At 39.9% G+C, this 57,671-nt stretch carries 50 protein-coding genes (2 of these 50 cut by a window edge); 26 read left to right on the forward strand and 24 right to left on the reverse strand.

Features of this window, described 5'->3' with window-relative positions:
- Positions 1–6 carry the start of a monofunctional biosynthetic peptidoglycan transglycosylase gene (gene mtgA, locus N6B01_RS11005; protein WP_262078768.1) on the reverse strand. The gene continues 780 nt to the left of window position 1, outside the view, so only the first 6 of its 786 coding nucleotides appear in the window; it begins with the start codon at positions 4–6; the stop codon falls past the left edge of the window.
- A gap of 250 nt (positions 7–256) precedes the next feature.
- Here mtgA and N6B01_RS11010 point away from each other — a divergent pair, with 250 nt between their 5' ends.
- The 4 genes from N6B01_RS11010 (at position 257) to N6B01_RS11025 (ending at position 3,518) form a co-directional block, all read left to right on the forward strand.
- Positions 257–1,168 (forward strand): polyprenyl synthetase family protein, encoded by a 912-nt coding sequence (locus tag N6B01_RS11010; protein WP_410007210.1) that lies wholly within the window; start codon positions 257–259, stop codon positions 1,166–1,168.
- Between the two features lie 56 nt (positions 1,169–1,224).
- Complete coding sequence (locus N6B01_RS11015) at positions 1,225–2,403, forward strand: FAD-dependent oxidoreductase (protein ID WP_262078770.1); 1,179 nt, start codon at positions 1,225–1,227, stop codon at positions 2,401–2,403.
- A 33-nt stretch (positions 2,404–2,436) separates the two neighbouring features.
- A complete protein-coding gene (locus N6B01_RS11020; protein WP_262078772.1) occupies positions 2,437–2,790 on the forward strand; it encodes a hypothetical protein in 354 nt (117 codons plus the stop codon).
- A gap of 242 nt (positions 2,791–3,032) precedes the next feature.
- Positions 3,033–3,518, forward strand: coding sequence for a hypothetical protein (locus tag N6B01_RS11025; RefSeq protein WP_262078774.1), 486 nt, complete (start codon positions 3,033–3,035; stop codon positions 3,516–3,518).
- A gap of 30 nt (positions 3,519–3,548) precedes the next feature.
- Here the strand turns inward: N6B01_RS11025 and N6B01_RS11030 are convergent, their stop codons facing one another.
- The 8 genes from N6B01_RS11030 to N6B01_RS11065 all read right to left on the reverse strand — a co-directional run bounded on the left by N6B01_RS11030 (position 3,549) and on the right by N6B01_RS11065 (position 14,107).
- On the reverse strand, positions 3,549–4,487 hold the full coding sequence (locus N6B01_RS11030; RefSeq protein WP_262078776.1) for a phosphotransferase: 939 nt from the start codon (positions 4,485–4,487) through the stop codon (positions 3,549–3,551).
- A 100-nt stretch (positions 4,488–4,587) separates the two neighbouring features.
- The gene (gene adhP, locus N6B01_RS11035; protein WP_262078778.1) at positions 4,588–5,622 is read right to left on the reverse strand and encodes an alcohol dehydrogenase AdhP; all 1,035 of its coding nucleotides are present in this window, start codon (positions 5,620–5,622) and stop codon (positions 4,588–4,590) included.
- A 166-nt stretch (positions 5,623–5,788) separates the two neighbouring features.
- Positions 5,789–6,901, reverse strand: coding sequence for an ABC transporter permease (locus N6B01_RS11040; RefSeq protein ID WP_262078779.1), 1,113 nt, complete (start codon positions 6,899–6,901; stop codon positions 5,789–5,791).
- Between the two features lie 5 nt (positions 6,902–6,906).
- Positions 6,907–9,672 carry a ribosome-associated ATPase/putative transporter RbbA gene (gene rbbA / locus N6B01_RS11045; RefSeq protein WP_262080654.1) on the reverse strand — a complete coding sequence of 922 codons (2,766 nt, stop codon included), beginning with the start codon at positions 9,670–9,672 and terminating at the stop codon, positions 6,907–6,909.
- Between the two features lie 226 nt (positions 9,673–9,898).
- Positions 9,899–11,008, reverse strand: a complete 1,110-nt coding sequence (locus N6B01_RS11050; RefSeq protein WP_262078780.1) for an HlyD family secretion protein — start codon at positions 11,006–11,008, stop codon at positions 9,899–9,901.
- Between the two features lie 294 nt (positions 11,009–11,302).
- A complete protein-coding gene (locus N6B01_RS11055; RefSeq protein ID WP_262078782.1) occupies positions 11,303–12,643 on the reverse strand; it encodes an ATP-binding protein in 1,341 nt (446 codons plus the stop codon).
- A 12-nt stretch (positions 12,644–12,655) separates the two neighbouring features.
- Positions 12,656–13,363, reverse strand: coding sequence for a response regulator (locus N6B01_RS11060; protein WP_182417824.1), 708 nt, complete (start codon positions 13,361–13,363; stop codon positions 12,656–12,658).
- Positions 13,364–13,606: 243 nt separating this feature from the next.
- Entirely contained in the window at positions 13,607–14,107 is a 501-nt protein-coding gene (locus tag N6B01_RS11065; RefSeq protein ID WP_262078783.1) for a MarR family winged helix-turn-helix transcriptional regulator, read from the reverse strand.
- A gap of 109 nt (positions 14,108–14,216) precedes the next feature.
- Here N6B01_RS11065 and N6B01_RS11070 point away from each other — a divergent pair, with 109 nt between their 5' ends.
- Positions 14,217–14,867: an MBL fold metallo-hydrolase gene (locus N6B01_RS11070; protein ID WP_182417826.1), complete on the forward strand. Its 651-nt coding sequence runs from the start codon at positions 14,217–14,219 to the stop codon at positions 14,865–14,867.
- A gap of 106 nt (positions 14,868–14,973) precedes the next feature.
- Here N6B01_RS11070 and dps read toward each other — a convergent pair whose 3' ends face one another.
- Positions 14,974–15,465 carry a DNA starvation/stationary phase protection protein Dps gene (gene dps, locus N6B01_RS11075; RefSeq protein ID WP_182417827.1) on the reverse strand — a complete coding sequence of 164 codons (492 nt, stop codon included), beginning with the start codon at positions 15,463–15,465 and terminating at the stop codon, positions 14,974–14,976.
- An 824-nt stretch (positions 15,466–16,289) separates the two neighbouring features.
- Between dps and N6B01_RS11080 the strand changes: the two genes are divergently transcribed.
- A complete protein-coding gene (locus N6B01_RS11080; RefSeq protein ID WP_262078784.1) occupies positions 16,290–17,036 on the forward strand; it encodes a YebC/PmpR family DNA-binding transcriptional regulator in 747 nt (248 codons plus the stop codon).
- 141 nt (positions 17,037–17,177) lie between these two features.
- On the opposite strand, the gene N6B01_RS11085 is transcribed toward N6B01_RS11080, so the two are convergent.
- Positions 17,178–17,738 carry a biotin transporter BioY gene (locus N6B01_RS11085; RefSeq protein WP_182417829.1) on the reverse strand — a complete coding sequence of 187 codons (561 nt, stop codon included), beginning with the start codon at positions 17,736–17,738 and terminating at the stop codon, positions 17,178–17,180.
- 174 nt (positions 17,739–17,912) lie between these two features.
- Positions 17,913–18,353 (reverse strand): homoprotocatechuate degradation operon regulator HpaR, encoded by a 441-nt coding sequence (gene hpaR, locus N6B01_RS11090; protein WP_262078785.1) that lies wholly within the window; start codon positions 18,351–18,353, stop codon positions 17,913–17,915.
- A 533-nt stretch (positions 18,354–18,886) separates the two neighbouring features.
- Between hpaR and N6B01_RS11095 the strand changes: the two genes are divergently transcribed.
- Both N6B01_RS11095 and N6B01_RS11100 read left to right on the forward strand, forming a co-directional pair.
- Positions 18,887–19,513: a hypothetical protein gene (locus N6B01_RS11095; RefSeq protein WP_262078787.1), complete on the forward strand. Its 627-nt coding sequence runs from the start codon at positions 18,887–18,889 to the stop codon at positions 19,511–19,513.
- 188 nt (positions 19,514–19,701) lie between these two features.
- Complete coding sequence (locus N6B01_RS11100; protein ID WP_182417831.1) at positions 19,702–20,034, forward strand: protein tyrosine phosphatase family protein; 333 nt, start codon at positions 19,702–19,704, stop codon at positions 20,032–20,034.
- A 105-nt stretch (positions 20,035–20,139) separates the two neighbouring features.
- Here N6B01_RS11100 and N6B01_RS11105 read toward each other — a convergent pair whose 3' ends face one another.
- The 5 genes from N6B01_RS11105 to N6B01_RS11125 form a co-directional block, all read right to left on the reverse strand.
- Positions 20,140–20,595 carry an SH3 domain-containing protein gene (locus tag N6B01_RS11105; protein WP_262078789.1) on the reverse strand — a complete coding sequence of 152 codons (456 nt, stop codon included), beginning with the start codon at positions 20,593–20,595 and terminating at the stop codon, positions 20,140–20,142.
- 771 nt (positions 20,596–21,366) lie between these two features.
- On the reverse strand, positions 21,367–22,776 hold the full coding sequence (leuC, locus tag N6B01_RS11110; protein WP_182417833.1) for a 3-isopropylmalate dehydratase large subunit: 1,410 nt from the start codon (positions 22,774–22,776) through the stop codon (positions 21,367–21,369).
- A gap of 399 nt (positions 22,777–23,175) precedes the next feature.
- Complete coding sequence (locus N6B01_RS11115; RefSeq protein ID WP_262078791.1) at positions 23,176–24,465, reverse strand: ATP-binding protein; 1,290 nt, start codon at positions 24,463–24,465, stop codon at positions 23,176–23,178.
- Between the two features lie 2 nt (positions 24,466–24,467).
- Positions 24,468–25,127, reverse strand: a complete 660-nt coding sequence (locus N6B01_RS11120) for a response regulator transcription factor (protein WP_182417834.1) — start codon at positions 25,125–25,127, stop codon at positions 24,468–24,470.
- Positions 25,124–25,429: a PepSY domain-containing protein gene (locus N6B01_RS11125; RefSeq protein WP_262078792.1), complete on the reverse strand. Its 306-nt coding sequence runs from the start codon at positions 25,427–25,429 to the stop codon at positions 25,124–25,126. Before N6B01_RS11125 ends, N6B01_RS11120 begins: the two co-directional genes overlap by 4 nt.
- A 108-nt stretch (positions 25,430–25,537) precedes the next feature.
- Here N6B01_RS11125 and N6B01_RS11130 point away from each other — a divergent pair, with 108 nt between their 5' ends.
- Entirely contained in the window at positions 25,538–25,870 is a 333-nt protein-coding gene (locus N6B01_RS11130) for a PepSY domain-containing protein (RefSeq protein ID WP_182417836.1), read from the forward strand.
- A gap of 123 nt (positions 25,871–25,993) precedes the next feature.
- On the opposite strand, the gene N6B01_RS11135 is transcribed toward N6B01_RS11130, so the two are convergent.
- Positions 25,994–27,952 carry an acyltransferase family protein gene (locus N6B01_RS11135; RefSeq protein ID WP_262078793.1) on the reverse strand — a complete coding sequence of 653 codons (1,959 nt, stop codon included), beginning with the start codon at positions 27,950–27,952 and terminating at the stop codon, positions 25,994–25,996.
- Between the two features lie 443 nt (positions 27,953–28,395).
- On the opposite strand from N6B01_RS11135, the gene N6B01_RS11140 reads away from it, so the two are divergent.
- From N6B01_RS11140 to N6B01_RS11160, 5 genes are all read left to right on the forward strand, one after another.
- Entirely contained in the window at positions 28,396–29,403 is a 1,008-nt protein-coding gene (locus N6B01_RS11140; RefSeq protein ID WP_182417838.1) for an ABC transporter permease subunit, read from the forward strand.
- A 9-nt stretch (positions 29,404–29,412) separates the two neighbouring features.
- Positions 29,413–30,303: an ABC transporter permease subunit gene (locus tag N6B01_RS11145; protein WP_262078795.1), complete on the forward strand. Its 891-nt coding sequence runs from the start codon at positions 29,413–29,415 to the stop codon at positions 30,301–30,303.
- 3 nt (positions 30,304–30,306) lie between these two features.
- Positions 30,307–31,149 (forward strand): ABC transporter ATP-binding protein, encoded by an 843-nt coding sequence (locus N6B01_RS11150; protein ID WP_262078796.1) that lies wholly within the window; start codon positions 30,307–30,309, stop codon positions 31,147–31,149.
- Positions 31,146–31,994 carry a dipeptide ABC transporter ATP-binding protein gene (locus N6B01_RS11155; protein ID WP_262078797.1) on the forward strand — a complete coding sequence of 283 codons (849 nt, stop codon included), beginning with the start codon at positions 31,146–31,148 and terminating at the stop codon, positions 31,992–31,994. Before N6B01_RS11150 ends, N6B01_RS11155 begins: the two co-directional genes overlap by 4 nt.
- Before the next feature lie 96 nt (positions 31,995–32,090).
- Positions 32,091–32,693 (forward strand): IMPACT family protein, encoded by a 603-nt coding sequence (locus tag N6B01_RS11160; protein ID WP_262078798.1) that lies wholly within the window; start codon positions 32,091–32,093, stop codon positions 32,691–32,693.
- A gap of 21 nt (positions 32,694–32,714) precedes the next feature.
- On the opposite strand, the gene N6B01_RS11165 is transcribed toward N6B01_RS11160, so the two are convergent.
- Positions 32,715–33,143: a hypothetical protein gene (locus N6B01_RS11165; RefSeq protein ID WP_262078799.1), complete on the reverse strand. Its 429-nt coding sequence runs from the start codon at positions 33,141–33,143 to the stop codon at positions 32,715–32,717.
- Positions 33,144–33,236: 93 nt separating this feature from the next.
- Positions 33,237–33,794 carry a hypothetical protein gene (locus N6B01_RS11170; RefSeq protein WP_262078800.1) on the reverse strand — a complete coding sequence of 186 codons (558 nt, stop codon included), beginning with the start codon at positions 33,792–33,794 and terminating at the stop codon, positions 33,237–33,239.
- 225 nt (positions 33,795–34,019) lie between these two features.
- Here N6B01_RS11170 and N6B01_RS11175 point away from each other — a divergent pair, with 225 nt between their 5' ends.
- Positions 34,020–34,304 carry a hypothetical protein gene (locus N6B01_RS11175; RefSeq protein ID WP_262078801.1) on the forward strand — a complete coding sequence of 95 codons (285 nt, stop codon included), beginning with the start codon at positions 34,020–34,022 and terminating at the stop codon, positions 34,302–34,304.
- A gap of 530 nt (positions 34,305–34,834) precedes the next feature.
- On the opposite strand, the gene N6B01_RS11180 is transcribed toward N6B01_RS11175, so the two are convergent.
- Positions 34,835–36,475 carry an autotransporter outer membrane beta-barrel domain-containing protein gene (locus tag N6B01_RS11180; protein ID WP_262078802.1) on the reverse strand — a complete coding sequence of 547 codons (1,641 nt, stop codon included), beginning with the start codon at positions 36,473–36,475 and terminating at the stop codon, positions 34,835–34,837.
- Between the two features lie 845 nt (positions 36,476–37,320).
- Here N6B01_RS11180 and N6B01_RS11185 point away from each other — a divergent pair.
- From N6B01_RS11185 to N6B01_RS11195, 3 genes are all read left to right on the forward strand, one after another.
- Positions 37,321–37,662 (forward strand): hypothetical protein, encoded by a 342-nt coding sequence (locus N6B01_RS11185; RefSeq protein WP_262078803.1) that lies wholly within the window; start codon positions 37,321–37,323, stop codon positions 37,660–37,662.
- 348 nt (positions 37,663–38,010) lie between these two features.
- Positions 38,011–39,126: a histidinol-phosphate transaminase gene (gene hisC / locus N6B01_RS11190; RefSeq protein ID WP_262078805.1), complete on the forward strand. Its 1,116-nt coding sequence runs from the start codon at positions 38,011–38,013 to the stop codon at positions 39,124–39,126.
- A 4-nt stretch (positions 39,127–39,130) separates the two neighbouring features.
- Positions 39,131–40,075 carry a prephenate/arogenate dehydrogenase family protein gene (locus tag N6B01_RS11195; RefSeq protein ID WP_262078806.1) on the forward strand — a complete coding sequence of 315 codons (945 nt, stop codon included), beginning with the start codon at positions 39,131–39,133 and terminating at the stop codon, positions 40,073–40,075.
- 289 nt (positions 40,076–40,364) lie between these two features.
- On the opposite strand, the gene N6B01_RS11200 is transcribed toward N6B01_RS11195, so the two are convergent.
- Entirely contained in the window at positions 40,365–41,915 is a 1,551-nt protein-coding gene (locus N6B01_RS11200) for a YifB family Mg chelatase-like AAA ATPase (protein ID WP_262078807.1), read from the reverse strand.
- A gap of 466 nt (positions 41,916–42,381) precedes the next feature.
- On the opposite strand from N6B01_RS11200, the gene N6B01_RS11205 reads away from it, so the two are divergent.
- The 6 genes from N6B01_RS11205 (at position 42,382) to N6B01_RS11230 (ending at position 54,326) form a co-directional block, all read left to right on the forward strand.
- Entirely contained in the window at positions 42,382–44,349 is a 1,968-nt protein-coding gene (locus N6B01_RS11205; protein ID WP_410007211.1) for an autotransporter assembly complex protein TamA, read from the forward strand.
- A 202-nt stretch (positions 44,350–44,551) separates the two neighbouring features.
- On the forward strand, positions 44,552–49,264 hold the full coding sequence (locus N6B01_RS11210; protein ID WP_262080657.1) for a translocation/assembly module TamB domain-containing protein: 4,713 nt from the start codon (positions 44,552–44,554) through the stop codon (positions 49,262–49,264).
- A 493-nt stretch (positions 49,265–49,757) separates the two neighbouring features.
- A complete protein-coding gene (locus tag N6B01_RS11215; protein ID WP_262078808.1) occupies positions 49,758–50,657 on the forward strand; it encodes a DnaJ C-terminal domain-containing protein in 900 nt (299 codons plus the stop codon).
- 430 nt (positions 50,658–51,087) lie between these two features.
- Positions 51,088–52,626, forward strand: a complete 1,539-nt coding sequence (locus N6B01_RS11220) for a hypothetical protein (RefSeq protein ID WP_262078809.1) — start codon at positions 51,088–51,090, stop codon at positions 52,624–52,626.
- Positions 52,627–53,186: 560 nt separating this feature from the next.
- Complete coding sequence (locus tag N6B01_RS11225; protein WP_262078810.1) at positions 53,187–53,549, forward strand: barstar family protein; 363 nt, start codon at positions 53,187–53,189, stop codon at positions 53,547–53,549.
- A 36-nt stretch (positions 53,550–53,585) separates the two neighbouring features.
- Positions 53,586–54,326 carry a barstar family protein gene (locus N6B01_RS11230; protein WP_262078811.1) on the forward strand — a complete coding sequence of 247 codons (741 nt, stop codon included), beginning with the start codon at positions 53,586–53,588 and terminating at the stop codon, positions 54,324–54,326.
- 288 nt (positions 54,327–54,614) lie between these two features.
- Here N6B01_RS11230 and N6B01_RS11235 read toward each other — a convergent pair whose 3' ends face one another.
- Positions 54,615–55,115, reverse strand: coding sequence for a type III secretion system chaperone family protein (locus tag N6B01_RS11235; protein ID WP_182417855.1), 501 nt, complete (start codon positions 55,113–55,115; stop codon positions 54,615–54,617).
- A gap of 463 nt (positions 55,116–55,578) precedes the next feature.
- Positions 55,579–55,842, reverse strand: a complete 264-nt coding sequence (locus N6B01_RS11240; RefSeq protein ID WP_182417856.1) for an accessory factor UbiK family protein — start codon at positions 55,840–55,842, stop codon at positions 55,579–55,581.
- 277 nt (positions 55,843–56,119) lie between these two features.
- On the opposite strand from N6B01_RS11240, the gene lgt reads away from it, so the two are divergent.
- Both lgt and N6B01_RS11250 read left to right on the forward strand, forming a co-directional pair.
- On the forward strand, positions 56,120–57,025 hold the full coding sequence (gene lgt, locus N6B01_RS11245; protein WP_262078812.1) for a prolipoprotein diacylglyceryl transferase: 906 nt from the start codon (positions 56,120–56,122) through the stop codon (positions 57,023–57,025).
- A gap of 5 nt (positions 57,026–57,030) precedes the next feature.
- A protein-coding gene (locus N6B01_RS11250) for a class I SAM-dependent methyltransferase (RefSeq protein ID WP_262078813.1) crosses the window boundary here: on the forward strand, positions 57,031–57,671 show its 5' portion. 499 nt of this gene lie beyond the right edge of the window; only the first 641 of its 1,140 coding nucleotides appear in the window; its start codon is at positions 57,031–57,033; its stop codon lies beyond the right edge, outside the window.

The raw sequence follows: 57,671 nt of genomic DNA on the forward strand, positions 1-57,671 counted from the left end.
TACCATGGATCGCCTTGGCTTATCACGCAGGATGATTATTCAAATACATTATACTCATTTTTTTGACAATCACTCATTCGCTTATGTTCTTTTACCTAAATGACGACCCACTGCAAAGATATTTTTTAATCTTAACAGCTATCAGACGGAAATCGGTATTTGCAATTTTGGCTTCAAACTTATGTATAGTATTTTTTAAAAATTCCAGTATTAATAAATTGCCTTTATACCACCTGTTCAAATGTAATGTGAGACAATGGATAGTAAAAACAATTTTGAAGCTCTCTTGCTCGGTCATGCAAAGCGTGTTGAAACTCTCATAGGCCAGCTTTTAGCACCCTATCCACAAATGGGCGAGATTAACCGTCCACAAAAATTGCTGGATGCAATGCGTCATGGTGTTTTGAATGGCGGCAAACGTTTGCGCCCGTTCTTGGTTCTTGAAACGGCTTCATTATTCAATGTTAAAACCGATGCGCCATTACATGTTGCAGCAAGTCTTGAGGCAATTCATAGCTACTCGCTTATCCATGATGATTTACCCTCTATGGATAATGACGATCTAAGACGTGGCAAACCAACCGTTCATAAAGCTTTTGATGAAGCAACGGCAATTTTAGCTGGTGATGCTTTATTAACCCTTGCATTTGATATTATTGCGGCTGAAGAAACCGAATTAAAGGCAGAAGCACGCTTGTCGCTCATTCGACATTTATCAAGAGCTGCGGGCCTTGGCGGTATGGTTGGCGGCCAAATTCTTGATATTGAAGCGGAAACCAAAAAGCCCAATGAAGCTGGTATTATCATGCTGCAAGCCATGAAAACGGGAGCGCTTATCCGCTATGCCTGTGAAGCTGGAGCAATTATTGGTAATGCAACCAGCGATGATCGTGCCAGACTTGCCGAATTTGGCTCGGCTATCGGCCTTGCTTTCCAGCTTGCTGATGACTTGCTTGACGTAACAGCCGACACCAAGACGCTGGGCAAAACTGCTGGCAAAGATAGCCATGTTGGTAAAGGCACATTGGTGGCACTGCATGGCATTGACTGGGCAAAGCAACAGCTTGACGGCCTAATTAGCCAAGCTGAAGAACTGCTCGCACCTTTTGGTAACAAAGCTGATAATTTACGTAATTGCGCTTATTTTATTGCTCATCGGGATCATTAAGCAAGGTCAAAAAGCGATAAAACATGGTGTAATATTTTTCTCGCGGGGAGAGATTGATGGATATAGCAATTGCTGGCATGGGTATGGGGGGGCTTTGTCTTGCATCTTTTTTACGCCAAGAAGGACATAACGTTACCCTATTTGATCAGATGCAAAAGGCAGGGCCAGTTGGCTCTGGTTTTGTGCTACAACCAACGGGTCTTATTGTTCTTGATAAATTAGGGCTGCGCCAACGGGCGGAAGCACGCGGCCAACGCATTGACCGCATGCTTGGTAAGCTAAGCAAGGATGATAAGGTTGTTTTAGACGTTGGCTATATCAAGGATGATTATGGTGTTGCGATTATTCGCTGGTCGCTTTTTGATCTTCTTTATGAGCATGCGGTTGAACTTGGTGCGCAAGTTGAAGTCCGACATCGGATTATTGGTGTTGATAACGGCCCCAAGCCACAATTTATTTTTGAAAATGGTATGAAAAGTGCGAATTTTGACCTGCTCATTGATGCTATGGGGGCACGCTCACCGCTGCGCGCCACAAAGGGCAAAGAGCTTGATTATGGTGCCGTTTGGGTGAACTTGCCCTGGCACGATGATATTGGTTTTGATCCAACTACCTTAGAGCAGCGCTATCACAAGGCTTCAACAATGATAGGTGTTTTACCGCTTGGCAAGGGGCATTTAAAAGCGCAAGCGATGACGACTTTTTTCTGGTCGCTACGTCATCAAGACCATGCAAAGTGGCAAGCAGACGGTATTGATGCATGGGTTGAAAAAATAGCTCACTTTTGGCCACAAACCATGCCCTTAATTGAAAATATGGCTGATTACCGCGACCAGATTGTTTATGCCAATTATCGTCATCATACCCATATATCACCAGCAGAAGGTAACCTTGTTCGCCTTGGTGATGCGTGGCACGCCACCAGCCCACAACTTGGCCAAGGGGCGAATATGGCATTTTTAGATGCACTTGCTTTTATTGAGGCAGCAAAGCGCCATAGGGAACGCGCGGACATCATTGCCGATTATGCTAAAAGACGGCGTATCCATATTTTATTTTATCAATTTTTAAGTTGTTGTTTAACGCCATTTTATCAATCGGATAATGCTATTTTACCGTTTTTGCGAGATTATTTCATTGCGCCAACCCTGCGCCGCCGCGGCCTTGTTCATGCTATGGTCGCTTCAATGGTCACGGGACAATTCTTTAATCCAATCAAAATGGCAATGAAATAAAAATTTAGTGAAGTTTAATTATTGTGAGACAAAATGATGGTTAATCGCTCAAATGCCCTTAAAAAAATTTGGCAAAGCTGGGAAAAATCTCCAATAGGTGGTTTTTTAATATTTGTCGCAATTTATATTATATATCTGGTTGTCATTAAATTTTTATTTTTTATTAATATTTTTACTCTCATAGAAAATGATTTTAATTGGCAAAATCTTTTAAAAAAATTACATCCATACTCAAATTTATTTGAAATAATATTGATGATATTTTTGATAAATGGAATGATAAAAGCAAAGCGATATTTTCCATATCTTTTTTGTATATTTGCACAATTATCAGCTGGATCATTTTTTATCTCTACACTATTTACAATTCAAATACGCAATATATGATTGGTTCTATTATCTTTTACTCTAGAATTATTGTCCCATCCATTCTTATAATCTATATGCTTAAATCCAAACGCGTAAAAAATATTTTTATTCATTAAAGTGAACCTAATTTTTTTGACGACGTCACCTACTCTATTCTTATTTGGGAGATTGCCGTCATTGCCAAAGTCGGTTCAGTTTTTTTGGAAATGCAATAATATCAAAATTATTGTATAATTTGCCTATTAGGGGAGCAAATTAATTTGGAAAACACAACTTCGCCCATAATGGAAACGAAAACAGAGAACTGCGACAATCAACAACCTAACCGAGCAGTTTATCTGATTAGACTTTATTTTATTTATAGAATTATAAGCTTTTTATTATTTGCTGGAATAGCATTATTATTGTTATCACTCAGTGATTTTTCAAATGCGATATTTTCGTTTTTTTTATCCATATTATTTTCTATAATATTAGGCATGGGCGGCATTTTTTTAACTGCTATGTTTTTAATAAGTTTTTACAGTTATTTAAGAAGGCTTTATTGTTTTCCTATAATTTTTAGTTGTATGCTACTTTATGAAGTTCTCTCTTGTTTTAAGGTTGTTGGTTTTATATCCAACCAATCTCAGGATGAGTTTACCTTAACTATAAAAGCCGCAATTTGCGCGCATGTCTTAATTGATATCGCTGTTGGCCTATATATTTTCTATTCAAAAAATGCCAAAGATAGCTTTATTAATTGATTTTATAGCTTTTTTAAATAGATTTAGCTTTCAGAAAAAATGCTTTATTTTACCTTTCACCGCCCCAGATATAAGATTTTCCATACGTTTAGTATAATCATTTTCATTATGCTGCCCAAGCGTCAACAATAAAAACTTCAAGCACATGAGGAGCATAGCATGATAAAAAACAGGCGCTGTAATATGTTCTTTCAACAAAAAATCTCGTAACGGCATTATAAATGCTTGCAAGCAATCAAAATCGATCTGCTGCTTATTATTACAAGAAAATTCCATCGCGCCAGTCACAATATCAAAAAATGGCGCGCCCAAATAACTATCACCAAAATCAATAATGCCGCAAAGATGATGATCTTTGATAATGACATTGCCATAATAAAAATCACCATGAACCAAGCCTTTGGTTAAGCACTGTAAATTTTGGTCAAAACGTCTTTCGCGCAAAATGTCATTAATTTTGTGAATTAAAGACCGATCAAGACATGACTGCACTTTTTCATATTGCGCTTCATAGCGTTGATGAACATACGTAACTTCATCACGCGCAGTGGTATCACGGTTATAGCTAGTCGCGCATTTTAGAAAATTACTAAGCAATTTTCCAGCTTGTGCAGCAATAACTGGGTTGAGTTCATTTTGTTTAACGCTGCGCCCTTCAATGCAGATATAGCAAATTGCCAGAACATTCTTAAACTTGTAAATAACACTGCCACTTTCCCATTGAAGAAGTCTGGGAACAGGCAGACCTTTTGCACTGCAAAACTCTAAAGCATCAACCTCCTGCAATAGGCAGGGAAAATCATCTAAATTATAAAGACGCAAGCATAGCAGCTTTTCTTTAGTCTTGATAAAAAAGCAAGTGCTTGAATAGCCTTCATGTACTGGTTCGATTATATAAGGCGAATTAATTGGCAGCTGCGCAACGATGTCAGCCAATTGATGAGTATTGAAATTTTCTAGCTTGGCCAAAACAAAATATCCTTTTTGTTTTAAACACAAATAAGCCCCAACCATTGATAGTCAGGGCTTAAATATCATTTATAAACTATCTATAATTATCGTGATAATATCAGCTTGCCATATCAAGCACAACGCGGCCTGATATTTTACCCCTAATCATATCGTCAAAAATATTATTAATATTGGCAAGCTTATCAATCTTATTATGCGAATGCACCTTGCCACGAGCAGCGTAATCGAGTGATTCTTGCAAATCCAAGCGTGTACCAACGATGGAACCACGCAGCGTAATACCATTAAGCACCATATTAAATACCGATACTGGAAACTCGCCGGCAGGCAAGCCGTTCATTGATAGCGTACCACCACGGCGCACCATGCCAAGCGCTGACGCGAAAGCACCTTCTGATGGTGCAGTAACAAGCATGCCGTTAACACCGCCACTGGTGAGCTTTTTCAGCTCTCCTTGTGGGTCATTGCTACTCTTGGTGTTAATGACAATATCCGCACCAAGTTCCTTAGCAAGGCGTAATTTATCATCATCAATATCAATAGCGGCAACATTCATACCCATGGCTTTAGCATATTGCACAGCCAGGTGACCAAGACCACCAATACCGGAAATACCCATCCATTCACCCGGCTTTGCGTCAGTTACTTTTAAGCCTTTATAAACCGTAACACCAGCACATAGAATTGGGGCAATATCAGTAAAGGCTACATTATCGGGCAAATGGCCAACATAATTAGGATCTGCCACCACAAAATCAGCAAAGCCACCATTAATCGAATAGCCAGTATTTAATTGCTCTTCACAAAGGGTTTCCCAACCACCAAGACAATGAACACAATGGCCACAAGCGGTATAAAGCCATGGAATACCGACGCGGTCGCCTTCCTTAACATGCTTAACACCGCGTCCAACTGCAGAAACAAAGCCAACACCTTCATGACCAGGAATAAACGGCGGATTGGGCTTAACTGGCCAATCACCATGGGCAGCATGAAGGTCGGTATGACAAACACCACAAGCTTCAATTTTAACTTGGATCATGCCCTCTTTAGGTTCTGGTATCGGCACTTCATCAATGGTTAGGGGTTTACCAAATTCACGCACAACTGCGGCTTGCATTGTATGAGCCATATTAGCCTCCCTGACTATATGCATTTCAACAAGCCCGATTAGCAATAAGAGGCCGTTTAGATGCCTTGCTTTAAATGAGAAATTCTCATCAATATTATGGCATATATTGAGATGTCCACCAAGCGGATAATAGCCAATATATGACATAATTGATTGAAATCAAACCCTATTTTAGATAGGCTCTAAAGCGGCGCAATGAAAACATAAACAGAACAATACCGATGATAAACAAGGCCAAGAAGTTACCCCAAACAACAGAAAAACCTGCACCGCGATAAAGAATGGATTGGCCAAGCATAATGAAATGGGTATTGGGTGCGGCAAGCATAATATCTTGAATGAATTGTGGCATGCTTTCACGCGGTGTCATACCGCCAGATAAAATTTGTAGCGGCAATAAAACCAGCATCAATAACAGACCGAATTGCGGCATAGAATTTGCCATTGTCGCAAGCGCAATGCCCATGCAAGTTGTGGCAAAAAGATGCAAAATCGCGCCACATAAAAACAGTGGTATCGAGCCTTGAATTGGCACTTGCAACAGACCTTGCACGATAAAAATAAGTGAAAAGGCCGAACAGACAAAAACAATCAATCCCATTGACCAGATTTTGGAAACCATGATTTCGGTTGCAGTTACTGGCATCACCAAAAGATGCTCGATCGTGCCATGTTCGCGTTCGCGGATAAGCGCCGTGCCGGTCAAAATAATAGAAAGCATAGTGATATTGTTGATAACATTGATGAGTGAGCCAAACCATGACTTATTAAGTTCAGGGTTAAAACGCGCGCGCAAAGCAAGATCAACTTGTGATGAAGTATTGGTGCGATAACCGCTTTGAAATTCGCTCACCTCTGAATTAATGATTTGCTGGATATAGCCAGCACCCGTCAGTGCTTGGCTCATGCGGGTAGCATCAACATTAAGCTGAATTTGTGGAGAACGCCCTGCTTTTAAATCACGTTGGAAATTAGGCGGTATATCAAGAGCAAAAGTATCAAGCCCTTGGTCAAGACGCGCATCCATTTCATGAATATCAATCAAGGATGGCCTTGTAAAATAAGGCGGCAAAAACGCCGTTGTTATACGCGATGAAAGCGGCGAATTATCTTCATCAACAATCGATATAGGGGTTAGATTCAAGGTTTCAGGCGCGGCTTTTGATGCAACATAAATTGAACCAGTGAAAGCGTAAACAATCAGGATCAACAGCATTGGATCGCGTAAAATTCCGCGTATTTCTTTAATGCCAAGAGTGAAGATGTGTTTTAAATCCATAATCGTCACCGTGCCTGTTTTTTAGTTAAAAGTGTTGCAATGCCAATTAATATTGGAAAAGCTAAGGCGAGTGGCAAAAACGTAGAAGCAAGTTCTGTAAAGTTTAACCCTTTGGAAAAAGTACCACGCGATATAATAATGAAATAGGTGGTTGGATAAATTTTACCAATAAATGCTCCCATGCCCTCAAGCGATGATACTGGATCCGTTAAACCTGAAAATTGCACGGCCGGCAAAATAGTCAAAATTGATGTACCAAAAATTGCTGCAATCTGGCTATTCATAAAGGTCGATATTAAAAGCCCAAAGGCAGTGGCAAAACTTACATAAAATAGCGATGCCAACATAAATGCCGGTAAGCTACCCGTAAAATCGACACGGAAGACCAACACTGCCAATAGCCATAGTAAAACAGCATTGAGCATACCAAGCATGATATAAGGCAATTGCTTGCCTAGCAAAAACTCAAATGAGGTAACCGGCGTTACATAAAGATTAATAATCGAGCCCATTTCCTTTTCACGCACCACACTTAAAGCCGCCAACATTGCTGGAATAATCAGCAATAATATTGGAATAACCGCCGGAACCATGGCTGGCAGGCTTTCAAGTGAAGCATTATAACGGAAACGTACTTGAATTTGGAAATCACCATTCGCGACTTCTTTGCCATATTGAACACGCGCTTGGTTTTGCAACCATAACATATGCATACCTTGCACATAACCGCGAACGGTTTCAGCCCTCGCTGGCATGGCACCATCAATCCACGCGCCCACCTCTACCGGCCGACCATGTTTAATATTTTCGGCAAAATTTGGTGGTATTTCAATTGCTAAGCTTATTTCACCTGATCGCATACGCTTATCAAGATCATCATAATCTTTAATGTCATCATGCTGGATAAAATAGCGCGATCCCGAAATTTGTTGGATATAATCGCGACTTGTCTCGGTTTGGTTGCGGTCAAGAACGGCAAAACTTAAATTTTCAACATCCATATTAATGCCATAACCAATAACTAGCATCAAAATGACACTACCAACCAAAGCAAGTGTTGCTCGGATCGGATCGCGTTTTAACTCCAGCATTTCACGATTAGCATAGCTTAACAACCGCATAATATCAAAAAAGGCATGGGCGTTTTTATCTTTGCTTTTTGCAGCAGCTAAATTTGGATTGTCGCTTGTCTTAGTCGCTTCGCCCTCTGGAGCAGGTGCGGAAACGTCCTGTTTTTCACCAATGGCTTCTTCTAAATAGCTGATAAAGGCTTCTTCAAGATTTTGCGCATGCTTATTCGTGATAATCTTTTCAGGGGTGTCAGAAATTAAGACGCGCCCCGCATGCATTAAAGATATGCGATCGCACCGCGCTGCTTCATTCATAAAATGGGTGGTAATAAAAATCGTTACATTTTCGTTGCGTGATAATTGTCCTAATGTTTCCCACAAGTCATCACGGGCAATTGGATCAAGACCGGATGTCGGTTCATCAAGAATAAGAATTTCTGGCTTATGCAGTAGCGCAACTGCCAAAGACATACGCTGGCGCACGCCAAGGGGCAAAGCATCAGGCATGGATGACAAAACGTCGGCCAAATCAAAACGTTTCACCATTTCATCTATACGGGCGGCTCTACTATCTTTTGGTAATTCAAAAATCTCGGCATGAAGTTCTAAATTTTCTTGCACAGTTAATTCTGAATAAAGCGAAAAAGCTTGACTCATATAGCCAACATGCTGGCGGGTAGTCATATCATCAGCATCGATTTGCTTGCCAAATAATTTCGCAGTACCTGACGTTACTGGTAAAAGACCAGTTAGCATTTTCATGGTTGTACTTTTACCGCAACCATTAGAGCCTAAAAATCCAAAAATTTCACCTTTGTGAATACTAAAACTAACATGATCTACCGCGGTAAAATCACCAAATTTTTTGGTAAGATCAATTGCTTCAATCGCAACTTCATTATTTTGCTCATTTGCAATACGCGGTGGAATAACCACTTTGGTATAATTGGTTTTTTCTTCCTCGGGCATCAAAGCTATAAAGGCATCATCAAGATTATCTTTACCGGTTTTTGACAATAATTCCTGCGGAGTGCCAGTTGCAAGAATTTTGCCACCATCCATAGCAATTAGCCAATCAAAGCGGGCAGCCTCTTCCATATAGGCGGTGGCAACCACCACGCTCATATCCTTGGCATCTTTACGAATATCGTCAATAAGGTTCCAGAATTCTCGGCGCGACAAAGGATCAACACCGGTTGTTGGTTCATCAAGTACCAGTAATTTAGGATCATGGATCAGCGAACAAACAAGCCCTAATTTTTGCTTCATACCGCCGGATAATTTACCAGCGGGACGATCTTCAAAACCATTTAGACCAGTGCGATAAAGAAGGTTCTTAATCCGCGCGGCACGTTCCTTTTTTTCCTGCCCAAAAAGCTTGGCAAAAAAATTAGCGTTTTCCTCAACCGATAATGTGGGATAAAGATTTTTACCAAGGCCCTGAGGCATATAAGCGATATCTGGGCAAACACGCTCGCGATGACGCTTTTCACGCATATCGCCCTCTAACACTTCCACATCACCATCTTGAATAGCGCGCGCGCCGGTAATCAAAGATAAAAGGCTCGATTTACCAACGCCATCAGGACCGATAAAGCCAATCATTTTACCAGCTGGCAACTCTAAGGTAATATTATCAAGGGCAAGGGTCTTGCCATAGCGCAAAGTTACATCTTTTAATGAGACAACATTCTTGCCCATGTTGGAAACAGAATTTGCCTCAACATTGGCCGCTATATTTTGCTTAGGATTACCATCATTGGCCATTACGATCAAAACTCCATCGCCATTTTCGGGGAAAGTAGCTCTTCATCAAAGTGCTACTTTATTGAGCCTTTACAGGGTATGAAATTCGCCTCAAACTCCCTGATTTTACTATTATTAAATGGCATACCCCTTTAAAGGAACCGCCATTAATAAAAGCAGCCTATTGTGGCTTTGCACTCTCTTTTGGCGGTAAATTTTCAATCTTGATTGATGATTGCAGATTATCTGGCCATGGTTTGCTATCATCAAGCTTTACATAAATAACCCCCGGCAAACCGGTTTTAACATCCTTAATATATTGCTCTAGCAAGGCACTTGGAATACGCGCACGCACGCGGAACATCAACTTAGCACGTTCTTCTGAAGTCTCTACCGTTTTTGGCGTAAATTGTGCAACGTCGGACACAAAAGAAATATTAGTTGGGATGACATATTGTGGCAACGCATCTAAAACCAGATGAGCTTCTTGACCAAGAGATAATTTACCAATCTGATCGGTTGGCAAGAAGAACGTCATATAGACATCGCTTAAATCAACAAGATTAAGCACGCGTCCGCCGGCAGCCACAACTTCTCCTGGTTGAGCAATGCGATATTGGATGCGGCCCGAGCGCGGTGCCTTCAATGCGCTATCATCAATATCTGATTGGATACGCTCGATGGTGGCTTTTGCAGCATCAACAGCTGCCTCGGCGCTCACCACATTAGCCTTAGCGGTTGAAACACCAGCCTTGGCTGAAGCCAATTGTGCATTTGCGGCGGCAAGGGCTGAAAGTGCACCCTCATAGGTTGCCTGATCATCATCCTTGGTTTGTTCAGAAACAGTGCCGCGTTCTTGCAAAGTATTAGAACGATTAAACCGCCTTTGGGCATTATCACGCTGAACTGTTGCTTGTGATACACGCGCCACATTGGCTTCTTCTTCAGCTGCAGCTTGTTCTACCTGCAATTTTGCAGTTTCGACATTAATTTCAGCTTGCTTCAATTGCGCTTGCGCTTGGCGCAATTGCGCATCAAGCGTTAAAGTATCCATTTGAGCGACAACTTCGCCCTCATGAACAAAATCACCTTCACGCTTTTTAATGTCACTAATACGGCCTGATGATTTTGCCGCAATATCAACTTCAGTTGCTTCAATCCGACCGTTAGCGACGGCTACATAATTGGGAAGACTATCGGATGATGGCAATAAATAACGCCAAGCAATAAAACCAACAACAATGACTAAGACAACCACCCAGCCCCATTTGCCTGCTTTTTGTAAAGCCATAATCCACCTACTCCAATAATAACAAACAATAATTTAAAAATTGCAACGACAAAAGGTCATCATTATTATTAATGCGAAATATTGATTATATTAGCTATAATGAATATTTAAACATTGCTTAAATATTCATTATCATTTTAAATAACCATACGCACATTTAAATAAAAGAATCACACCCATTAAGGTATTTGTTTACTATGCGCGTAAAAAAGACTTAATACAAATAGTTTGAATTCAATTTTTACAAAAGACAAGCCAATAGCTAGGTTGCAGCCATTTTAATCAGCCATCTAGCTAAATTGGCACTTCAATAATAACCCGCAAACCACCTTTTGGACTTTTATATAATGTAACATCACCACCATGGCTACGGGCAATATCACGGGCAATGGAAAGACCAAGCCCTGTGCCGCTTGCGTCTTGATTGCGTGCTTCATCAAGACGAAAAAATGGTTTAAATACTTCCTCACGCATATTTTCAGGAATTCCTGGACCATCATCATCAACACAAAGCGTTAATTTATGATCGTCATGATGGATCACCACATCGACATTACGTGCATAACGAAAGCCATTTGACACAAGATTGGCAACCAGTCTTGTGAAACCATTGGGGCGCACTTGAATTTCAGGATTGCCATGCATTTCATAAGTAAAACCACGTTCACGTAAAACGGCTTCTTCTTTCAGCTTCGCCATGACACTTTCAAGATTAAGAGTACCAACCTCTTCACTGCCTTCACCGCGTGCAAAAGCAAGATAGCCTTCAAGCATGTTTTGCATGTCATTCACATCATGCTCTAGCGGTTCAGTATCAATACCACCACCTGCTATGGCAAGTTGCAGTTTAAATCTGGTTAAAATGGTGCGTAAATCATGGCTGACACCAGATAGCATGGTCGTACGCTGCTCAATTTGCCGCTCAATACGCTCCCTCATGCGCAAAAAGGCAATACCCGCACGCATCACTTCTTCAGCGCCGCGCGGCGAAAATCCCTCTGGTAATGGGCGGCCTTTACCAAAACTATCTGCAGCTTCTGCCAATTGCTGGATCGGTTTAATTTGGCTGCGTAAAAAATAAATAGCAATAATCAACAAAACAAGCGCTGTCACCACCATCCAACTAAGGAAAATACCGGTATTGGATGCATAGGTTTGGCTGCGGGTTGCAAATACCCGTAAAACTTTATCATCAAGACGAATACGAATTTCCACAAGATCTGAATCGCCAACTGTATCAATCCAGAATTGCCGATTAATCTGCTTGGTGATTTCCTCACTCAAAAAATAATCCAAAATTGCAAAAAATGGCTTTGGCCCGGGCGACGGCAGTGGATCAGGTGGCAGAATAGAAATATTCAAGCCCATTCTTTGTTGGGCAATGCGGATAATATTATTGTAATTATCATCCTGCGGATAGGTCTCAATCACATCAATAATGGCAGCAATATCATGAACAACTGCCATGGACAAACGCTCAGTTACCATTTGCCAATGCCGTTCCATAAAGACATAGGCTATCACTGATTGCAGCAAAACCATTGGTGCAATGATAATGATAAGAGAACGCGCATAAAGCCGTTTTGGCATGCGTGTGGCAATGAAACGGCTTAATTTAGTCCATGGTGCTTCCATTATATGCGCCTATTATTCAACCGCCAATTTATAGCCAATACCACGCACTGTTTGCAGCCAAACAGGATTTGCAGGGTCATTTTCTACCTTACGGCGTAAACGATTAATCTGCACATCAATGGTGCGTTCACCCACTTCACCTTCGCCGGCGGCCAATTCTTGGCGCGGAATAGTCTCACCAACGCGAGAGGCAAAAATCACCATAATTTCTTGTTCGCGATCGGTAAGATGGATAATCTCCCCCGCTTTTTTCAATTCACGCCGCGGAATCGAAAATGTATAGGGGCCAAAAACAATTTGCTCTATAGTTGGTTGGCTTGTTTGATTGCCTCGGCGTAAAATAGCATTGATACGCAATAATAATTCACGCGGATCAAAGGGCTTAGGTAAATAATCATCAGCACCTGCCTCAAGACCATCAATACGTGCATCCGTTTCTGCTAATGCAGTCAACATCAAAATTGGAACATCCTTAGTTTCACGCAAAGAACGCGTAAGTGAAATTCCAGTTTCCCCAGGCATCATCACGTCAACAATTAACAGATCAAAATCCAACCCTGCCAATTTTCGCCGCGCTTCATCTGCCAATGCAGCCATAGAAACACGAAAACCATTTTTCTGTAAAAACTGCGATAACAGACTGCGTATGCGTGTATCATCATCAACAACCAAAATATGGGGAGCATTATCGGCAATGCTGTAATCTTGCTTATCTGTCATCAACACATCCTACTTATGTGAATTTTAAAACCTAATTATTATAAAGCCCTTTTGGCGCAATCTGCATAAATATCGGTTAAATCATCTAGCAGACTCATATCTATTATAGGGCAATAAGCTTAAGCAAAGTAAAACACTTCATTCACTTTTCATATCAATTGCAAAATCTTGTTGAAGAAAAAAGAACAAAGAATGCTACATCTTAAAATCACTATATGGCTAGGCAAAAGTTGCTTTTAACAATTATTGTTTTTCCCGCGCCAGATTTTCAATATAAGTTGGTTCACGCCGATCATTATCAAGCATGCCAGCTAAAAATTTGCGCACAATGCTTGAATCTTCAAGGCCGGCTTGCTTTAATGCGCGTTCAATACGCTGCGATTGCGGTTCTGACAGGCGTAATGATAAATCCCGCCCTTTTTGCGTTGGATACAATTCCCTTTGCCGGCGATCTTTAACGCCTGCTTCTTGCAAAATATATTCATCGTCAATTAATTGCTTTAATACACGCCCAAGCGATTGCTTGGTGATGCCTAATACATCCAATAATTCAGCAACGGTAAGCCCAGGGCGACGACTAACAAAATATAAAACGCGGTGATGGGCACGCCCAAAACCTAATTCTAACAATAAACGGTCAGGATCTGCCGTAAAATCCTGATAGGCATAAAAGAGCAATTCTATAACCGCAATATGATCCGTTTCAGAAGCTTCGATGGCTTTTTTTACCGGCGATAGGGGCATGCAAAATCCATTTTGAATAAAACACAAAAATTTGCCATATCATAATGTATAAGAATATGGAATGATAGAATTATAGCATATAAAATAGACTAAAATAGGAATAAACGTCATGGGCATGCTAAAGGCACATATTATACCGGTTACAATAGCACAGCAAAATTGTACCATATTATTTGATGAAGATAGTAAAAAGGGTATTTTACTCGATCCAGGCGGTGACCTTCCTTATATTATGCAAGCTATTGAGCAAGAGGGCATCAAAATTGAGGCAATCTGGCTAACTCATGGTCATTTTGATCATGTTGGTGCGGCAATGGATGCAAAAGAAGCGCTCGGCGTTGAAATTATTGGCCCACAAAAAGATGATGAATTTTTACTTGGCATGGTGGAAGAAACTGCCAAGGCCTACAACATCACCGATAAAATGCGCAATTGCACCACCGATCGTTGGCTTGAAGAGGGAGATGAGCTTGATTGTGCCGGTCATAAATTTAAAGTGTATCATACGCCCGGCCATGCCCCTGGCCATGTCATTTTCTTTAATGAAGAATTGCGCTTTGCTCTGATGGGCGATGTTTTGTTTCATGGCTCAATCGGTCGAACTGATTTACCACGCGCGAACCACCAACAATTACTGGACACAATCAAAAACAAAGTCTTGCCCTTGGGCGATGATGTTGGATTTTTATGTGGTCATGGTCCAGGCAGCACAATCGGCACTGAAAAACGCAGCAATCCATTTGTTGCACCAATTGCGTAAAATTGTTCTTACATCAAAAAATTTTTTGATGTTTTATAATAAAAAACAGGCTTTGAAAACAAAGCCTGTTTTTTATTATAAATCTAAAAATTTAAAAAATTAAACTTTACTTTGGTTCTTGAACATGGGCTTCAAGGAACCACAAGTTTTTATCTAACGTACGAGACGCAGCAGTGAAAATATCAGCTGTATCATCTTCACCTGCTTCATCAGCATCTTTAATGGCTTTACGCACAAAATTTGCAGCTTCACCATAGCGCTCAATTAAAGCATCAAGATGATCTTCAACTTTGTAAATATCGGTAGGATAAGGCTTTAATAATGAATCCTTGTTGACACTTTGGGTTGTACCAAATGCGGTACCACCAAGCTGAGCAACGCGCTCTGCAATAATATCAACATGTTCATCAAGATCATCACGGAATTGATCTAACATTTCATGAACCATAATAAACCGTGGTCCTTTAATATTCCAGTGGGCTTGTTTGGTTAACAACGCTAAATCAATAAGTGCTGCCAAAGATTTGTTTAAAAGCTCAATTGCTGTTTGTTTGGTGTTTGAAGGAACATCATTAACAGTTTTATGCATCTTAACCATTTTATTACCTCATTATAAACACGTCATTCACCCTTTGGCGGATGATTTAAATTTCAAAAAATTGATCAACCCACAATTTGCTTTGTTGGGCGCTTGCGATCTTGAATTAATATAGTAAAGCTTACTGACATTTTAAATAGCTAAACATTTACGTGATCAAAAAAAGAAAATTAATTCGTAAATAATAGAATAGCCGTAAGTTAAAAATTCACCCATAAATTTCAATATCTTTATATTTTCGTTATTTTTTGAAATTTTATTTTATATTTATAACTATTAGAATAATTTTCGACAATTTTATACCAACGCATCACTAATTAGTGAATTATTTTCACACATATAATACTAATTATCGTATTAGCTTGGCGGTTCATGCCAAAAGTCTTTTTTATAGAAACGGCTTTTTTCAAGATTAATTTGAAAAAATTATAGCAATTTCGCTTATAGGGCTTTTTTTATGACCTAAAAAATCATAAAAGCATTTCATAAAGCCAGAAAAAATACGACAGTATTTTTCTGGATGAGTTTAAGGCTTTTTATTTTTGTATAAGGAATGATTGCTTTAATCAGCGCAATAACAGTTCTTATACGAAGCAATTTCATATGGAATGCGACATGATGCAAAGGACAATGAGCATCATTATCATTAAATCTATGCAATTACCTTATTTTTAAAGGTTCCAGCATTTTACAAATGAAATTGTTTCGCATATTGTTAAAGTGTTTTAGTAGATAGAATGATAGAATTTTATCTGTTTTGTTAAACAAACTGCATTAATCGCATCAAGCGAGACTATTGGCAGTAAACCATAAGCAGGAGTGCCATGGCTGGCCATTCACAGTTTAAAAATATTATGCATCGCAAAGGTCGTCAGGACGCGATGCGCTCAAAAATGTTCTCAAAATTGGCGCGCGAAATTACCGTTGCTGCCAAGCAAGGCTTGCCTGATCCAGCAATGAATGCGCGTTTGCGTCTTGCAATCCAGAACGCTAAAGCGCAGTCAATGCCAAAAGACAATATCGACCGCGCAGTTAAAAAAGCATCAGGTGGCGATTCTGAAAATTATGATGAAGTACGCTATGAAGGTTATGGCCCTGGCGGCGTTGCCGTTATTGTTGAAGCATTGACCGATAATCGCAATCGTACCGCGTCTAATGTGCGTTCAGCCTTTACAAAAGCTGGTGGTGCAATGGGCGAAACCGGTTCAGTTGGGTTCATGTTTAATCGTGTTGGTGAAATAATCTATAAGGCAACAGCTGGTAGTGCTGATGCGATTATGGATGCCGCAATTGAAGCGGGCGCCGAAGATGTGACTTCTGATGAAGATGGACACACCATCATTTGCACCTTTGAAGATATTGGCGAAGTCTCAAAAAACCTTGAAGCTGCCCTTGGTGAAGCTGAATCTATCAAAACCATTTGGAAGCCACTTACCATGGCACCGGTTGATGAAGATAAGGCGCACTCGATTTTAAGACTTATTGATGTACTTGAAGATGATGATGACGTGCAAAACGTCTATGCCAATTTCGAAGTCAGCGATGAAGTGATGGCAAAGCTGTCCAATTAATAGATCGCTACTGATAAGTTTAAAAACCTGAAGTTTTAAAAAAACTTCAGGTTTTTTTGTTATTTAAATAGGTTTTAAATCATGCTTTAGCTGCGAGCTAAATTAAAACGAATTTAACGAAAACCAATTGCACCCCTCATCCTATTTGATGCCAGTATTAGCAAATTGGCCCGGCAATGCTTTATGCAGCACTTTTAAAATTCCAAAGACAATGGCAACTTTAACAAGATCTACAGGGATAAAGGCGAGATTGCCTAAAATAATGGTCCATAAAGATTTATCATCGGTAATAATATACAGCCAAAGAATACCAAAGAAATAAACAGTTACAATACCACCAAGGATCAAAGCAACAATCTGCTTAACAGGTGTTAGATTTTTTCTGAAAACGTGGAATAAAGCGCCAATAACTGCAACGCCGAAAGCCCAACCAACAAAATAACCGGCCGTAAAGCCCATAAATACACCGATACCACCACGGCCACCCGACAAGACAGGCAAGCCCACAGCGACCAATATCCAGATAATTAAAATAGCGCAAACACCTCGCCGTGCGCCTAATAACGCACCAGCAAGCATAACCCCAAGACTTTGTGTCGTAATCGGAACTGGGATAAAAGGAATGGTAAAAGCCGGGATAAAACCAAGCACGATGATAAAGGCTGCCATTAATGCGATAAGCACTACATCTTTTATAGTCACGCCAGATTCCTTTTTGTTTCAGCTTCTGGCTCTTATAGCAGCTTTGCAAGTTCGATTGAAGCACTTTGGATTAAAAAAGGTTAAAGAAAACCGAACTAGATCATGGAATAAAAGATATTTACACTGTTTAAAAGCGCAAATATCTTTATCACAAGTTACAAAAATTAGAGTTTTCTAATTTTCAAGTTCTTCAATTTCGTGCAGGAGGGTCAAAAGTTGTTGAAATTTTTCCTTCCCAAAACGCTCGACAAAAGCGTTATATATCGCCTCTCCCACCGGAGTAATTTTATCAATGATACTTATTCCCTCGCGCGAAAGGACTAGCAAAGATCGCCGGCTATCAGATGGGTCTTTCTCACGAATAATAAAATCACGCATTTCAAGAGCCCGCAATATCCGCGTAAGACTAGGCGATAAAATACAAGATCGATTGGCAAGTTCTGTCGCTTCAAGAGGCGACTCTTCCCGTAAAACACGCAAAACGCGCCATTGCTGCTCAGTCATATCAAATTCTGCAAGCATGCCACGCAAATCGCGTGTGATAATTTCACGCGCGCGTAAAAGACTTACAGCCAAGCAGTTCTTAATAAAACTTATCTGCTCCATATTTTTCATTCTATTATTATCCCTCAAATCGGACTAAACCAGAAAACCCAAAAAACGGAAGCACATATTAAAAATGCGAGCCCCTCAGACTTGCATTCACGACAGACAAGTTTTACCAATTCCTAAATTGCTAATATTACGCAACTATTGGTATTCATTCTTCAAATATATGAGAAGTTGTTTTTTTGATGCTACCTGTTGAAACAGGGCTTATTTTTTTGGTGTCAAAAGGCTAAATCCGTTATCTTAGTTTTAGTCCCCACACGCGGACATAAAGATAAATAGGTAACTCTGTCAAAACATATTTTATATTTTAGTACATAATCACATAATGTTGAACGAAATTGCGATCAAATTTGATTTATTTTGTTATAAATATTGTTGTTAATTTTCAAAAAACGGCATTTAGCGACCATATGCTTTAACCAAAATAAATGCCATAGGCACATATCCACTTGAATTAATCAATTGGCAATTCCACTCAAACCGAATTTGATTTAAGATAAATTGGTAGCCGATCAAACAATTAGGAATTATTCTCGATGAAATTATTATACCTAGTCATTTTATTGAGCGGTGTTTTTTTTAATATTACTGCCCCGGCAAAATCTTCTTCGCTTACTAGCAATAAAACTGTAAGCGGAGAAGACTTAAGTACTCTTTCTATACGTTGGTGGCAATGGGTAACCAATGCCCCTGATGATTTAGATCCGCTTGCCGATGATACAGGCGAGCATTGCAATTATGACCAAAGTGGCGATGTCTTTTTTCTGGCGCCTAGCTATAGCTTCGACAAGGTAGTGCGCAATTGTGCAGTCCCTAAAGACAAATATATCTTTTTCCCCGTCATCAGCATTATGCGTTGGGATACTGGCGATGGCTTATCCTGCGATGACTTAAAAAAAGAAGTCAACGCTGCAATTAACAGTGCCAGAGATATGGTCAGCGAATTTGATGGACAAAAACTTGACGGAACTCGTGCGGCAACGTCGAACTGTTTTACAATCCCTGGCGATGAAGACCATTATGCGTCCGATGGCTATTGGATCTTGCTCAACCCGCTAAGCGAAGGCGAACACCACTTGCATTTTAAAGGCCTTATTGGGGATGATGCCGCAATGCAAGATGAATATATGCAAGATATAGAATATAAAATTTATGTAAAATAAGTCTAAAAATATTAATGTATTGAACTATTTGACAAATATTCTTGTAACAGCGTTAAAATACGTTATCTTATTAAAAGTTAAAACCAAATATTATAAATATATCTCTTACATTATTCTTGGTTTTGTTCTTTTTTCCAAGAGTTTAAATGTGAAGAAAATATTAAAACGGAAATAAGTGAGGACATTTTATGAAGATAAAGCCGATTGATGATGGTGTATATGTATGCGGTCAGATTGAACCAACAGATATGGCTGCTTTAAAAGAGTTTGGCATTGCAACCATTATCTGCAATCGCCCTGATGACGAGGAAGTTAACCAACCATCCTTTGCCGACATTAAAAAAGCTGCCGATGCAGCAGGCATAAACACTTATTATGTTCCAGTTGTGCCTATGGGTATTGCTGAGGAAGATCTCGTCGCGATGCGTAATGCCATTGCTGAGGCTAAAAAGCCGCTGCTTGCTTTTTGTCGCTCTGGTGGTCGCTCAAGCACTATTTACAGCCTTGTTACCGACAACTAATCTTAAAGCGACTAACACTTAAAAAAAAGACCTATCTGATCGATCATGAAATCAGATAGGCCAATTGGTTAGCTTAATTTTAGCTAACGGGGATTTATGAAATCCTTAACGCAAATTTTGTGGTGCAATTTTAGCAACATTAATGCGGCTTTGGTTAGCAGCTTTTGCTTCTGACTTTTCAGGAACAATGGTAATTGAAATATTTAAGCCAGCAGATGCCGTACGGCCACCTGTTGCGCCAGCACTACCACCTGCACCACCACTAACTGCCATTGAACGAGCACGGCTATTTGCAGCAGCTAATTGCGTTGAAAGCTTATTGGTTTCAACCCAACCTTTCTGGCTGCCAGCAGTTACATAGCACCAAGCTGAATTGCAAACACCAACATTAACTTGAGTACCCTTAGCAATTGTGGTGGTGATTGCGGCACCATTTGCAGGTGCATTATGCAATGATAAGGCAGGGGCTGAAACTGTGGTTGCTTGTGCAGTAAGTGCGCTACCGATTACAGCAATTGCGAGAGTTGAAGCAGCGATGATTGATTTTGCAAAACGGTTCATGATCTTTATCCTTAAATTTTTATAGAAGAACCGTAAAACCCATAATTTTAAGCAAAGTTTCTCTAATCGCGAAAACTCGTTTCGCGCTTATTTGCTTCAAATTTTGACAAGGTTAGACTGTTAACGGGAAACGCTTTATGGCTTCCTGTTGTTAAATTCTTCCGGGTTGTTTGGTTAATTCTTTTAGCTGCCTTTTATTGAAGGTTGGCTTATTTGCCATTTATCAGCCTTGGTACCCACTTAACGATACAGCTTAAAAAAGGTTCCAAAAAAAGTTTACAAAAAGTAAATGTTTTTTTTATTTTTTCGAAAAAAGAAATTAAGCCTTTTATGAGCTATAATATTGCGCATCTGCATATTTTACGTAATGGTTTAATTGACGACCTTTTGAACCAACTTATAATTGATTTTATAGTTTTGAGTGAAAGGGTTGTACAGTGAATGATCTTCACTAGCACTATATCTTTGAAGTTTTCGAGCATGTCGAATTTTATCTAGAAGATGTATAATACTGGGCGTTCAAGGCGTAAATGCATCTTATTTAAAGTTTGCAACGAGGCTCTTTTTTGACCGATGCAAGCTATGCGACCTAGTTATAAATGGCTTTGCAAAATATAATTTTAATTTTATTCAACGAGATTGCATTCATTGCAGCCTCAAATTTTATTGGCATTTTAAAATATTGATAAGCTTTATTTTACTGATGAACAAAATTTTAAACAAAAAAGCGGCCCAATGAGCCGCTTTTTAGTAATCATAAAGATTTAAAGATTATTGCCACTCACGCACATCAACAAAATGACCAGCAATTGCTGCGGCCGCCGCCATAGCAGGTGACACAAGATGAGTGCGCCCCTTATATCCTTGGCGACCTTCAAAATTTCGGTTAGAGGTTGATGCACAACGCTCACCCGGTTTTAAACGGTCATCATTCATGGCAAGACACATAGAACATCCAGGCTCACGCCACTCAAAACCAGCTTCGATAAAGATTTTATCCAAGCCTTCTTGTTCTGCTTGCTCTTTCACCAAACCAGATCCAGGCACCACCATTGCTGATACAGTTGGCGCAACATGACGGCCCTTAGCGATAGAGGCGGCAGCGCGCAAATCTTCGATCCGACCATTGGTGCATGAACCAATAAACACGCGATCAATAGCGACATCAGTCATATGAATACCGGGCTTTAAATCCATATATTCAAGAGCACGTTTTTTGGAAGCGCGCTTATTTTCATCTACAATATCATCAGGATTTGGCACAACACCATTAATTGGCATGACATCTTCAGGTGATGACCCCCAAGTAACCGTTGGTGTTAAATTAGCTGCATCAATCGTGATAACTGTGTCGTAAACTGCGCCTTCATCACTTTTCAAAGTTTGCCAATAGGCAATGGCATCTTCAAGCATCTTACCTTCTGGTGAACGTGGGCGGCCTTTAATATATTCAAAAGTAATTTCATCTGGCGCGATAAGACCAGCGCGCGCACCACCCTCAATCGACATATTACAAATGGTCATACGTCCTTCCATCGAAAGCGCTTCGATGGCTTCGCCAGCATACTCAATCACATGGCCGGTACCACCTGCGGTACCAATCTCGCCAATAATGGCAAGGACAAGATCTTTTGCCGATACACCATCAGGCAATTTATTATTGACCTGCACAAGCATATTTTTGGCTTTTTTCTGGATAAGGGTTTGGGTCGCCAAAACATGTTCAACTTCCGATGTACCAATACCATGAGCCAAGGCACCAAAAGCACCATGGGTTGAAGTATGGCTATCGCCACAAACGATGGTCATGCCTGGCAAAGTAAAGCCCTGCTCTGGCCCTACTATATGCACAACCCCTTGGCGAACATCGCGTTCTGAATAATATTCAACGCCAAATTCAGCCGTATTGGCAGCAAGCGCCTCAACCTGAATGCGGCTTTCTTCGTTTTTAATGCCATTGACGCGATCTGGCGAGGTTGGAATATTATGATCAACCACCGCCAAGGTTTTTTCTGGATGACGCACTTTACGTTTCGCCATGCGCAAACCTTCAAATGCTTGCGGGCTAGTTACTTCATGCACGAGATGGCGGTCAATATAAAGAAGGCAGGTGCCATCTTCCTGACGATCGACAATATGGCTATCAAAAATTTTGTCATAGAGCGTACGCGGTGCACTCATTTTCATGTCCATTCTTTTGCCTCTAGGGCTTTATTTGGCCATTAAGGCTCATTTTTTAAATAGGAAAATTGAATTTATCAAAAAGCCAAAGGTCAAGATTATAGCCTTTTGTAAAACTTGGCTGAGCAAGTAAAAAGCTAGACCATAAGTCGGCTTAATGATGAGCCTGAAAAATACACAACAAAGCGACCTGGTAGCAGTTTATGATCCTGCACGTCCAAGCGCGTAATGGCTAATTGCCTAATAAGTGTATTCTTCAATAAAAACCTATTGTAACTCATAATTGTCTTTTAACATCTTTGATCTTGCTATGCAATCAGCTAGATTAGACCTTTTCCAAAAATATATGTTTTACATTAAATAGTGCTATATTATTGCCTTTTAAATGGTCAATCAGATTTATTTATGAAAAATAATAACCCGTAATCCCCCCAAAGGGCTGTCCTCTAAACGCATGGCAAAGCCGTAAGGCGCAAGGACATCACCGGCTATTGCAAGACCAAGACCAGTAGATTGCGCTCTTTCATCAAAGCGCACGCCGCGTTGCAATGCCAACATGCGCCTTTCTTCATCCATACCTTCGCCATCATCATCGATTATAATTTGCTCAGCATTTGGTTGAAAAATAACAATCTTTTGTTTGGCATGACGAGCTGCATTTTCAAGGACTGTTCCTAGCGCCTCGGCAAGATCTGCAACATCAATAGGCATAATTGCATTGTCATCAATATTATTTTGCCATTCTAAAGCTTCACCATAGGAGGTTGCCGACAAAACACGTACCAATTGCCGTGATAACTCGCCAAGATTACTGGATAGTTTACCTTTATGAGCAGAAACTTCGGCACGCGCGCGATGAAGCTCGCGGTCAATTTGGCGTTGCAAACCTCGCGATAAATCACGCAAGAGCACCGCAGCCTCCTTATTATTTTGTTCATCAAGCCGACTGCTCAAATTGCGCAAGGCAGCTAAAGGAGATTTTAAACCATGAGCCAAATCACCCGCCCGCTTTTGCGCCTCATCAATGCTTTGCGCTCGATTATCCAATAAGTGATTTATCGTTTCAGTTAATGGGCGCAATTCCTTATAATAATTTTGCTCCATACGCTCGTTTGTATTACTGGTTATCTTTTCAACATTTTTTCGCAAAACAGCTAATGGTCTCAAACCAAAGACAATTTGCAATCCAAACAAGACCGATAAAACCAAACCAAGCATAATGAGATAAATAGAAAGATCCGCGGCAAATTCATTGCGCGCTTTAATAATTTGCTGTTCATCAATGGCAATTTCAATTTGCAAAGGGTGCCCGCGAAATGCAACTTGACGAACCACCATCAAATAGCCACCAGAACGACCATTTTTTTCAGCTAAAGGTAAATTTAAATCCCATAGTGAGCGCGATCTTATAATATCATCATTGCTTTTATCAATCACTTGCCAATAAAGACCGCTATAGGGCTTTTCAAAATCTGGAATCACAAAGGGCAGATTAACGGCAATCTTGTTTTCGTTGTCCAACGATATACCAGCAGCGATGGTCTCGGTCCAATTATTAAGCTGCACCGAAAACCGCCGCTCAACATGGCGCTCAAAAAGCAATGAAAAACCAAGAAATGAAATAGCCAATGCGATAATAATAGCAATACAACCGGCTATAAATTGCCGCAATCGCAAAGAAGCTTTCATGGCTATTGTCCAGTTAGGCGGTAGCCAAGTCCGCGTCTTGTTTCAATAGCACTTGCACCAATTTTACGGCGCAACCTTGTTAATAATGCTTCCAATGCATTGGGATCGCGCGCATCAACATCACCATAAATATGTTCGGCGAGCTCACTTGGCGTCACCACCCGATCTTTGTGTAGCCCTAAAAACTGTACAACGCGATATTCAAGCGCAGATAAATCAACATTACGCCCGTCAACGGTAATCCGCATCAAACGTGTATCAACAGCGATATTGCCAATCTGTAATATTGGATCTGCTTGCCCCACTGAACGACGAATAAGCGCACGCAAACGCGCAACCAATTCTAACATTTCAAAAGGCTTGGCAAGATAATCATCTGCTCCTGCGTCAATGCCTTCCACTCTTTCAATCCAACTGCCACGCGCACTTAAAATAATAACCGGCACCACCACGCCAGCACGCCGCCATAATTTTAAAACAGTTAAGCCATCTTTGACAGGTAAGCCAAGATCAAGAACAATACCGTCATAATTTTCAGTTTCACCCTTAAACCAAGCATCATCACCATTATCGGTACTATCAACCGCAAAACCAGCCTGTTCTAACGCGAGACACACATCATTGCGCAAAATAGCATCATCTTCAACAACAAGAACTTTCAATCGTCTATCTCGACTTTTAATATTTGGCCAGTTTTGGCATCCATTTCTATTTCACGTATTATGCCTGATGAATCAATAATTTTAAATTCATAAATATAAAGATGATCTTCTTCATCAAATTCAAGTTTTATAACGCTTGAATTTGGAAAGGCTGCTTCAACAAAACCAAGCATTTGCATCAACGGCATAATTTCACCGCGCGCCAAGGCTTGCCGCGCCGCTTCTTGATCATTACCTGAATAGGCTGGATAAATCACTCCTATAAGAGCAATAAAAACTGTGATATAAAATAATCTAACCATTTTTGCATCATGCGCTTTTTAAACTGACAGAATACTGACGGTGCAAGTTAGGGCAGCGTCAGCACGACTCATTTAAAACATCATTCATCAAACCAAAGGAGATCAAAAATGGCAACTATCCATAAAAAACTAACAGCTCTTACTCTTATCGCTGCAATGACCGTTTCTAGCTTAAGCCTGCCAGCTATAGCACAAAATGCTCCTGTTGGCGTTCAACAACAAGCCCCTATTGGTATGCAGCAAGCCCCAATGGCAGCCCAAACCATGAACCGTATTTCTTGGTCACAAATGGTCAAGGGTCTTGAGGACCAAGGCTTTATCATTCGTGAAATTGAAACCGAACACGATGGTTGGAAAGCTGAAGTTTTCGACAAAAATGGTGCCCATTACAAACTTTATCTAAACGGACAAGGTGCAATTGTTCATCAAAAATATGATTAATTCACAAAGTTAAAACTCCATCAAGTAAAAGCGTTTTATCCTTTCGATAAAGCGCTTTTTTGTATTTGCCACCAAATTACGGAATAATGTTGATTGTAACAAGTAAAAGCCAAGCCGACACCTTTACCTACTGAAATTATAATGGCCAAAACTATTTGCAGCAGCAATAATTTTTCCAAATAAATCATGCTTTTTACCCAATTCTGCTGATCCATAGGGCGATAAATGTATGGCATCAATGTAAGCAGGATAGCCGTTATAGACAACCGGACATTTACCGTCTTCGCACATCAGCTCATCAAGATGAATGATTGGCACCACATCTTTTAACTTGTCTAACAATGCGTTTACACCATTCCTTTGATCGCTAATATCAGCATAATTTATGCTGCACATATCCATCGCTTTAGCGTCCATTGTCTTAGTACGGCGTAGAACGCTTTTGATGCAGCGATTTGGGTCAAAAGATGTGCGAGCGGGTGGGGAAATGAGGACGGTTTTAATATTATGTGCCGATAGCCAATCAATTATTTCAGCAAATTTTTGCTCAACCAGTAAGGGCGAAGATTTAACATAGCCCTGCTCTGTCAGCATATTTGCATTATTGAGATAATAGCTAAGGGATGTTGATATAATCACATAACGAAGATTTTTATGCTGTAAAATTACATCTTTAATATGTTTTTGATGCTGTAAGCAATATTCTTTTTGGGTAGGGAGTTCGGCTGTGTCTGCAAAGTTAAATAAAGGTGGGCATGCCAATAGAAAATTAGCTGCAAAAGGCTGATGAGATTTTGATGTCAACAAAGCATCAATCAAATGACCCGCATAGGAATCCCCTATTAATAAAACTTGCGGATTTGAACCATAAGTGCATTGGCTCAAAGTGAATGGGCCTTGCTCACACTGTATTGCGCTCTGCCGAACCTCGGGTATTTTTGAATATGGGCTATCAATTTTAAATGGCGAAATCGCGTATAATCGTGGCAATGCTATCGCAGTTATAGATAAAGCTGAAATGCCAATTGCAGCATAAATAAAGACCGCTTTAGATTTATATTTTGTCTTTGGTTTTCTAAATGGTTGCTCGATAAATTTCCATGACAATGTTGCCAATATTATTGTAAAAATAATTAAAATAACAAAATATTGTTTTTGAAACGGCGCAATATATAGCCGCGCAAAAACAAAAATCGGTTGATGCCAAAGATAAAGTGAATAACTAATTAGGCCAATAAAAACTAAGGGTTTCCATGATAATATTTTGCCGACGCTTGTTTGCGCCCTTGCAAATCCTAAAATCAATATGGTGCCTAAAATAACAGGTACCGTGCCCCAACCTGGAAAATCTAGCTTACGCGGTAAAAGAGTTAGAGAATAAAGGATCAAAAGCAGGCCAAACCACGATAGCCAGCTTAATGTTTTATGGGATAACTCCTTTCTATCCAATGCAGAAATCGCAAGAAGCCCACCTGCAGCCAATTCCCAAAATCTTGTTGGAAGCATAAAAAATGCAAACATTGGATTATGATAAACAAAAGCTAGGCACAAAATAAAGCTTGCTAAAAATACGGCGCCAATCGCTAAAAGCAATGTTTTTTTGCCAAAACGATAAAAGCATAAAATTAAAAAAGGGAAAATTAGGTAAAATTGCTCTTCAACCGCTAATGACCAAATATGTAAAAGTGGCTGCAATTCAGCATCGGCTGAAAAATATCCTCCCAAGAGAGAATAAAAAAAGAAATTGGCATAAAATAACACACTGGCTAGCAAACTACCCAAATAATTATCAAGTTCGTCAGGCAACATCATAACGAAAGCGATAAGTGTTGATACCAAACATACAAAAAACAATATCGGCAAAATACGCCTAATGCGGCGATCATAAAAATTGGAAAAGGAAAACTTACCAGCTTTTAAATCATCAAGAATGATAAAGGTAATTAAAAAACCACTAATCACAAAAAAGATATCAACGCCCAAAAAGCCGCGATTCATAAAATTGAACCCAGCATGAAAAAATACAACTGGCAACACGGCGAGTGCACGTAAGCCATCAATTTCTTGGCGATACTTCATCATAAATTATATTTCTAACAATTACTTGGGCTTTTATATATCGATATTTAGAATAAGCTCCCCTAACATATATCATGGCTTTGTAAAATATTTTTATGCTTTTGTTATCAGGCATATTTTTAAACAATATGTTTTTTTAAAAAAGCTAAAGCTTAATTTTTCTTTGATCTATTCGTTTTCATTTTTACGAATGGCTGTAAAGAATTGATTGATATGTAATAAAAATTTCCCAAAGCCTAGCTTTTTAAGCGTAAAATGATTAAAGAAGAAAAGATAAGGTGAGAAATTTTTAGTTGCTGTCACTGTGAAATAAAGTGATTTTAGATTTTCATCATCAAAGCAAAAACATATGGGCGAACTTAAATTGTTTTAAATTAATCATGACATTAGCGATGTAGCTTTAATGTTGATATAGCCCATCTGTCTGTGATCGGAGTAAAACATATATGTTACGTTATCTTTTGCAAAAGATTGGCTATATTATCCCGACATTTCTTGGCATTACGCTTGTTGCCTTTATTTTTGTGCGTACATTGCCAGGTGATCCAGTTTTGTTAATGGCTGGAGAACGAGGAGTTTCGCCTGAACGTCACGCTCAATTAATGGCACAATTTGGCTTTGATCGCCCCTATTGGCAACAATATTTTGATTATCTTTGGGGTGTATTTCACGGTGACCTTGGCATTTCCTTTATTACCAAAAAACCAATTGCCGAAGAATTTTTTACGCTTTTTCCAGCAACATTAGAGCTTGCCTTATGTGCAATTATCATTGCAATTATCATTGGTATTCCCGCCGGAGTTATCGCTGCAGTTAAGCGCGGCTCGTGGTTTGACCAAGGCGCAATGGGCTTTGCCCTTGTTGGATATTCCATGCCAATTTTTTGGTGGGGTATTTTGCTCATCATGTTGTTTAGTGCCAATCTTGGTTGGACACCAGTTTCAGGTCGTATCTCATTGCTGTTTTATTTTGACCAACCAACCGGATTCATGTTGATTGATAGCTGGCTTTCAGGTGAAAAAGGTGCCTTCGCCTCGGCGGTTTCGCACCTTATCTTACCATCAATCGTACTTGCGACTATTCCCCTTGCGGTTATTGCCCGCCAAGCCCGTTCTGCCATGCTTGAAGTTTTAAGTGAAGATTATGTCCGAACAGCACGTGCCAAAGGATTAAGCCGTTTTCGCGTTATTGGTATCCATGCGCTGCGCAATGCATTTATTCCAATTATCACAACAATTGGCCTGCAAATTGCAATGCTGATGAGCGGCGCTATTTTGACCGAAACCATTTTTTCTTGGCCGGGCATTGGGAAATGGATGATCGACTCAATTTCACGGCGCGATTATTCCGCTGTACAAGGTGGGCTTTTGCTTATTGCCATATTAGTGATGACCGTCAACCTTGTGGTTGACGTTTTGTATGGCTTTATTAATCCGCGCATTCGCCAGAACTGAGGTAAGACAATGACCGCAAATCAAACACAAGCCGTGACGGCAAGCGCTTTTAGTGAATTTTGGTATTCATTCAAATATAATCGCGGCTCGCTTATTGGGCTTATTATTTTTTTTACAATTGTTCTATTAAGTGTTCTAGCCCCATTAATTGCGCCCTATGGTTATCAAGACCAATTTCGTGACTTCATGCTAAAGCCGCCGGTTTGGCAAAATGGTGGGTCGTGGCAATTTATCTTAGGCACTGATGCTGTCGGTCGTGATATTTTGTCGCGCATATTGCACGGTGCGCGCTTTACCCTTCTTGTCGGTGTTATTGTTGCTTTAATTGCAATGGTTTTTGGCATTATACTGGGTGTAATAGCCGGTTACATAAAAGGGCCGCTAGATGCATTTATTATGCGCATCATGGATATTATCTTAACAATTCCATCGCTATTATTGGCCCTTGTCCTAATTACCATCATCGGTTATGGCTTAAAAGGCGCAGTCATTGCAACAGCAATAGCCTTGCAACCGCATTTTGTGCGCTTGGCACGAGCAGCTGTTATAGCTGAAAAAAACAAAGAATATGTGGTTGCAGCCAAGTTAGCAGGTGCAGGCCCGATAAGGCTTATGTTTAAAACTATTTTACCCAATTGCATGGCTCCGCTCATTGTGCAAGCAACCTTTTCATTCTCTACAGCTATTTTAGATGTAGCTGCTTTGGGCTTTCTTGGCATGGGTGCGCAAGCACCATTGCCTGAATGGGGTACAATGCTTGCCGATGCACGCGAATTTGTATCCAGCGCATGGTGGGTTGTAACTTTTCCCGGTCTTGCTATTCTTATCCTTGTTCTTTCTATCAATCTGATGGGGGATGGTTTGCGCGATGCACTCGACCCTAAGTTGAAAAGGAGCTAGGCGATGTCACTTTTAGAAATACGCAATCTATCTGTTTCTTTTGAAACTGCTTCAGGACCATTCTTTGCAGTTAAGGGTATTGATATCACTGTTAATAAAGGCGAAGTTTTAGCCATTGTTGGCGAATCAGGATCAGGTAAATCTGTGAGCATGCTAGGGGTGATGGGGCTATTACCCAAAACCGCAACGGTTAGTGCCGATATTATGCGTTTTGAAAATATTGATTTATTAAATATTTCAGACACCAAACGCCGCTCTATCATCGGCAAAGATATATCAATGATTTTTCAAGAACCAATCGCTAGCCTTAATCCTTGTTTTACTGCCGGATTTCAAGTGGAGGAAGTTCTTAAAACCCATCTGAATCTTCATGGCAAGGCTGCGCGAAAACGCACTTTAGAACTTTTTGAAGCAGTTGGTATTCCTGATCCAGAAAAGCGCCTTAAAAGCTACCCGCACCAAATATCTGGCGGTCAATGCCAACGTATCATGATTGCTATGGCCATTGCCTGCAACCCTAAATTGCTAATCGCCGATGAACCAACTACCGCCCTTGATGTAACCATTCAAAAGCAAATTCTCGATCTTTTAATGGACTTGCAACAAAACCACGATATGGGCTTGATCATGATTACGCATGATATGGGCGTTGTTGCTGAAACAGCTGATCGCGTCATGGTGCAATATAAGGGCACCAAAATGGAAGAAGCTGATGTGCTTTCTTTATTTGCAACGCCGCAAAGCCCCTATACAAAAGCACTTTTGGCAGCTTTACCCGAACATGCAACCGGAGAGCGTTTACCAACAGTTGCCGATTTTATGGCCGAGCATGGAGGTGTCTTATGAGTGACATTATAATTAAAGCTGAAAACCTCATGCGCGACTATGTAAGTTCGGGTGGCTTTTTAAAACCAAAACGTATTTTACATGCGGTGAACAAAGTTTCTTTTAGTGTTGAACGCGGCAAAACTCTTGCCATTGTCGGCGAATCCGGTTGCGGAAAATCAACCCTTGCCCGTATTATCAGCCTTATTGATCCACAGACATCTGGAAAATTAGAGATTAATGGCGAAGATATCAATATAGCTAAAACCAGTGTTACTACTCAAATGCGCCAAATGGTGCAGATTGTTTTTCAAAACCCATTTGGCTCACTTAATCCGCGCCAAAAAATTGGCCATGCTTTAACAGAGCCATTAATGCTGAATACCACAATGAATAATGTTGAGCGGCGCAAGGCAGCAGAAGAAATGCTAGAAAAAGTCGGCCTTCCTGCTAGCCATTTCAACCGGTATCCGCATATGTTTTCTGGTGGTCAACGCCAACGTATCGCCATTGCCCGCGCCCTAATGTTAAGACCAAAAATTTTAGTTTTAGACGAGCCGGTTTCGGCTCTTGATCTTTCGGTGCAAGCGCAAGTTCTTAATCTTTTGGCCGATCTACAGGAAGAATTTGAACTAACTTACGTCTTTATCAGCCATGACCTATCCGTTGTTAAATATATTGCCGATGAGGTTATGGTCATGTATTTTGGTGAAGTAGTCGAATATGGCAGCCGCGATCAATTATTTGCCAATCCGCAGCATGACTACACAAAGAAGCTTTTTGCCGCGACCCCAAATACCAATATTGCAGCTATTAAACAGCGCGTTGAAAAGCGCCAAGCTGCAAAAATTTCAAGCAATGCCTGATAGTTTAAATAAAGGTGCGGCTTAAAAACCGCATCTTTTATCGAGCTAGCGCATTTTAAAACAAAATTTTTGAAAGCCTTCCACTTATTACAGCCCATGCCCTTTACCCTTGCACAACCAACAGAACTTATTGAAGATATAAAAAAAAGCCGGTTCTTAACCCGCGCTTTTCCTATTGCGTCGCTCGATGAATTTGACACAATGCTAGCGCAGTTAAAGGCTAGTGAAGAAGCAACCCATCACTGTTGGGCATGGAAATTTGGCAATGCCTATCGCTTTAGCGATGATGGGGAACCAACCGGTACTGCTGGTAAACCAATCTTAAATGCCATTGAAGGCCGTGATTGCGATAAGGTTGCCATAATTACCACCCGCTGGTATGGCGGCATACAGCTTGGCACTGGTGGCTTGGCGCGTGCTTATGGGGGTGGTGCTGCTCGCTGTTTGCAACAAGGCGAACTTGTTGAAATAATTGCAATGGCAAAATGCAACATTGAGTTGCATTTTTCAGAATGGCCAATTGTTGAGAGCCGTTTGCCAAATTATAAAGCATTGATTTTAAGCCAAGAATTTGGCGCGACTGGCGTTGATTTAGAGCTTGAAATGCCCGACAGCAATTTCCCAGCTTTCATGGATTATTTAAAAGACTTAACCCGTGGGCGAATTATGCTAAAAAATGAAGACGACACGAAAGAATAGCGCTACTGTTATGATACTATTCTAACCGGTATAATTTGATATCTTTGTTTTGATATCACCACAAATACCACCATCGGCAGTTCTTACATCAATGATAACTTTTGCATCATTCACTGTAGCAATAAGATGGCATATTGTAATAATATGGGTAAAATTTGGATTTAATTGGGTCTCGGTTGATACCCAGTGGTATTCAAAGCCTACTTTTGGTGGCACAGCACCCTGGGTACTTGAAGGTTCGCCCATTAAGTCAATTAGACTGTCAATTGGTTTGCCCGTGAAACGATCTTTCAGCATATTAATCAATATAAAATTATAAGATTTGGCTACCTTATAATAAGGCTTATATCTATCATCAAAGGTTTCTATGCAGCCACTTAAGATCACCCCGCCCAAAAAAATCAAAAAAGATAGCCGCATCAATCGTGACACATAATTTGTAATTATCATAACTAAAACCAATTTTTTTAAAATTTAATATCAACAACTTTAGCAATAATGCGTATTACCTAAGGATAAGATAAATTATTTTCTTTAGTTTTATCAACGCCCAATATTGTCACGTTTGATACGAATTCTTTGGGTCAGTTCTGCGAGAATTATTTTGCGGTTTTTGTCGCCATAACTGCCTAATGCGCGACCAACATCACCACAATTATTATCTTTTGCATCCTCATCACCTTCTGTTTTAGTGATAACATTATCACTATTAAATGTTACTCTTAAAAAGCATATTTTGGTGACATCTGTGGTACGGGTTTTTGTTACGTAATTTGCCGTTTGACCGATACCATTAGCATTTGGCACCCATTCAATTTCAGTATAGGTTTCATCTTCTTCACCGACATAAAGATTAGACCATGAATAGGTTGTTTGACCATCCTTTTTCACCGTATTTTTCGGCGTACCAGTTATCGCAATAAGCTCGCTTACGGGCTTTTCTTCAAAATATCGTAAAACCATATAAGGCTGAAGAGATGTGAAGGGGAAACCTTGCAGATGCATATCCAAAATTTTAAAATCATCTGAAATTGTGCGACAAGAAGATAAAAATGGCAATAAAAGCAAGATAAAAGCTAGCTTTGAAAATGACCGTTTCATGAATACACCCCGTACAAATCTCTATTTTCATCAATATTAGTAAAATAAAATATTATTTAAATTCGAGCTACGACAGATTTTTAATAATGCAACTTGTAAATATCCGTTATAAATTTGACTAAATTAATAATTTTCCTTTAATTATACAAGAAGACTTAATCAAAAATGGAAATAACAACAAAAATATATTCCTTTAATAAATTGAAGATAAGTTTAGGCAACAACATGAAAAAAATTTCTAGGATCTTTTTCTTTTATTTTTTCAGTATATTATTTTGTTCGCCCTTAAGTGCGGATGAAAACAAGCCGCCATTTTCATTTCTTGATGGAATAACTTATTCAAAGCAACCAACAGCAATTTACACTTGCCCTTCAAAAAGTTGCAAAAAAGTAATAGAATTATATGAAAATTGCCAATTTGATTATTATGAGCCTACTGGAAACGGCGATTATGGCGAATGGCTACGCATCAGGGGGTTTATTTGCATAGCTAATAACTCAATTATATAGTCAATGGATGTTGATGGTTATGTTTTAGATAGTCACACTGCGCAGCAAATCGGAAGTTTTTATCTATCGTTAAACACTAAGCGTGACTATGAGTTTAAGTTACTTATATGCGAAAGTGCCTATTGCCACGTTTTTGATTCAAAAAAACGAAATATTAAAAATGAATTAGCAAATGATAAATGTAAAATTTATGTCAATTATGCAACTGAAGTCACAAAACAAACGGGTTGGCTATTTATTGACAATGAAAATTCCAACTGCAAATTAAAGCTATCTGAATCTAACATTGTCGCGATCCAAATTTTCAAAAACAAAAAATGAGTTTGAGCCAAACAATATAAATGATCGCTGCAGTCCATTGAAATATCGTAATGGATATGGTGCAGTACGAAAATAATTAATCAAATACGATCGCTAATTTAATTTACAATTGCTGACAAACTTAATGTACAAAAAATCCTCGATCATAATTGAATATGATCGAGGACAATTGGTTAGGCTTGATACTAATTTAATAATATCAACAATGATTAAACTGTAATGACGTTAACGCCAGCCTGAACAAAAACATCTTCATTATAAGAATTATGATAGATGTTATAAGCAATACCAGTATCTTGGTCGACTACATTTGCACCTGACAAGGTCCAAAGATGATCAAAAGCAACGGTATCATTTGCGTCACCATTGATATGCAATGTTGCATTATCATAGCCATTGGATGCAAGTGAACTATGAATAGCAAGCGTATTAGCATTTTTACCGGTTAGGCTAATAAAATCAATGGCACTTTCATTAGCTGATGTGAATATATCACTTAATCGACCTGCGGCACCCCAAGTATCAAGATTAATACCCATATGGATTTGATCGCTTGAATTATCAGAGTTGTAGTCATTGACGATTTTTGTCAACCAATCAATCTGGTTAAGACCATGAGCGCGATCGATACTAACATTAATCTGTTCAAGGCCAGTTAAACCCAAACCATTGTTTTGAGCAACGCCAGTCATCCAATTTTTATAACGGGCACTAAATTCGCAATAATTATTAGCATGCAAGTTTAAAACGTCATAACCAGCACCAGCATCAATAGTTAATGCATATTTGCCAACGCTTGCATCAATGGAAATAGTATCATTGCCATCGCCGGTATGAAGATAGCTAGTGTTGCGTGCTCCAGATGTAACGCTACCATTGATGAAGATCTGGTCATCACCGTCGCCAGTTGTAATACGATTATCGCCGCTTGCAGCTCTTAGCGCCTTATCAATCGTGATGGTGTCGTTACCGGCACCAGTATCGATGATGTTATCACCGGAAATCGCCTTTAAGCCGCCTTTGATCCAAATCTTATCATTGCCTTCACCGGTCAAAATTTCATTGGTGCGATAACTTACAACATCATTATTTACTGTAAGATTAGTAGTACCATCTGTCTTGATAGAATTGTAACCATTGCCAGCAGCAAAGATATTGCCAATGGTAATGTCGTGATTACCAAAACCAAGATGAATATTATTTGTGCCATCGCTATACATAGCATTTTTGATGTTAAGTACAGTATCGCCACTAACTGTTGTAATGTCGCTTTGCCCTAAATAATAGGCACCCAATTGCGTACCGATTGTAATGCTGTGCGAACCAACGCCAAGATTAATTGAATTTGCACCACCGCCATAAGCGTTAACATCATAACGGAAAGTTAGATTCTTTTCGCCATCACCAAGATCAATGGAGTTGATACCACGGTTATGAGCTCTCATGGCATGCGTAAATGCAAGGCTATCAAGGCCTTCTTGTGTTACGATCTTATTTTGACCGCCATTGGCTGAAGTTACATAACCAAAAGTCAAATTGTGACGATCACCTGATTGACCACCAAGATCAATTACATTTTCTGCACCGCAATTAGCGTCTAAACCTTCATTCACGGCAATATTCTTATTACCGCTCCCGCCTTTGATGGTATTTTTACCATAGCCGTTCATACGGCGACCAATCCAAAGACTATCATTACCATCATTTAATTGAATTTCAGTCGCTGAAAAGCGGGCTGAATTCATGTCATATTTGACATTGATATAATCATCATCATTTGTGCCAAAAAGGAAGGCTGTTCCACCGTTACTTTTCAACCAATTGCTAACTAAACTGACACCCCGAGCCATTTAATAATCCTCTCAAATTTGCAGGAAGTTGCATCTTCACTTTTATGCAACCATACCGATTTATAAGTAATAATCAAAAAAATCAACATTGAATTGTATATTTTCATAGTATTTTTTTATAGGGTATAACATTTTTTTTAATTAAAATTTTTTATATTATTATATTATTATTTTATTAAATATAAAATGGACTAGGAAAAATATATCATTTCTTTAAATTGGCTTCGTTTGAACAAAGTCGCTTCAATATTGGGATTCACTCTAATTAATTTATTTCTTCAATTAATTCCCAACCCTCAAATTAAAACATATTAACTCAGCCGCAAGACAAAGAGATTTTTGCGAAAACTTGAAAAATATAAATTGGAAGGCACACAGGAAATATGAAAATTTCCTTTATCTAGAAAGAGCGAAAAATTGCTTCAATTTACCTCTCATTGATTTTTGAGATTTGCAAAATGCATTCATTAAGCCGACACCTATTTGCGAGCTTTAAACTATATTAAATCATCACAAAGTGAATAAATATATTATTTCTTAAAAAATATTTATGATTCATATATTAATATATATAAATATAATTCTTTAAATTTTTATTATTTTTTTGTAATTTTGTTTTTTTTAAAATAAAATATTTAAACTTACGAAAGTTTACAGTATAAATCATTGGATAATTATTTTTTCATGCATTTGATACACTCATTATTTTGTTATAAATTTTAATAAAAAGTGAATTACAAGTTTTATATCATAAATTTAAAAATATTTGAGTTTCAAATTATACAAACTTCTTTTAAATAATAACAATTAAAGCTGCCCTAAGTTTGAGGAAGATTGGAGATCATATGACACATAATGTAGCGGCCGTTTGGCAACCATCTGATATGATAATCATGTTCTTGGCGTTACTTGTTTTTTTCTCTTGCTTTGGTTTTGCTCTTTGGAAAGCATCAACTAGTGGTCGGTCAACGACTTATTGGCAAATGGTTTTATGTATCGCGCTTATAGGCGTTGCAATCACCAGTACGGCAGCTATGACGCAAGATCTTTGGGATAATGGCGTGATTGCAGGTACCATAATGTTGGCAACAGCCATGTTAATGACCTTGGGCGGCGCTTTGCATAGTGGTATTCGCGCCTATGTCAATAATCGCCTTCAACAAAGGTTGATAGGCCATTTTCATTGAGTAAAGTTATAAAAGGAATTATTGGTGTATGGAATTCCTCTTATGGTTTTTTTTGAATTTTGGGGCTTTACTCATTATATAGAAGCCGATTTTGTATCGGCTTCCTAAAAGTCTATATTCAAATTATCATTAATTATTATTAAAAAATATTTTTTATTATAGCTTTTAAATTGTTTTTATCTTTATGTTTAAACATATGGATGCTCACCCATGATATATATTCCACGCTCCCCTGATTATACAACTTTCATAAATATTCAATGTGGCATTTTCTTTGCTATTTTTTTTCAGCTGTTATAAAAGACAGGCTAGATTTTATTTTATCATTCTTTGAGCGGGTATTTAGCCATGACATCTGATGCGATAGCCAACCGTCCACAACCTAGAAAAGGTATCATGGACATTGCTGCCTATGTTCCTGGTAGCTCAAAGGGAAATAGCGCTAAAACGCCAGAGAAAATCTATAAATTATCGTCCAATGAAACACCTTTAGGGGCGCCCCAGAGTGCTTTGGATGCTTATCGCCAAGCTGCAGGGCATCTTGAACTTTATCCAGATGGGCAAGCTATTATTTTAAGAGATGCTATTGCCGATATTTTTGGCTTAAACGCCAATAACATCATGACTGGCAATGGTTCTGATGAATTATTGACACTTTTGGCGCAAACCTATCTTGGTGCTGGCGACGAAGGTATCATGACGGAGCATGGTTTTAGCGTTTATGATATCCAAATGCGCGCCGCAGGTGCAAAGGTTGTTGTTGCGGCTGAAAAAGATTGCAAGATTGATGTTGATGCAATTATTAATTGTGTCAGTGATAAGACTAAAATTGTGTTTATTGCCAATCCTGGTAATCCGACCGGAACCTATTTAAACGCGATTGAAATTCGTGAACTACATGCAAGACTTCCCAAACATGTTCTTTTAGTGCTTGATGGAGCCTATGCAGAATATGTCAGCCAAGAAGATTATGAAGCTGGAATTGAACTTGTCGCCAATAATGACAATGTTGTCATGACCCGAACATTTTCCAAAATTTATGGGCTTGCCGCACTGCGCATCGGTTGGATGTATGCGCCAGCCCATATTATTGATGCAATAGATCGCGTTCGTGGACCTTTTAATGTTAATACACCTGCGCAAAAGGCAGGTGCGGCTGCTATTCGTGACCGCGAATTTATTCATAAATCAGTTGCATTTAACAGCCAATGGCGCGAATGGCTCACCAATGAATTAACCGCGCTTGGTTTAAAAATAACGCCATCGGTCACAAATTTTCTTTTGATCCATTTTCCTGCAGACCGAGAAAAATCAGCGGCATTTGCTGATGATTATCTTAAAGCCAATGGTTATATTTTGCGCCGCGTTACGGGATACGGATTTCCCAACGCGTTGCGCCTTTCCATTGGATCCGAGGAAGCAAATCGTGGCGTAGTCGCCGCTCTTAAAGAATTTTTGAAGTAGTACAATGTCTAAAATTAAATTTGAAAAAATTGCCCTGATCGGTATCGGCTTGATCGGCTCGTCGCTTGCACGAGTGATTAAACAAAACAACTTAGCAAATCATGTTGCGATTGCAACACGGAGCCCCGACACGCTTAAACGGGCTGAAGAATTGCAGCTTGGCGATAGCTATTCAACCCAAAATAGTGATGTCGTCAAAGATGCGGATCTCATTATTGTCAGTGTGCCAGTGGGCGCATCGGGGGCGGTTGCCCGTGACATCGCACCATATTTAAAAGCCGGGGCGATAGTAACAGATGTTGGCTCAACCAAGGCATCTGTTATCGCGCAAATGCAACCAGAATTACCTGATAATATTGATTTTATTCCCGGTCATCCTATTGCAGGGACCGAGTTTTCTGGCCCTGATGCTGGTTTTGCTGAGCTATTTGTCAATCGTTGGTGTATCTTAACCCCACTTGCTCATAGCAATGAAGACGCAATTAAAAAGCTGAGTGATTTTTGGCAGGCATGTGGTTCTAAAGTGGACCGCATGGATCCTGCTCACCATGATCTGGTTCTTGCTATCGTTTCACATTTGCCGCACATCATTGCTTATAATATTGTCGGTACTGCGAGCGATCTGGAAAAGGTTACCAATTCTGAAGTTATCGCTTATTCGGCTTCTGGTTTTCGCGATTTCACACGTCTTGCATCTTCTGATCCAACCATGTGGCGAGATGTTTGTTTGCATAATCGTGATGCCATATTGGAAATGTTGGGGCGTTTTTCAGAAGATTTAGCCTCATTGCAACGAGCAATTCGTTGGGGTGATGGGGATGCACTTTTTGACTTGTTTACCCGTACACGTGCCGTAAGACGCGGTATTATTGAAGCAGGTCAAGAAATTGATGCACCCGATTTTGGCCGCCATAATGCTATAAAACCAACAGACACAGCGGCAGAATAATTTTTACATTGCAAGGTGACAAAACAATTTTTAGTTGTCACCTTGAAGTTTCACGACTTTTAAGCGAGCGTTCAAAAGCATTTTGGGCTGAAATTTTGCACGCAATTTACGATAGACCTTATTTAAATCAAACATTATTTTGATAATGAAAGCACATCTTTTTATCTTTGCCTTTATCAAAAAACCTATAATGATATTTTTCTATCACGACAATAAATCATGCTAGAACCAAGATTAGAATGCTTTTTCATTTTTTTAGAAAGATTGCAATAAATCAACATATTACACTTTAAGCTGCCTTAGAAAACCTTTCATTGCCAATGCGGTAGGATAAGGCTTCTGCCAAATGTTTACGGCTTAATTTTTCACTATTATCAAGATCAGCAATGGTACGCGCAAGCTTTAAAACACGGTGATAAGCGCGTGCTGAAAGGCGTTTTTTTTCCGCCATATCATGCAGCAATGCTTGCCCACCATTATCGAGTAGAGCAATTTTTTCAATAATTGCCGCCGGACAATCGCCATTGGTGCGAATATCATTTAAACCCATGGCTTGAAAGCGTCTTATCTGTATCAATCTTGCATTAGCCACGCGTGCAGCAACCTTTTCGCTTGGCTCAGGGGTCGCTGGCCTCATCAAATCACGAGCAGAGAGTGCAGGAACTTCAATACGAAGGTCAATGCGATCAAGGAGTGGCCCAGAAATGCGGGCTTGGTAATCGCTTTCACAACGGGGGCCACGCGCGCAAACATGACCGGGTTCTCCGGCCATACCACAACGACAAGGGTTCATTGCTGCGATTAATTGAAAATTTGCAGGATAGCTAATATGATGATTAGCACGCGCTATAACACTTTCACCGCTTTCTAAAGGTTGGCGTAATGAATCAAGTACTTGTGGTGAAAATTCAGGAAATTCATCCAAGAATAGCACCCCATTATGAGCAAGAGAAACTTCGCCAGGCTTTGCTTTAAGGCCGCCGCCGATCATTGCGGCCATGGACGCTGAATGGTGTGGCGCGCGAAAGGGGCGCTGCATAGATAAAGAATTGGCCGTATTATCACCTTGTATTTGCGTACCTCCTGAGATTGATGCAATCATCGATACATCCAAAAATTCTCTTGCATCAAGTACTGGCAAAATTGAAGGCATGCGCGCTGCAAGCATTGATTTTCCTGATCCTGGTGGACCAATAAATAAAAGATTGTGCCGCCCTGCCGCCGCAACCTCCAAGGCGCGTTTTGCAACTTCTTGTCCTTTAATATCTGCAAGGTCTGGCATTGCATGTTGTTTGGTTATCGCTTGAATTTGCGGGCGCACTAATATTTGTGCGCCTTTAAAATGATTGGCGAGTTGCAAAAGATGTTTAGGACTTAAAATATTAAGCTCATCAGATGCCCAAGCCGCTTCTGCGCCGCAATCATGGGGGCAAATTAACCCACGCCCCATCCCCACCGCGAACATGGCTGCGGGTAAAGCACCACTAACAGGCGCGATGCTACCATCAAGGGATAGTTCGCCGAGGGCAATATAACGCTCGCTAATGTCTTTTGGCAAAACCCCCATGCTTATCATCAAGCCAATGGCGATTGGTAAATCATAATGGGAGCCTTCTTTTGGCAAGTCTGCAGGAGCAAGATTAACCGTTACACGCTTTACCGGCATAGAAAGACCACTGGCATGTAAAGCCGCCTGAATACGCTCCCGGCTTTCTGCCACCGCCTTATCAGCAAGACCAACAATAGACATACCCATTTTACCGGGGGCTATCATAACCTGTACATCAACAGGCAAAGCATCAATGCCGCGAAAGGCAACGGTAGTAATCCGTGCAACCATAATTATCCCCCGATAATATGTTTAATAGAATTATTCCCCTGTTTAAGTCTGGAGCGCATTTATTTTGCACAGTTACAACAAACCTAATCTTTAGCCAGCAAATCATATAATGCCATAAAAATCAAGAACAATAAGAGAACAAATGCATTTGATAGCCAATTTTAAGATAATGGCTTGAATAAGTCTTAGAAAAATGTGGATGACGTTGAGTAATTCAAGGATTATTGCAAGGCTTTGCAGCGGCTAGTCATTAAACAGCCTAATTGTAACGCGATTTAACCTCTTGTAGCAATTTTTTTGTATAAAAATGTTGCACATGTGCCATGTTTAACCATTCTTTGACAAAGATGTTGGACATTATAGAAAGTCAGCTTTTGTCTTGGGCGGCAACATGCTATGAAAAAAGTTGCACTATGGTTATATATACTTTGGTGTTTTATTAAGAAATTGGGTTAAAAAACAAGCAATGCAAATACTAAAAACGCATCATAAACTGCGTCTTACCGCTTCAGCACTAACATTGCTGATGGGGCTTTCATTTGCTTGCATAGTACCGGTTGAGGCGCAAGCTTTTGATCTTTTTGGTATCCATTTATGGGGTAAAAAAGAAGTCAAAGTTGACCCTGATATGATTGGAACGCCCAAATATTATGAAGTTGAAGTAAAATCAGCTGCTGGCTCCCCTGAAGAGGGAGAATCAACCGCTAAAGATGCCTCATCCTTGGTTGCCGAAGAAGATAAAGCGGCATCAGGCTCTGCAGGTCTTTTGGCGCGGGCAAAGGGTGATTACAATAAAATTCTTGCAGCACTTTATGCAGAAGGTCGTTATGGCGGCGTTATTTCAATTACCATTGACGGTAAAGAAGCATCAGACTTTCCAATTGATGCCGAATTTCCAGACCATACCAAAATTGTTATTACGGTTGATAGTGGGCCAGAATACAAGTTTTCGCGCGCTGCAGTGCATGAATTAGCGCCACCTACCAATGATCCCAAAGACAAGGTTCCCTTACCAGTAGATCAAGGTTATGGCGTTGGTGATGTTGCAAAATCGGGTACTGTTTTTAAAGCAGAAGCCTTAGCGGTAGAAGGTTGGCGTCAGCAAGGTTATGCTAAAGCGAAAGTTACCAATCGCGAAGTTGTTGCCGATCACGCCAATAATACTATTGATGCTGTCATTGATGTTGACCAAGGACGACTTGCGCATTTGGGCCCGTTGACGGTTAGTAATATTTCCAAACGCGCGCGTATGGATTCGGCCTTTGTGGCTTGGATGACAGGTTTAAAAGAGGGACAAGAATATGACCCCGATGACATTAAAAAAGCGAATAAGCGTTTAGCACGCTTAGAAGTTTTCCGCGCCGCTAATGTGCGCGAAGCTGATGAAATTGAAGCAGATGGAAGTTTGCCGTTAAACCTTGTGCTCGATGAGCGTCCGCCACGCCGTTATGGTGTTGGTGCCAATTATTCAACCCTTGATGGGGCTGGTTTTGAAGCCTATTGGATGCATCGCAACTTATTCGGCCGTGCTGAGCGCTTGCGTTTTGATGCCAAGATTAGCGGTATTGGTGGTAGCCAAAGCGATTCTTATAATCCTCAAAATTATAGCTATTTGTTAGGCACAACCTTTACAAAACCGGGTGTCTTTACCCCAGATACAGATTTTATAACTAGCCTTAAAGGTGAACGTGAGGTGGTTGATAATTATACCGCCACTGGTGTTTATCTACAAACGGGCTTCACCCATATGTTTAATGATGAATTATCCGGCCGTATTTACGCCAATGCTGCACGCATTCGGTCAAAAGATGATTATTATGGTGCGCGTAATTTTACCACAATGGGTCTATTGGGTGGTTTACTTTATGATAACCGCAATGACAAGACCGACCCAAGCAGCGGTTTTTATGGCGAAGTTGTATTAGAGCCAGTTTATGAAGCTGAATATGGTAATTTTATTGGCAAAGGCACTGTTGAAGGGCGCACTTATTACGCGCTTGATAAACGTAATCGCTATGTTTTAGCAGGGCGTGTCAAAGTTGGATCCATTGTTGGACCTGATGCTTCGCAAATTCCATCAAACATGTTGTTCTTTGCTGGTGGTGGCGGCTCGGTGCGTGGTTACGGTTATCGCAATATTGGTGTCAAAAAAGAAACCGGTGATATTGTCGGTGGTCGCTCATTGGTCGAAGGTTCGCTTGAAGCGCGCGGCATGATTACCGAAAGTCTTGGGCTTGTCGGCTTTGTTGATGCTGGTGTTGTTGGTGAAAATTCCTATCCTGATTTTGATGAAAATACCAAAATTGGTGCAGGTGTTGGCGTAAGATATAAGACAGGGCTTGGTCCTTTGAGGTTTGATGTTGCTATGCCGACAAAACGCGAAAGCGGTGACCCCAAGCTCGGTTTTTATATTGGTATTGGACAAGCTTTTTAATAAATGTTTCTTAATATAAGTGCGTTAATATAGCTATTAAATTTAATAACACAAAGTTCATGCGGCATTTAAACTGCAAAGACACTCAAATTTAAGTGTTTAATAAGGCTTTTAACGGAGTAAAATATTTTCAAACGTAAAGATGGTTAGTATTTTTACTTTTTGAGAGTGACGCTTTAAAATAAATGGATATGCTCAAGTGATGAAACAGGCAAATTATACATATTTTAAATTAGCAAGAATGATTGCTATTTTTGTCATGAGTATTTTTGTGATGAGCATGTCGAGCTTAGGCAACGCCATTGCCCAAAATGCGACAGATGGACAAAATACAACGGATAGTCAAAAAGCAGACGAAGATAAATCTTGGTTTTTGACCTTTGTTGAACAACAATTATCCACCCCTAACCGCAAAATCGTTATTTCAGATATTAGTGGTGCTTTGTCTTCAACTGCGTCAATTGGCTCAATCACGATTGCTGACCGCCAAGGCGTTTGGCTTAAAATTTCAAAAGCTGAGCTCGACTGGAATCGTTTGGCGCTCTTGCGTGGGCGCATTTCTGTTAACAGTCTTAAAGCCCAAAAAATTGATGTTTATCGCAAACCCCTACCCGATACAACGCCAGCCATACCTGATCCAGAAGCAAAGGGATTTTCGTTACCAGAACTGCCGGTTTCGGTTGAAGTTGGCGCATTAACTGCTAATGAATTAATGCTAGGTCAAGACCTTTTTGGCTTGCAAGCAACGGTTTCTCTTGATGGTAGCGTTAATCTTGCAGGTGGTGAACTAAGCTCTAAATTTGCGATTAAGCGCCTTGATGGACAAGGCGGCTTTACACTGATTGCTGATTATTCCAATAAGACTGGCGGCGTAAAAATCGATCTTGATTTAAATGAACCGCAAAATGGTATTGCAGCTAATTTATTAAATATTGAAGGCCGCCCTGCATTAATTATGAGCGTTAAGGGCGATGGTACCATTGATGATCTTGATGTTAAAATCTCTATGGATGCAGCAGGTCAATCAGTTGTTAATGGTAATGTGAGCCTTAAAAAAGATGAAAAAGGACGTAATATTGGCGTCAAATTGAATGGCCCCATCGCTATATTAATGCCGCAACAATATCGCCCATTTTTTGGTAGCGAGACAGCTTTGGCCGTTGATGCATCAACCCTTGATGCCGGTGGATTTATCCTGCATTCAATGACAATTGATGGCAAGGCCATCAAGGTTGCAGCCACTGCGCAAACAGCAAGTGATGGTTTTTTGCGCCACCTCAATGTTAATGCGCAATTAGCAGCCGAAAATGGCGGCGCATTGGTTCTGCCAGTTTCTGGCGGTCAAACAACCATACAAAATATGGCGTTTAATATTGATTATGGTAGCCCAAATACTGATAATTGGAGTGGCAAGCTAGTTATTAATAAGCTGGCAACGACGGGTTTTACCGCTGGTGATGTGACCATTAATTTAGGTGGACTTGCACAAAATCTTGATATGCCCGCAAGCCGCCATGTTACAGTTTTAGCCCAAGGCGGTCTTAATCATATAGGTCTTTCTTCAAGTGATGCCAGTAATGCTTTGGGTGATAAAATTGCCCTTGATGTCAACCTTGATATCAAACCACAAACCCCGATTATCATTAATAAGTTTGATGTAAGTGCAAACGGCTTTCTCCTCTTTTTAAAAGGTGAAGTTGATCGTTTGGTCTTTCGCGGTGACATTGGTTTAAAGGCACAAAGCCTTGCGCCGTTCTCAGGTCTTGCAGGTCGTAATCTTGCAGGCTCTAGCGATCTTACTATGAGTGGTAATATTGAGCTTGCAACCGGAGCTGCCAATATTATTTTAAATGGTAAGGCAAGCGGCATTAAAACTGGTGTTGAAATTGCTGACCGCATTTTGGCAAGCGAAGTAATTCTATCTGGCGGCATTGGTCGTGATAGCTATGGTCTTCATGCTCGTGAATTAAAAATTGCCAATAAGGATGTCAGCATTTCTGCAAATGGTGATTTAGGAAGCTCCTCTGCTTTAATGGATTTTGGCATAAGCTTGAGTAATCTTCAACTTATCAACCCGCAAATTAAAGGTGGGGTTGATGTTCGTGCAGCTTTACGCGGCCATAATTCTTTCTTGACTATTGGCGCTACGACCACCATCAAAAATGCTGTATTGCAAGGGCGTAAACTTGAAAATTTTAATCTTGCATTTAACGGTATTTTAGATAGCACAAGCCAGCTGAAGAGCAATTTTTCAGGTTTCTCCTTTGCTAATGGTCGCTTTGACAATCAGCCTCTTGCGTTAGATGCAGCTTTTCAACAAGCACCACAAGGTTTTGCACTGGATAGTTTAAATGTAACTCTTGGTAAAACCAGTCTTAACGGTTCGTTAATTCATAATCTTAATGGGCTTATTGATGGAAAATTCCATTTAGATAGCCCTGATATTGGACCATTGGTAGCTCTTGGCTTAATGAACGGTAAAGGGCAAGCCTTAGCTGATATTAGCCTTAATGGCGAAAATGGCAAACAAAATGCCTCTTTGATTGCCAATGCAAAAAATATCGATGTTGCAGGCAATAAGCTTGGTAATCTTGATGCCAAGGTTCATGTCATTGATCTTTTTGGTGTTCCGCAAGCTGAAGGTAGCTTAAACGGCACAAAGATTATTGCAGGTTCTGTCAAAATTAATGAAGTTAATTTTGTTAGTACGGTTGAAAATGGTGCGTCGCATTTTTCAACAACGGCCAAACTTGAAAACAATACTAATATTGATGTAGGCGGGGCGTTAAAACCACTTGATAATGATGGTTGGCAATTAACCCTTGGTCAAGCGCAAGTACGGCAAAATGCAATGGATGTTAAATTGTTGCAACCTGCCACTATTTCATTAGCCGGAAGCGGCGCTATTACGATTGACCAATTATTATTGGCAGTTGCCGGTGGTAAGATTGCAGTAAGCGGCACAGTGCATGATACCATTAATATGGCGGTTGACATTAATGCGCTGCCTTTATCGGTTGCCAACATGGTGATGCCAGAGCTTGCCGCGCGCGGTGTTATTAATGGTAAAGCGCAAATAAGTGGGCCAAAAGCTAAACCCAATGTTGTTTTTAGTCTTAAAGGTGATGACTTAACTGCAGAGCCAGCAATTAAATATGGCTTACCAGCCTTAACATTAACTGCTGATGGTAATATGAATGGTGATGTTTTAAGTATTGCAACACGTATTTTTGGTGGCGGCTTAGATGTTGGTGCTAAAGGCAATATTGATATTGCTAAACAAGGGCTTGATGTTGATGTAACATTAACCCAATTGCCGATTGCCCTTGCCAATAGCATTGTCAAAGGGCAAAATCTTGCAGGGCAAGTGGTAGGTAACGCCCATATTGGCGGAACCTTCAAAAACCCGCAAGCCAATTTTAATGCGCAAGCAACAGGCATATCGACCACAGTATTAAAAGATAATGGTCTTGCACCCATTGGTGTAAAATTGCAGGGAAGTTTTGACAATAATATTGCAACCATTGGTGCGTTAGAAGTTAATGGCCCTTCAAACTTGAAAATAAATGCAAGCGGTACAGTACCAGTATCGGGCAATGGTCTTGATTTAAAAATCAATGGTAATGCACCCTTGGCACTTGCCAATCGGTTCCTTGCTAAGCGCGGCGCCCAGCTTTCAGGTGCGTTAAATGTTCATGCAACCGTTGCGGGTAGTTTTACCAAACCGGAGCTTGGCGGCGGTTTTGAAGTCGCAAATGGTCAATTTTTAGATCCTGAAACAAATGCTCGGTTCACACAAATTGCACTTTCTGGTAATTTGAGTGGCGAAACCGTAACCATATCTAACATTTCAGCTCGCTCAGCAAGTGGCGGCGGGATGAGTGGCGGCGGCACAATTTCCATTAATGTTGCTCAAGGTATGCCGGCCGATATTACAATTAATCTCAATCACTTACGCTATAATGACAATAATATGGTGGTGGTGACAGTTAATGGTCATGTAACTGCCAAAGGTCCATTAATGAGCGATGTTGAAATTGGCGGTGATGTATTGATTGAAAAGGCAGAAATTCGCGTGCCTGATAGTTTTGGTGGTGCAGCACAAATTGACGTCCAACATAAGCACATGACCAAGCCAATTGAAACCACTTTGGAACGTGCTGGCATTGAAACTAAGCCGCAAACAAAGACTGAAAAAGCTGCAAATGCCCGTGTTAATGGGCCAAAACTTAATCTAATGATACGTGCCCCTAACCAGATTTTTGTACGCGGTCGCGGTCTTGATACTGAGCTTGGTGGGACTTTGCGCCTTGTTGGGCCGGTAAGTGATATTCGCCCTGTCGGTGGCTTTAACATGATCCGCGGTCGCTTGGAAATTCTAACACAGCGTTTGACCTTTGAAGAAGGCCAAGTGACGATGAGCGGTAACTTTAACCCAGACATCAACTTTGTTGCGAACACGCAAAGCGATGATACCACTGTTACGGTTACGGTGAAGGGTACGCCAAGCGATCTTGATATCAGCTTTACCTCGCAGCCTGAATTGCCACAAGATGAAGTGTTGGCACGGCTAATCTTCAATCGCTCAATCAGTGAATTATCACCCTTCCAGATTGCACAGCTTGCGGCTGCCGCAGCAGAACTTGCCGGCCTTACGAATAATTCCTTGATGGGTAGTTTACGCTCTGCCACCGGCCTTGATGATCTTGACGTTGTTACCGATGCTAAGGGGAATACTGGCGTACGAGCTGGGCGTTATATCAGGGATAATATCTATCTTGGTGTGGAAGCGGGTTCTGGCGGCGATACCAAAGGAACAATTAATCTTGATATTACCAAAAACTTAAAAGCTAAAGGCGCGGTCGGGTCTGATGCTAATTCAAGCGTTGGTGTCTTTTACGAAAAAGATTATTAGTCTTTTATGCTGTGATTTAACGACAATTTTTGAGATTGCATATAAAGCGCTGATTATTAAAGTCAGCGCTTTATTTTTTACAATTTAATATTGAAGAAAATATCGATTTCAAAATCTATTTGACTTTATTTTTTGCTCACTAAACGCATAAATGATAAAAATACATAAAAATTTAAAAATTATATAGTTAGCACTCGCAAAAACCAACATTGCTGCATATATATTATGCAAATCATAGTATCGCATATTTAATTGTTCTTTAGACTTGATATTTACCCAATTATAGTAATTCATGCCATGCGGGGAAATTTTATAGTTCATGCCTTATCTCTGCGCGTTGATAACTAGAAACGCTGCAAAAGCTATGATAGGTAGAGGAACGTTTAAAAGTGCGATTGTCAATTAATTGCTTTAAATTTATTTTATGAGCATTGGCAGGTTTTAGAATTTAATGATGTGGCCTGCTTGATGCCGCCACGAGAAAGAGGACAATATGCGCGATCCCTATACGGTTTTAGGCGTTGCACGTTCGGCAAAACCGGAAGAGATTAAATCGGCTTTTCGTAAATTAGCCAAGAAATTCCATCCTGATCATAATAAGGATGATAAGAATTCTCAGACACGGTTTTCCGAAATTAGTCAGGCCTATGAAATTTTAGGTGACAAGGAAAAACGTGGTCAGTTTGACCGCGGTGAGATTGATGGTGAAGGTAAGCCAACCTATCAAGGTTTTCAAGGGACAGGCGGCGGTAGTCCTTTTGGAGATTTTGGCGGCAGTAGACGCACATCAGGCTTTAGTACTAGCGGTTTTGACGCTGATGATTCGTTTTTCAGCGAAATATTTGGTCGTGGTGCATCATCCCCCTTTGGCGGCGGTGCTCATCGCGCTCAACCAAAGCGTAAAGGCGATGATATTAATGCATCAATTTCAATTAGCCTTGAACAGGCCGTTGGCGCTGATAAGGTTGAAGCAATATTTCCTAATGGTAAAAACCTCAAAATAAAATTGCCAGAATTTGTAGAAGACGGTCAAGTTATTCGCTTAAAAGGTCAAGGCGAGGCTATGCCAAGTGGAACCAATGGTGATGCCTTGATTACCATTCATTTTAAAAAGCATCCCAAATTCAGGCTTGAAGGTCGTGAGATACATCTTGATTTACCGGTAGCTTTAAAAAATGCAGTGCTTGGTGCTAAGGAAGAAGTAGAAACCCTTGATGGCCGTGTTGCTGTCTCAGTTCCTGCATGGTCAAGTTCTGATCGTGTACTGCGTTTAAAAGGCAAGGGCTTGCCATTAAAAACAGGCGGCCGCGCTGACTTTTACGTTCATGTACGCATTATGCTACCACAAGAAAAAGATGAAGCGCTAATTGAATTTTTAAATAATAATGGCTGATGGATTAAGCCTTAACCGCTGAATTAAATCTGTATTGATAATAGATTAAATGGCTCGTTTTTACGGGCCATTTTTATTTTAGTATTTGAAAAAATGGGCCCAATTTTGCTAAAAAATGCATAAATTAAAGACTGCAGTGCAGGCAGACCCGTGTATTAGGTTGATGCAACCTCATTAAGAACGGTGAAACAATCAATTAAATCAATTTTAGCTCGTATTTTCGCTTGTTTAAAAAAAAGGCTTGCAGTATAAAACTTAACTATAATAGTCTAGTTTTATACTGCATTGTCTTGTCTGCCAAAAAATAGCTTTTGTAAAAGTCTAAAGGCTTAGTCTTGATTACTCCCCAACGGTTTTGACGCAAAATGCGGTAAAAATTTATGAGAGCATAGCACGTTAATTTCGACGATATGCTTCACATGGAGCTTAAATGGGCGTTGTCATTAATTTTTTTGATTACTATAAAAAGCCAGATATACCATTAGAAGCAACGGCACTGCTTGACATTGGACGCTTTGAACGTCCTTCAATCTATGAATTTTTAAGGTCCTTACCACAAGGGGCAAGTTTTGAAGGGGTAGAACTACCTGATTCATTTGCCTTTAATGCTGGTTCCTACCAAGATAGCGCAATTATTGATAAGCAAACCTTAGAAGACTATTTACAGCAAGAAGCCATGGGCATATTGCCTTTTATGCGCCGCGCCGCCCAGCATCCTGATGCTCACAATCTTAACGAATTTTACAACCGTTTGACAATTGATATTCATAGTCATGATATGCTGTTCCTACTGGTTGATCTTGTCAATGAAGATGATTCAATCGGTATTGACGAATTACGCAGTTTAAGCCTTTGGTTGATTAAAGCCAGTCCTGATCGTCTTGGCGTTTGCGCGGGCCTATTATTGCTTGGTCTTGCCGAGCCAAAATCATGTGATAAAGAATTTTTAATGCTGCTTGGCAGCCATGAAGCTTTTACGCTTTTTGCCTTTATTGTGTTGATGGAAATCCATCCAAATGAACAGCATGACTATATTGCATGGGAATTGGCACGTAAAACTCATGGCAAGGGACGCCTATTCATTATGGACCGCCTTGTGGGAACCAATAATAATGAAATCCGCCATTGGTTATTATGTGAGGGCTATAAAACTGCATGTTCACAGCCGATATGCGCGTTAAAATGTGCGACCAAATGTGGGCTCGTTCATGCGCTGGAAGCGTTTGAACCTGATGATAAATTGCTGTTGGCAGCGGCTGGAATTTTGGCAGTGCTTATGCGGCCTGATGAGGATGGTGATTATCTTATAGCCTTTTTCATTCAAGGTACGAAGGCACTTTCTCTATTGTTGGACAGTGCGGCTGATGCGGCTATCAAGGATGTCACACTGTTTAAAAATTTGCTCTGCATAAAATCCTTGCTAGAGGAGGAGCATCAAGAAAAATGGCAAAATCTGGAGCGCCTTGGTTGGTCTTTGGAGTTTCGCCAAAAAACAATCTTAGCGATTAACCATATGGCGCGGCGGCAGGGTTGGAAAGCACAAATTTTACGTAAATTGCAATTTGGTGATGACTTAGAGTTTGTAAGCGCTGCTGAAGCTGCACCTTTTATGCATATTGATGCTTGGCCTTATTATTTTGAACGCCAGCGCACCTTACCGCAAATGAACTATTGGTCCATTCTTTTTGATACCGATAATGATCAATTTTTTGATGCAGCACTTTTATTAGCCGAAAACCAAATTTTACTTCCATGGCTCAACCAAGGAAACTTGATTGAAAGCCCAGAATGGTCGCCCTTTATAGGTGACTTATTGAAAACTGTATTAGAAAAACTTCATCAGTTCCCAAGACGCGGCGAAAAATGGTTAGATCTTGCTTTAATGGCACCCGATAGGCTTTGCCACAACCTTGCAGTGAATATCTTGGCTAAGTGGAAAAACCTAAGCGTTGATACACAAAAATATTAAACTTCAACACGTAATTTGATGTAAATATTTACAAGGCATTATAAGGCAATATAAGTTTAATGAAATTACACATTCTATGATTGCTTTAATGTATCAAGTAAACAATATGCATCAAGGTGCCGATTATAGTTTTCGCTATCACAATTTTATAATCTGTTTATTATAAATTTTGGCTCTATAGTTGATTTTAAAACTGAAACTAAGAGAATATATTGGCAATGCCTAACTCGATCGAATATTTTTTATGCGAAGAGGATAGCAAAAAGAAGCTTTTCGCAATGAATGGTCTTACTGAACGCTTTGATATTTATGACGATGGATCCAACGGCATTTTGGTTTGCGATGCCCCTTCAAATTATGATTTGCAAAATTTAAGGCCCGAAACATTTTATGAAATTGATTTTTTACACCCAAGAGGCAATGATAGGCATAGGCTTTATATTGAATCCTTTGAAAAAATAGGAAAAAAATTATTTATAAGCTGCAATATGCGAGCTTTTGGAATGTTCACCCTGTTGCGTCAAGTTATAGCTTCGCCCATTGAGCGACCGTGGCTTAATATGATTGGCAAACGCAAAAAGCTTTATACGGCGACTTGCCTTTTTTATAGCGGTATACCAAAAAGAGTTGCAAAAAAGTCAGTAACGATAGAGGGAAAATATATCACTGATTATTATTCATTTTTTTGCGAAATTGGTTACGGTTTTGCTGGGCGTCTGGGCTATATGGGGCGTTGCTTAGATGGATTGGTTGATTGCTTTTGCGAATGTAAAGGTTATTTTGAAGTTAGCCTAACTTGGCATGATTTTGAAACTGCAAAATATTCAATAGAAAATAATTACCCCTATCAAATGGATCGACATGAAATAGTTGATAAAATCGTCAATGCATTATCTTCTCATATGACTTTAATTTTAAAATAGGCATTTTGCCAAAAATTTAAGATAAAATTGGCTGCCATGCAAAAATATATTCTATGTGATTATGAAACAGAAGCTCCACTGTTTGAAATGCAAAATTTTATTGAATGCTTCGATATATTTGCCAATAATTTTGAATTTACGTTCTCCTGCGATTATCCCGATCAATCTTGTTTAAGCCGTTTAAAAAATGGACAAAAATATCTTATTAAAGTCTATGGTTATCAAAAGGAGATTTTCATTGATATTTACACTTTTAGCTTTGAAAAGTTTTTCAACAATCTGATCATCAATATAAATCTTATTGAAGCAGAAGAATATCAACCCGTACCAACCAAACCTTATCAATTTGGCGTTCTCTCGCTCATCGACGCATTTTCTACCAATGAAGACCACAGACCATGGTTTGGTCTTATTGGCGATAAAAAGCAGCTTTATATTGCTGCTAGCCTTTGTATAACGGGTGTCCAAACAACACCAATCAAAAATCAAATTATTCTTGAAGGTAAATATATCACTGATTATTTCGCATTTTATTGCGAACTTGGTTATGCCTTATGGGGTAAGTTTGGCTATATGGGAGGCTGTCTAAATAGCTTTGAAGAATGCTTGCAAGCCCTTAAAAAAAACAAAAAAATTGAATTAATCTGGAAAGATTTTGCACTTTGCCAGCATTCAATGGCAAATTATGCGGACCACCAAACACCTTATGATGGAGTTGAACTTGCCGATATTGCGGCAAATTATCTGTCGGATTATTTCGATGTAACTTTAGATTAATACAGTTTCCATCTATCTAACGTCGCAGCTTTTGGTAAAGATTATTATTCCAACCGCAATAATACACTATCCAACCTAGATGAAGCCCCTTTAGAACAAATACAATATGGGCAAGTTATCTTATCAAGAATAAGCAATTATTTAAAATTTTCTTCAATAACTGCATTTCAAAAACAAAACGTAAATCACCATAAAATGCTTTTATAAGTGCACATAACCAATAGCCCCATGCTAAAATCTCAATAAAATAATATCCAATAGAGATAAAACACTAAACTATTAATATGCTTAAGCATTGCCAATTGTTTCAAACATTGCATGGCGCAGCGCGACTTGTGCATCCATCCCATCGCGAGCAACACTCTCACAAGCGACAAAATGTTCTTCACATGCATCAAGCGCTGTCATTAATAACATCTTCACCTGTGCATCATTGGGATGTAACCCGCCGCTTAACAACAGCGTTTGCCGAAACATAACGGCACGATCTTCTGTCCAATAATCAAAATGACCAACCAACATTTTTTCATTGATAATCGACAAAAGATCAATCATTTCACTGCGACGCGATGCGTCAACATTTAAGGTAAAAGAGCAAGCAAGATGCAAGGCTTCGAAGTCTTCCATCCATGAAAATGAAACATAATATTCGGCTTTGCTGCCAGTTATGCAAACAGCAATTTCATCTTCGGCTGTGCGCTCGAAAGACCAGTCATGCCCATATGCAATCTGTTCAATCACATCGACTGGATGTGCCTCACGCTCTTTGGCGTCATGAACAAGTCTCATTTCTTTTCCTATCATTCCAAAAATCAGCATTTTAAATGCAAGATTGATATTTAAACTCTTTTGCTTTTTAAAAGAGCAATGCTAGCGTTCAAAACCACGCGCAAAGCCATTAAAAAGCAGAATAATAACTCTGCGCGACAAGACAAAGCCTGCGCACGACAAAAGTAATTATTTTTTGACGCAAAAACACAAAGACTATGAAATTAGGCGAACGACAAACAAACCACCATATTTTCATACGCTTGAATGACCCATATACGAATCAACAAGTGTTTTCAGTGTATTGATTGGCGTTGTAAGTGCTAGTCCCCCGATTCAAAAAAGCTGTGGTTAAAAAAAACAAAGGCCGGAAAAAATATTTCCGGCCAAGCTAAGAGATTCTGATAATATAGCTTTTTGACTTTTCAACAGGCGTTAAAAAAATGGGGATTACTTTTTAACTTTACGTTTTATTAATCGCTTTTTAAGCTTTATTAGCCAAATCCAGTTTTTCTTCCAGAATTTTTACCCGTTTTTGCAATGCTTCATTCGCATCAAGTGCTTTAACGGCAAGCGCCTTTACTACTTCAAACTCTTCCTTACTGACAAGATCAAGCTTATTAACAGCACGCTCAGCTTGGGCGCGAAATGCGGTTTCTACTTCTTGGCGCACGCCTTGTGCAGCACCAGCTGCATCGGTTGCAAGCTTTGCCAAATCATCAAAAATACGGTTAGATCCGTTGCTCATATTATTCATTCCTCTTTTCATTGACATATTTTAAACAATATAAGGATCACACCTTAAATTGTGCAGCTCACCCTCTCATATAGGGTGAAATGTTAAGTTGGTAGGTTTAATTTAATACAGGCAAAAAAAAATAAAAGCACTTTCTCGTAAAAACGAATATTTTGGGTATTTCTGGTAGGATTTTTAAATTTGACAGATGTGTCGAAAAGTTTATTTTCTAGCCAAATGTTTTTCATCTTGGTGACGTCGAACCACCATGCATATACAGGGTAATTAAATGGGTAGTATTCTTTCTTTTAGCGCTTTGGCATTTCCCAATATTGATCCTGTAATCATCCATCTTGGTCCTTTTGAGCCGCGTTGGTATGGCCTTGGTTATGTTGTCGGCATTCTTTTTGCATGGTGGTATGGTACATTTCTCTTGCGCCGCCCACAATTATGGAAAAATAACCAACCGCCAATGGAACCAAACAAGCTTGATGATTTTGTTATTTGGGCAGTACTAGGTGTCGTTGTTGGTGGTCGCTTAGGTGAAGTATTATTTTACCGCCCTGATTTTTATTTTGCTAATCCCGGTAAAATCATCGCCGTTTGGGATGGCGGCATGTCATTTCATGGTGGTTTTATTGGCATGGCACTTGCCATGGTATTTTTTGCACTTAAAAACAAAATTAATACATTTTCAATGTTTGATACCATTGCCGCCGGTGTGCCAGTTGGCCTTGGTGTTGTGCGCGTTTGTAACTTCATCAATAATGAATTATGGGGGCGCGAAGCCTTTACTATTCCTTGGGCTGTATTATTTCCTGGAGAAGCAGGCGGCATTCCGCGTCATCCAAGCCAAATTTATGAAGCACTTACCGAAGGACTGTTACTGTTTATTGTGCTAGCAATCATCATTTTTGCGTTCAAAGCCTTGAAAAAACCGGGCCTTGTTAGCGGTACATTTGTTATGGGCTATGGACTTGCCCGTATTTTTGTTGAGTTTTTCCGCGAGCCGAGTGGCAGTTTTTTCGCCCTTGGTTGGCCTAATCGCGACACAGCTATTCATTTATTAAATGCCGATGCAAATGGCGACTGGCTCACCATGGGCATGCTATTATCACTACCAATGGTTGGCGTTGGTTTGTGCATGATTATCTATGCTTTGATCAGCAATAAAGCAACCGCACAACAAGTTTAATATTGATGATGACAACAGCAAACCTTAATAGTTTAAAGGAAAAGCTTATTGTAACCATCCAAGAGCATGGTCCTTTAAGCATTAGCCAATTCATGACATTTTGTTTGGCTGATCCACAATATGGCTATTATAAAACTGCTGATCCCTTTGGCCGTGATGGTGATTTTATCACCGCACCCGAAGTAAGCCAGATGTTTGGTGAAATGCTCGGTGTTTGGGTTGTTTTATCGTGGCGTGCGATGGGGGAACCTGCTGATTTTAGCTTATGTGAAATGGGTCCTGGTCGCGGTACCTTAATGGACGATGTTTTGCGCACCATTAAAAAGCTAGATTTGAACTGTTTTAACGCGGCGAAAGTTTTTCTTATTGAAACTAGCCCGAAATTGCGAGAAAAGCAAAAACAACGTCTTGCCAGCCATAATAGCAATATTACATGGATTGATCATTTTAGCTTACTACCGGCGATGCCGGTTATTTTGCTTGCCAATGAATTATTTGACTGTTTGCCGATCTATCAATATGTTTTTGATGGTCAAAATTGGCGAGAAAGAATGGTTGGTGTTTCGCCTGACAGCAAGAATGAAATGGCTCTTATTTTTGGTTTGGGCTCAATTATTTCACCACCAGCCTTACCCTATGCCCTACC

Origin of the sequence: Bartonella sp. HY406 (genome assembly GCF_025449315.1) — a bacterium.
Classification (GTDB): domain Bacteria; phylum Pseudomonadota; class Alphaproteobacteria; order Rhizobiales; family Rhizobiaceae; genus HY038.

Coding starts and splice junctions, on each gene's coding strand:
- N6B01_RS11010 (WP_410007210.1), top strand. CDS start 257: ATGGATAGTAAAAACAATTTTGAAGCTCTCTTGCTCGGTCATGCAAAG.
- N6B01_RS11015 (WP_262078770.1), top strand. CDS start 1,225: ATGGATATAGCAATTGCTGGCATGGGTATGGGGGGGCTTTGTCTTGCA.
- N6B01_RS11020 (WP_262078772.1), top strand. CDS start 2,437: ATGATGGTTAATCGCTCAAATGCCCTTAAAAAAATTTGGCAAAGCTGG.
- adhP (WP_262078778.1), bottom strand. CDS start 5,622: ATGGCTCATACAATGCAAGCCGCAGTTGTGCGTGAATTTGGTAAACCC.
- N6B01_RS11040 (WP_262078779.1), bottom strand. CDS start 6,901: ATGGATTTAAAACACATCTTCACTCTTGGCATTAAAGAAATACGCGGA.
- rbbA (WP_262080654.1), bottom strand. CDS start 9,672: ATGGGCAAGAATGTTGTCTCATTAAAAGATGTAACTTTGCGCTATGGC.
- N6B01_RS11050 (WP_262078780.1), bottom strand. CDS start 11,008: ATGGCTTTACAAAAAGCAGGCAAATGGGGCTGGGTGGTTGTCTTAGTC.
- N6B01_RS11055 (WP_262078782.1), bottom strand. CDS start 12,643: ATGGAAGCACCATGGACTAAATTAAGCCGTTTCATTGCCACACGCATG.
- N6B01_RS11060 (WP_182417824.1), bottom strand. CDS start 13,363: ATGACAGATAAGCAAGATTACAGCATTGCCGATAATGCTCCCCATATT.
- N6B01_RS11065 (WP_262078783.1), bottom strand. CDS start 14,107: ATGCCCCTATCGCCGGTAAAAAAAGCCATCGAAGCTTCTGAAACGGAT.
- N6B01_RS11070 (WP_182417826.1), top strand. CDS start 14,217: ATGGGCATGCTAAAGGCACATATTATACCGGTTACAATAGCACAGCAA.
- dps (WP_182417827.1), bottom strand. CDS start 15,465: ATGGTTAAGATGCATAAAACTGTTAATGATGTTCCTTCAAACACCAAA.
- N6B01_RS11080 (WP_262078784.1), top strand. CDS start 16,290: ATGGCTGGCCATTCACAGTTTAAAAATATTATGCATCGCAAAGGTCGT.
- hpaR (WP_262078785.1), bottom strand. CDS start 18,353: ATGAAAAATATGGAGCAGATAAGTTTTATTAAGAACTGCTTGGCTGTA.
- N6B01_RS11095 (WP_262078787.1), top strand. CDS start 18,887: ATGAAATTATTATACCTAGTCATTTTATTGAGCGGTGTTTTTTTTAAT.
- N6B01_RS11100 (WP_182417831.1), top strand. CDS start 19,702: ATGAAGATAAAGCCGATTGATGATGGTGTATATGTATGCGGTCAGATT.
- N6B01_RS11105 (WP_262078789.1), bottom strand. CDS start 20,595: ATGAACCGTTTTGCAAAATCAATCATCGCTGCTTCAACTCTCGCAATT.
- leuC (WP_182417833.1), bottom strand. CDS start 22,776: ATGAGTGCACCGCGTACGCTCTATGACAAAATTTTTGATAGCCATATT.
- N6B01_RS11115 (WP_262078791.1), bottom strand. CDS start 24,465: ATGAAAGCTTCTTTGCGATTGCGGCAATTTATAGCCGGTTGTATTGCT.
- N6B01_RS11125 (WP_262078792.1), bottom strand. CDS start 25,429: ATGGTTAGATTATTTTATATCACAGTTTTTATTGCTCTTATAGGAGTG.
- N6B01_RS11130 (WP_182417836.1), top strand. CDS start 25,538: ATGGCAACTATCCATAAAAAACTAACAGCTCTTACTCTTATCGCTGCA.
- N6B01_RS11135 (WP_262078793.1), bottom strand. CDS start 27,952: ATGATGAAGTATCGCCAAGAAATTGATGGCTTACGTGCACTCGCCGTG.
- N6B01_RS11140 (WP_182417838.1), top strand. CDS start 28,396: ATGTTACGTTATCTTTTGCAAAAGATTGGCTATATTATCCCGACATTT.
- N6B01_RS11145 (WP_262078795.1), top strand. CDS start 29,413: ATGACCGCAAATCAAACACAAGCCGTGACGGCAAGCGCTTTTAGTGAA.
- N6B01_RS11150 (WP_262078796.1), top strand. CDS start 30,307: ATGTCACTTTTAGAAATACGCAATCTATCTGTTTCTTTTGAAACTGCT.
- N6B01_RS11155 (WP_262078797.1), top strand. CDS start 31,146: ATGAGTGACATTATAATTAAAGCTGAAAACCTCATGCGCGACTATGTA.
- N6B01_RS11160 (WP_262078798.1), top strand. CDS start 32,091: ATGCCCTTTACCCTTGCACAACCAACAGAACTTATTGAAGATATAAAA.
- N6B01_RS11165 (WP_262078799.1), bottom strand. CDS start 33,143: ATGATAATTACAAATTATGTGTCACGATTGATGCGGCTATCTTTTTTG.
- N6B01_RS11170 (WP_262078800.1), bottom strand. CDS start 33,794: ATGAAACGGTCATTTTCAAAGCTAGCTTTTATCTTGCTTTTATTGCCA.
- N6B01_RS11175 (WP_262078801.1), top strand. CDS start 34,020: ATGAAAAAAATTTCTAGGATCTTTTTCTTTTATTTTTTCAGTATATTA.
- N6B01_RS11180 (WP_262078802.1), bottom strand. CDS start 36,475: ATGGCTCGGGGTGTCAGTTTAGTTAGCAATTGGTTGAAAAGTAACGGT.
- N6B01_RS11185 (WP_262078803.1), top strand. CDS start 37,321: ATGACACATAATGTAGCGGCCGTTTGGCAACCATCTGATATGATAATC.
- hisC (WP_262078805.1), top strand. CDS start 38,011: ATGACATCTGATGCGATAGCCAACCGTCCACAACCTAGAAAAGGTATC.
- N6B01_RS11195 (WP_262078806.1), top strand. CDS start 39,131: ATGTCTAAAATTAAATTTGAAAAAATTGCCCTGATCGGTATCGGCTTG.
- N6B01_RS11200 (WP_262078807.1), bottom strand. CDS start 41,915: ATGGTTGCACGGATTACTACCGTTGCCTTTCGCGGCATTGATGCTTTG.
- N6B01_RS11205 (WP_410007211.1), top strand. CDS start 42,382: ATGCAAATACTAAAAACGCATCATAAACTGCGTCTTACCGCTTCAGCA.
- N6B01_RS11210 (WP_262080657.1), top strand. CDS start 44,552: ATGAAACAGGCAAATTATACATATTTTAAATTAGCAAGAATGATTGCT.
- N6B01_RS11215 (WP_262078808.1), top strand. CDS start 49,758: ATGCGCGATCCCTATACGGTTTTAGGCGTTGCACGTTCGGCAAAACCG.
- N6B01_RS11220 (WP_262078809.1), top strand. CDS start 51,088: ATGGGCGTTGTCATTAATTTTTTTGATTACTATAAAAAGCCAGATATA.
- N6B01_RS11225 (WP_262078810.1), top strand. CDS start 53,187: ATGATTGGCAAACGCAAAAAGCTTTATACGGCGACTTGCCTTTTTTAT.
- N6B01_RS11230 (WP_262078811.1), top strand. CDS start 53,586: ATGCAAAAATATATTCTATGTGATTATGAAACAGAAGCTCCACTGTTT.
- N6B01_RS11235 (WP_182417855.1), bottom strand. CDS start 55,115: ATGAGACTTGTTCATGACGCCAAAGAGCGTGAGGCACATCCAGTCGAT.
- N6B01_RS11240 (WP_182417856.1), bottom strand. CDS start 55,842: ATGAGCAACGGATCTAACCGTATTTTTGATGATTTGGCAAAGCTTGCA.
- lgt (WP_262078812.1), top strand. CDS start 56,120: ATGGGTAGTATTCTTTCTTTTAGCGCTTTGGCATTTCCCAATATTGAT.